General features: G+C 46.9%; 65 protein-coding genes (2 of these 65 cut by a window edge). 63 read left to right on the forward strand and 2 right to left on the reverse strand.

The window, feature by feature from the left end; genetic code table 11:
- The 17 genes from M1E06_RS09360 to fni form a co-directional block, all read left to right on the forward strand.
- A protein-coding gene (locus M1E06_RS09360) for a helix-turn-helix domain-containing protein (RefSeq protein WP_035338508.1) crosses the window boundary here: on the forward strand, positions 1 to 706 show its 3' portion. The gene continues 353 nt to the left of window position 1, outside the view; only the last 706 of its 1,059 coding nucleotides appear in the window; the start codon falls outside the window, past its left edge; its stop codon occupies positions 704 to 706.
- Positions 699 to 2,195 carry a RecQ family ATP-dependent DNA helicase gene (locus M1E06_RS09365; RefSeq protein ID WP_035338510.1) on the forward strand — a complete coding sequence of 499 codons (1,497 nt, stop codon included), beginning with the start codon at positions 699 to 701 and terminating at the stop codon, positions 2,193 to 2,195. Before M1E06_RS09360 ends, M1E06_RS09365 begins: the two co-directional genes overlap by 8 nt.
- Entirely contained in the window at positions 2,189 to 2,833 is a 645-nt protein-coding gene (locus tag M1E06_RS09370) for a CPBP family intramembrane glutamic endopeptidase (protein ID WP_020451986.1), read from the forward strand. The genes M1E06_RS09365 and M1E06_RS09370 overlap by 7 nt, the downstream gene beginning before the upstream one ends.
- 1 nt (position 2,834) lies before the next feature.
- Positions 2,835 to 3,563, forward strand: coding sequence for a LysM peptidoglycan-binding domain-containing protein (locus tag M1E06_RS09375; protein WP_025811217.1), 729 nt, complete (start codon positions 2,835 to 2,837; stop codon positions 3,561 to 3,563).
- A 121-nt stretch (positions 3,564 to 3,684) separates the two neighbouring features.
- Positions 3,685 to 4,074, forward strand: coding sequence for a YpbF family protein (locus M1E06_RS09380; RefSeq protein ID WP_229029999.1), 390 nt, complete (start codon positions 3,685 to 3,687; stop codon positions 4,072 to 4,074).
- A gap of 80 nt (positions 4,075 to 4,154) precedes the next feature.
- Positions 4,155 to 4,940, forward strand: coding sequence for a metallophosphoesterase (locus tag M1E06_RS09385; RefSeq protein ID WP_035338511.1), 786 nt, complete (start codon positions 4,155 to 4,157; stop codon positions 4,938 to 4,940).
- 153 nt (positions 4,941 to 5,093) lie between these two features.
- Positions 5,094 to 5,678, forward strand: coding sequence for a genetic competence negative regulator (locus tag M1E06_RS09390; protein ID WP_020451981.1), 585 nt, complete (start codon positions 5,094 to 5,096; stop codon positions 5,676 to 5,678).
- Positions 5,679 to 5,873: 195 nt separating this feature from the next.
- Positions 5,874 to 7,148, forward strand: a complete 1,275-nt coding sequence (locus tag M1E06_RS09395; RefSeq protein ID WP_020451980.1) for a Glu/Leu/Phe/Val family dehydrogenase — start codon at positions 5,874 to 5,876, stop codon at positions 7,146 to 7,148.
- Positions 7,149 to 7,237: 89 nt separating this feature from the next.
- Entirely contained in the window at positions 7,238 to 8,203 is a 966-nt protein-coding gene (locus M1E06_RS09400) for a YpdA family putative bacillithiol disulfide reductase (RefSeq protein WP_023857466.1), read from the forward strand.
- 108 nt (positions 8,204 to 8,311) lie between these two features.
- A complete protein-coding gene (locus M1E06_RS09405) occupies positions 8,312 to 9,280 on the forward strand; it encodes an asparaginase (protein ID WP_020451978.1) in 969 nt (322 codons plus the stop codon).
- Between the two features lie 79 nt (positions 9,281 to 9,359).
- Positions 9,360 to 10,028: a glutamic-type intramembrane protease PrsW gene (gene prsW, locus M1E06_RS09410; protein WP_023857465.1), complete on the forward strand. Its 669-nt coding sequence runs from the start codon at positions 9,360 to 9,362 to the stop codon at positions 10,026 to 10,028.
- 185 nt (positions 10,029 to 10,213) lie between these two features.
- Positions 10,214 to 11,131: a spore cortex-lytic enzyme gene (gene sleB, locus M1E06_RS09415; RefSeq protein ID WP_371268733.1), complete on the forward strand. Its 918-nt coding sequence runs from the start codon at positions 10,214 to 10,216 to the stop codon at positions 11,129 to 11,131.
- Positions 11,132 to 11,147: 16 nt separating this feature from the next.
- Complete coding sequence (gene ypeB, locus M1E06_RS09420) at positions 11,148 to 12,500, forward strand: germination protein YpeB (RefSeq protein WP_145930218.1); 1,353 nt, start codon at positions 11,148 to 11,150, stop codon at positions 12,498 to 12,500.
- Positions 12,501 to 12,662: 162 nt separating this feature from the next.
- Positions 12,663 to 12,839, forward strand: a complete 177-nt coding sequence (locus M1E06_RS09425; RefSeq protein WP_023857462.1) for a YpfB family protein — start codon at positions 12,663 to 12,665, stop codon at positions 12,837 to 12,839.
- A gap of 80 nt (positions 12,840 to 12,919) precedes the next feature.
- Positions 12,920 to 13,600: a (d)CMP kinase gene (gene cmk, locus M1E06_RS09430; protein ID WP_025811219.1), complete on the forward strand. Its 681-nt coding sequence runs from the start codon at positions 12,920 to 12,922 to the stop codon at positions 13,598 to 13,600.
- 217 nt (positions 13,601 to 13,817) lie between these two features.
- Entirely contained in the window at positions 13,818 to 14,966 is a 1,149-nt protein-coding gene (gene rpsA / locus M1E06_RS09435; RefSeq protein ID WP_023857460.1) for a 30S ribosomal protein S1, read from the forward strand.
- Between the two features lie 15 nt (positions 14,967 to 14,981).
- The gene (gene fni, locus M1E06_RS09440) at positions 14,982 to 16,031 is read left to right on the forward strand and encodes a type 2 isopentenyl-diphosphate Delta-isomerase (protein WP_023857459.1); all 1,050 of its coding nucleotides are present in this window, start codon (positions 14,982 to 14,984) and stop codon (positions 16,029 to 16,031) included.
- A gap of 29 nt (positions 16,032 to 16,060) precedes the next feature.
- Here the strand turns inward: fni and M1E06_RS09445 are convergent, their stop codons facing one another.
- Entirely contained in the window at positions 16,061 to 16,192 is a 132-nt protein-coding gene (locus M1E06_RS09445) for a YpzI family protein (protein WP_003183025.1), read from the reverse strand.
- 72 nt (positions 16,193 to 16,264) lie between these two features.
- Between M1E06_RS09445 and M1E06_RS09450 the strand changes: the two genes are divergently transcribed.
- From M1E06_RS09450 to ypjB, 37 genes are all read left to right on the forward strand, one after another.
- Positions 16,265 to 16,867: a YphA family membrane protein gene (locus tag M1E06_RS09450; RefSeq protein WP_216904409.1), complete on the forward strand. Its 603-nt coding sequence runs from the start codon at positions 16,265 to 16,267 to the stop codon at positions 16,865 to 16,867.
- Positions 16,864 to 17,763 carry a YIEGIA family protein gene (locus M1E06_RS09455; protein WP_020451970.1) on the forward strand — a complete coding sequence of 300 codons (900 nt, stop codon included), beginning with the start codon at positions 16,864 to 16,866 and terminating at the stop codon, positions 17,761 to 17,763. Before M1E06_RS09450 ends, M1E06_RS09455 begins: the two co-directional genes overlap by 4 nt.
- Positions 17,760 to 17,954, forward strand: coding sequence for a capping complex subunit for YIEGIA (locus tag M1E06_RS09460; protein WP_023857457.1), 195 nt, complete (start codon positions 17,760 to 17,762; stop codon positions 17,952 to 17,954). Before M1E06_RS09455 ends, M1E06_RS09460 begins: the two co-directional genes overlap by 4 nt.
- A gap of 161 nt (positions 17,955 to 18,115) precedes the next feature.
- Entirely contained in the window at positions 18,116 to 19,426 is a 1,311-nt protein-coding gene (gene der, locus M1E06_RS09465; protein ID WP_020451968.1) for a ribosome biogenesis GTPase Der, read from the forward strand.
- A 15-nt stretch (positions 19,427 to 19,441) separates the two neighbouring features.
- Positions 19,442 to 20,482, forward strand: a complete 1,041-nt coding sequence (locus M1E06_RS09470; protein WP_020451967.1) for an NAD(P)H-dependent glycerol-3-phosphate dehydrogenase — start codon at positions 19,442 to 19,444, stop codon at positions 20,480 to 20,482.
- A 326-nt stretch (positions 20,483 to 20,808) separates the two neighbouring features.
- A complete protein-coding gene (locus M1E06_RS09475) occupies positions 20,809 to 21,012 on the forward strand; it encodes a DUF2768 domain-containing protein (protein WP_020451966.1) in 204 nt (67 codons plus the stop codon).
- A 22-nt stretch (positions 21,013 to 21,034) separates the two neighbouring features.
- Entirely contained in the window at positions 21,035 to 21,751 is a 717-nt protein-coding gene (locus M1E06_RS09480; RefSeq protein WP_020451965.1) for a hypothetical protein, read from the forward strand.
- Positions 21,752 to 21,952: 201 nt separating this feature from the next.
- On the forward strand, positions 21,953 to 23,431 hold the full coding sequence (gene spoIVA, locus M1E06_RS09485) for a stage IV sporulation protein A (RefSeq protein WP_020451964.1): 1,479 nt from the start codon (positions 21,953 to 21,955) through the stop codon (positions 23,429 to 23,431).
- A gap of 417 nt (positions 23,432 to 23,848) precedes the next feature.
- Positions 23,849 to 24,127, forward strand: a complete 279-nt coding sequence (gene hbs, locus M1E06_RS09490; protein WP_003183006.1) for a non-specific DNA-binding protein Hbs — start codon at positions 23,849 to 23,851, stop codon at positions 24,125 to 24,127.
- 209 nt (positions 24,128 to 24,336) lie between these two features.
- Positions 24,337 to 24,906, forward strand: a complete 570-nt coding sequence (folE, locus tag M1E06_RS09495) for a GTP cyclohydrolase I FolE (protein WP_020451963.1) — start codon at positions 24,337 to 24,339, stop codon at positions 24,904 to 24,906.
- Positions 24,907 to 24,933: 27 nt separating this feature from the next.
- Positions 24,934 to 25,164 (forward strand): trp RNA-binding attenuation protein MtrB, encoded by a 231-nt coding sequence (mtrB, locus tag M1E06_RS09500; protein WP_023857455.1) that lies wholly within the window; start codon positions 24,934 to 24,936, stop codon positions 25,162 to 25,164.
- A gap of 143 nt (positions 25,165 to 25,307) precedes the next feature.
- Positions 25,308 to 26,084: a heptaprenyl diphosphate synthase component 1 gene (locus M1E06_RS09505; protein WP_023857454.1), complete on the forward strand. Its 777-nt coding sequence runs from the start codon at positions 25,308 to 25,310 to the stop codon at positions 26,082 to 26,084.
- Between the two features lie 2 nt (positions 26,085 to 26,086).
- Positions 26,087 to 26,785, forward strand: coding sequence for a demethylmenaquinone methyltransferase (locus M1E06_RS09510; RefSeq protein ID WP_020451960.1), 699 nt, complete (start codon positions 26,087 to 26,089; stop codon positions 26,783 to 26,785).
- 29 nt (positions 26,786 to 26,814) lie between these two features.
- Complete coding sequence (gene hepT, locus M1E06_RS09515) at positions 26,815 to 27,777, forward strand: heptaprenyl diphosphate synthase component II (protein WP_020451959.1); 963 nt, start codon at positions 26,815 to 26,817, stop codon at positions 27,775 to 27,777.
- Between the two features lie 124 nt (positions 27,778 to 27,901).
- Entirely contained in the window at positions 27,902 to 28,348 is a 447-nt protein-coding gene (gene ndk / locus M1E06_RS09520) for a nucleoside-diphosphate kinase (RefSeq protein ID WP_026579377.1), read from the forward strand.
- A 140-nt stretch (positions 28,349 to 28,488) separates the two neighbouring features.
- Positions 28,489 to 29,256: a CheR family methyltransferase gene (locus M1E06_RS09525; RefSeq protein WP_020451958.1), complete on the forward strand. Its 768-nt coding sequence runs from the start codon at positions 28,489 to 28,491 to the stop codon at positions 29,254 to 29,256.
- A 71-nt stretch (positions 29,257 to 29,327) separates the two neighbouring features.
- Positions 29,328 to 30,500, forward strand: coding sequence for a chorismate synthase (aroC, locus tag M1E06_RS09530; RefSeq protein WP_025811222.1), 1,173 nt, complete (start codon positions 29,328 to 29,330; stop codon positions 30,498 to 30,500).
- On the forward strand, positions 30,500 to 31,588 hold the full coding sequence (gene aroB / locus M1E06_RS09535; RefSeq protein WP_035338513.1) for a 3-dehydroquinate synthase: 1,089 nt from the start codon (positions 30,500 to 30,502) through the stop codon (positions 31,586 to 31,588). The genes aroC and aroB overlap by 1 nt, the downstream gene beginning before the upstream one ends.
- The gene (gene aroH, locus M1E06_RS09540) at positions 31,585 to 31,968 is read left to right on the forward strand and encodes a chorismate mutase (protein ID WP_023857449.1); all 384 of its coding nucleotides are present in this window, start codon (positions 31,585 to 31,587) and stop codon (positions 31,966 to 31,968) included. Before aroB ends, aroH begins: the two co-directional genes overlap by 4 nt.
- A 247-nt stretch (positions 31,969 to 32,215) precedes the next feature.
- A complete protein-coding gene (gene trpE / locus M1E06_RS09545) occupies positions 32,216 to 33,763 on the forward strand; it encodes an anthranilate synthase component I (protein ID WP_023857448.1) in 1,548 nt (515 codons plus the stop codon).
- Positions 33,735 to 34,751, forward strand: a complete 1,017-nt coding sequence (gene trpD / locus M1E06_RS09550) for an anthranilate phosphoribosyltransferase (RefSeq protein ID WP_035338514.1) — start codon at positions 33,735 to 33,737, stop codon at positions 34,749 to 34,751. The genes trpE and trpD overlap by 29 nt, the downstream gene beginning before the upstream one ends.
- Positions 34,744 to 35,502: an indole-3-glycerol phosphate synthase TrpC gene (trpC, locus tag M1E06_RS09555; protein ID WP_023857446.1), complete on the forward strand. Its 759-nt coding sequence runs from the start codon at positions 34,744 to 34,746 to the stop codon at positions 35,500 to 35,502. The genes trpD and trpC overlap by 8 nt, the downstream gene beginning before the upstream one ends.
- Entirely contained in the window at positions 35,502 to 36,158 is a 657-nt protein-coding gene (locus M1E06_RS09560; protein ID WP_023857445.1) for a phosphoribosylanthranilate isomerase, read from the forward strand. The genes trpC and M1E06_RS09560 overlap by 1 nt, the downstream gene beginning before the upstream one ends.
- Entirely contained in the window at positions 36,139 to 37,365 is a 1,227-nt protein-coding gene (gene trpB / locus M1E06_RS09565; RefSeq protein ID WP_023857444.1) for a tryptophan synthase subunit beta, read from the forward strand. The genes M1E06_RS09560 and trpB overlap by 20 nt, the downstream gene beginning before the upstream one ends.
- Positions 37,334 to 38,137 (forward strand): tryptophan synthase subunit alpha, encoded by an 804-nt coding sequence (gene trpA, locus M1E06_RS09570; protein WP_026579384.1) that lies wholly within the window; start codon positions 37,334 to 37,336, stop codon positions 38,135 to 38,137. The genes trpB and trpA overlap by 32 nt, the downstream gene beginning before the upstream one ends.
- A gap of 9 nt (positions 38,138 to 38,146) precedes the next feature.
- Complete coding sequence (gene hisC / locus M1E06_RS09575) at positions 38,147 to 39,232, forward strand: histidinol-phosphate transaminase (protein WP_020451948.1); 1,086 nt, start codon at positions 38,147 to 38,149, stop codon at positions 39,230 to 39,232.
- A 54-nt stretch (positions 39,233 to 39,286) separates the two neighbouring features.
- A complete protein-coding gene (locus M1E06_RS09580; RefSeq protein WP_020451947.1) occupies positions 39,287 to 40,402 on the forward strand; it encodes a prephenate dehydrogenase in 1,116 nt (371 codons plus the stop codon).
- 10 nt (positions 40,403 to 40,412) lie between these two features.
- A complete protein-coding gene (gene aroA, locus M1E06_RS09585; RefSeq protein ID WP_023857440.1) occupies positions 40,413 to 41,699 on the forward strand; it encodes a 3-phosphoshikimate 1-carboxyvinyltransferase in 1,287 nt (428 codons plus the stop codon).
- Between the two features lie 232 nt (positions 41,700 to 41,931).
- Entirely contained in the window at positions 41,932 to 43,206 is a 1,275-nt protein-coding gene (locus tag M1E06_RS09590) for a tetratricopeptide repeat protein (RefSeq protein WP_035338515.1), read from the forward strand.
- Positions 43,207 to 43,274: 68 nt separating this feature from the next.
- Positions 43,275 to 43,814 (forward strand): ReoY family proteolytic degradation factor, encoded by a 540-nt coding sequence (locus M1E06_RS09595; protein WP_020451944.1) that lies wholly within the window; start codon positions 43,275 to 43,277, stop codon positions 43,812 to 43,814.
- A gap of 82 nt (positions 43,815 to 43,896) precedes the next feature.
- Positions 43,897 to 44,343 (forward strand): YpiF family protein, encoded by a 447-nt coding sequence (locus tag M1E06_RS09600; protein ID WP_025811228.1) that lies wholly within the window; start codon positions 43,897 to 43,899, stop codon positions 44,341 to 44,343.
- Positions 44,344 to 44,489: 146 nt separating this feature from the next.
- Positions 44,490 to 44,996 (forward strand): QcrA and Rieske domain-containing protein, encoded by a 507-nt coding sequence (locus M1E06_RS09605; protein ID WP_003182954.1) that lies wholly within the window; start codon positions 44,490 to 44,492, stop codon positions 44,994 to 44,996.
- Positions 44,997 to 44,998: 2 nt separating this feature from the next.
- The gene (gene qcrB / locus M1E06_RS09610) at positions 44,999 to 45,673 is read left to right on the forward strand and encodes a menaquinol-cytochrome c reductase cytochrome b subunit (RefSeq protein WP_003182952.1); all 675 of its coding nucleotides are present in this window, start codon (positions 44,999 to 45,001) and stop codon (positions 45,671 to 45,673) included.
- A gap of 32 nt (positions 45,674 to 45,705) precedes the next feature.
- Positions 45,706 to 46,473: a menaquinol-cytochrome c reductase cytochrome b/c subunit gene (locus tag M1E06_RS09615; RefSeq protein WP_020451942.1), complete on the forward strand. Its 768-nt coding sequence runs from the start codon at positions 45,706 to 45,708 to the stop codon at positions 46,471 to 46,473.
- A gap of 35 nt (positions 46,474 to 46,508) precedes the next feature.
- Complete coding sequence (locus tag M1E06_RS09620) at positions 46,509 to 46,658, forward strand: hypothetical protein (protein ID WP_164468298.1); 150 nt, start codon at positions 46,509 to 46,511, stop codon at positions 46,656 to 46,658.
- Positions 46,659 to 46,710: 52 nt separating this feature from the next.
- On the forward strand, positions 46,711 to 47,295 hold the full coding sequence (gene lhaT / locus M1E06_RS09625; RefSeq protein ID WP_026579388.1) for a lipoprotein heptaprenylglyceryl N-acetyltransferase LhaT: 585 nt from the start codon (positions 46,711 to 46,713) through the stop codon (positions 47,293 to 47,295).
- Positions 47,296 to 47,369: 74 nt separating this feature from the next.
- Positions 47,370 to 48,170, forward strand: coding sequence for a sporulation protein YpjB (gene ypjB, locus M1E06_RS09630; RefSeq protein WP_035338516.1), 801 nt, complete (start codon positions 47,370 to 47,372; stop codon positions 48,168 to 48,170).
- Between the two features lie 44 nt (positions 48,171 to 48,214).
- Here ypjB and M1E06_RS09635 read toward each other — a convergent pair whose 3' ends face one another.
- The gene (locus M1E06_RS09635; RefSeq protein ID WP_023857433.1) at positions 48,215 to 49,087 is read right to left on the reverse strand and encodes a YitT family protein; all 873 of its coding nucleotides are present in this window, start codon (positions 49,085 to 49,087) and stop codon (positions 48,215 to 48,217) included.
- Positions 49,088 to 49,224: 137 nt separating this feature from the next.
- Between M1E06_RS09635 and M1E06_RS09640 the strand changes: the two genes are divergently transcribed.
- The 9 genes from M1E06_RS09640 to panC form a co-directional block, all read left to right on the forward strand.
- Positions 49,225 to 49,563, forward strand: coding sequence for a nucleotide pyrophosphohydrolase (locus M1E06_RS09640; RefSeq protein WP_023857432.1), 339 nt, complete (start codon positions 49,225 to 49,227; stop codon positions 49,561 to 49,563).
- Positions 49,564 to 49,575: 12 nt separating this feature from the next.
- Entirely contained in the window at positions 49,576 to 50,379 is an 804-nt protein-coding gene (gene dapB / locus M1E06_RS09645; RefSeq protein WP_035338517.1) for a 4-hydroxy-tetrahydrodipicolinate reductase, read from the forward strand.
- A gap of 19 nt (positions 50,380 to 50,398) precedes the next feature.
- Complete coding sequence (gene mgsA / locus M1E06_RS09650; protein WP_020451936.1) at positions 50,399 to 50,812, forward strand: methylglyoxal synthase; 414 nt, start codon at positions 50,399 to 50,401, stop codon at positions 50,810 to 50,812.
- Positions 50,805 to 51,506: a bacillithiol biosynthesis deacetylase BshB1 gene (bshB1, locus tag M1E06_RS09655; protein ID WP_020451935.1), complete on the forward strand. Its 702-nt coding sequence runs from the start codon at positions 50,805 to 50,807 to the stop codon at positions 51,504 to 51,506. The genes mgsA and bshB1 overlap by 8 nt, the downstream gene beginning before the upstream one ends.
- The gene (bshA, locus tag M1E06_RS09660) at positions 51,506 to 52,687 is read left to right on the forward strand and encodes an N-acetyl-alpha-D-glucosaminyl L-malate synthase BshA (protein ID WP_025811230.1); all 1,182 of its coding nucleotides are present in this window, start codon (positions 51,506 to 51,508) and stop codon (positions 52,685 to 52,687) included. Before bshB1 ends, bshA begins: the two co-directional genes overlap by 1 nt.
- Positions 52,647 to 53,840 carry a CCA tRNA nucleotidyltransferase gene (locus M1E06_RS09665; RefSeq protein WP_216904411.1) on the forward strand — a complete coding sequence of 398 codons (1,194 nt, stop codon included), beginning with the start codon at positions 52,647 to 52,649 and terminating at the stop codon, positions 53,838 to 53,840. The genes bshA and M1E06_RS09665 overlap by 41 nt, the downstream gene beginning before the upstream one ends.
- Positions 53,825 to 54,808: a bifunctional biotin--[acetyl-CoA-carboxylase] synthetase/biotin operon repressor gene (locus M1E06_RS09670; protein WP_035338526.1), complete on the forward strand. Its 984-nt coding sequence runs from the start codon at positions 53,825 to 53,827 to the stop codon at positions 54,806 to 54,808. The genes M1E06_RS09665 and M1E06_RS09670 overlap by 16 nt, the downstream gene beginning before the upstream one ends.
- Positions 54,809 to 55,056: 248 nt before the next feature.
- Positions 55,057 to 55,890, forward strand: coding sequence for a 3-methyl-2-oxobutanoate hydroxymethyltransferase (gene panB / locus M1E06_RS09675; protein ID WP_020451930.1), 834 nt, complete (start codon positions 55,057 to 55,059; stop codon positions 55,888 to 55,890).
- A gap of 2 nt (positions 55,891 to 55,892) precedes the next feature.
- Positions 55,893 to 56,412, forward strand: the 5' portion of a protein-coding gene (gene panC, locus M1E06_RS09680) for a pantoate--beta-alanine ligase (RefSeq protein ID WP_026579393.1). Its footprint extends 347 nt past the window's final position; the window shows 520 of its 867 coding nt (coding positions 1–520); the start codon lies at positions 55,893 to 55,895; its stop codon lies beyond the right edge, outside the window.

Raw genomic sequence — 56,412 nt, forward strand, 5'->3', positions numbered from 1 at the left:
CATGTGGGCAAGGATGTCGCTTTTGATTCAGGTGCTCTCCAACAAACTTTACCGCGAACGCGTGTATTTACCGATCGTAAAAGATTATCAGATTCAGAACTGGGTTAAACAATATTTAAGAAGTCGGAATGCCGCTGAAACAGCAGCCCAGTTTCACCATGAGCTGAAAGAGAAGCTGTCTGTTTTGAACGATGATGAACAGGCCGCTATTTTTGTCCACTCCCTGACTTCCGGGGCAAAAGCGGGCTATACATTTAGACAGCTTTCCGAAAAAATGGACCTTGATGAGTGGTACATATATGCACTGTTTTGGGATGTTCTGCATTATTTTATTCAATCCGCCCAAAATGGTGAAAGTCCGCTTTTTCAAACGCTTATTCAGGACATTCCTTTGAATGATGGCTTGACACAATCGACGAGAAAAACGCTTTTTCTTATAAAAGAAGGGCATACAATAGACCGGATCGCAGACATTCGAAAGCTGAAAGCGGCGACGATCGAGGATCACATTGTGGAAATTGCCATTCATGATCCGTCTTTTTCCATCGATCAGTACGTGTCGAAAGAGGAGCAGAAAATCATTGCCGATTATGCGAAAGCGAACCAAACCAATAAAATCAGACAAATTAAAGAGGGGCTCGGCGGCCGATACAGCTATTTTAAAATCCGCCTGGCCTTGTCGAAAACGGTGATCAGGAATGGATAAACTTCATCAGGCGCTCCGCCGGTACTTTGGTTATCATACTTTTAAAAACGGCCAGGAAAAGATCATCAAAAGCGTGCTGGAGGGGCGGGACACGGTGGCGATGCTTCCGACAGGAGGCGGGAAATCGCTGTGCTACCAGCTTCCCGGATTGTTGAAAGACGGAACCGTCCTGATCGTCTCACCGCTTTTGTCTTTAATGGAAGACCAGGTGCAGCAATTAAAAATGCGCGGAGAGAAGCGGGCCGCGGCCTTGAACAGCGCTTTGACACACCAGGAAAAAAATGACGTATTAAGTCGGCTTCACAGCCTCAAATATCTGTATATTTCACCAGAAGCCCTCCAATCCGGCCAAGTGCTAAAAAAGCTTCAATTGCTCAATGTCAGCCTTTTTGTCGTTGATGAAGCTCACTGCATTTCACAATGGGGGCATGATTTCAGGCCTGATTATTCGAAGCTTGGAGACATCAAGGCGCTCCTCGGTCATCCCGTCACCCTGGCGCTTACAGCGACGGCAACCGAAGCGACATTGAAGGACATTTCTAATATGCTGGGGCTTAAAGGCGCCAATTATTTGATCCATTCCGTTGATCGCCCGAACATTGCGCTTCATATTGAAAAGTTGCGGGATACCGCTGAGAAGACGGAGCGACTGACAGGGCTGGTTCAAAAGCTACAAGGTCCCGGTCTTGTTTATTGCCCGACAAGAAAATGGGCTGAAGAACTGGCTGACAAGCTTCGTGATGAGACAAAATTGAGAACGGGATTTTATCATGGCGGGATGGAGGCAAGCGACAGGATGCTGATTCAGCAGCAGTTCATTCGCAACCAGCTTGATGTAGTCTGCTGCACGAACGCCTTCGGTATGGGAGTTGACAAGCCTGATGTCAGATATGTGATCCATTTCAGCCTCCCGCAGACGACAGAGGCGTATCTACAGGAAATCGGACGTGCGGGCAGGGATGGAAAGCAGAGCGTCAGCATTTTGCTGAAAGCTCCGGGAGACGAGGAAATCCAGGAGCAGCTCATTCAAATGGAAGCACTCTCTCAAAGTGATATCGGCTTTTTATACGAAAAGCTTGCCGGAGTGAAAGATGAGCGAAACCGGCGGGAAGTTCTACAGCAGGCCGGTTTATCGGAAACGCAAGCCCGCCATTTTCTACATCTTTATCAGAAGGTGCATCACCTTGGCGATGACGGCCGGGAGGTCATTCAGAGGGAGATGGACAGCCGCAGGGAGCTCAAGTTGAAAAAAGCGGCTGGGTTCGCCGCCGTCACCGAAAGCGAAGGGTGTTTCAGGGAAAGCTTGCTCGCTTATTTTAATGAACAAAAAGAACCGCTGGAAACGGATGACACAGCGTGCTGTACATCCTGCGGTTTAAGTCTTGAAGCATACGAAGCCAAAGGAGACCGTCCGTCTATGAACAAATTGACAGCGTGGGAAGAAGAATTAGATGCCATATTTGCCGCCAGCTGTGATCGTGTATGCTGAAAAAGCAGTCGGAAATCATACGTCGCCTGTCAGACAGGGAAATGCTGAAACAGCTCTATTTTTCCCAGATGCTGATGCTTTTTACCGCATTATTGATGGGCATCTTTTTATTTGATGATGCAGACGATTTTTTGTCGCTTTGGAATCCATCGGACTTGAGCATCTTGAAATACGGGGCGCCGCTCGCGGCTCTCGTGATTATCGCCGACCTGATGGTGATGAAATGGGCTCCGAAGCATATGTATGACGATGAAGGGATAAATGAAAAGCTTTTTCGTGAACGCTCGTACCCGCATATCGTGATTCTTACCCTTTTCATTGCATTTGCAGAGGAAATATTGTTCAGAGGCGTTATTCAGACGCATTTCGGTCTCTGGGCAGCGAGCATTATTTTCGCGATTTTGCATTTTCGTTATTTGAAAAAATGGCTGCTGTTTGTAATGGTTGTGTCCATCAGCTTTTTGCTCGGATTGAGCTTTGAATGGACAGGGAATTTATTCGTTCCTGTGACGGCACACTTTTTGATCGATGTTGTATTTGCGTGCCAGATTCGTTTTCAACACGTAAGGAGGAGTTCGCATGACGGAGATGTCAAGGATAGAGAGGAAGAAGAAGGAGCAGGAGAAGACCCGTGCTGAAATGAGCCGGGAGGCGGCCGCGGCTGTTGAACTGAAGACACCTGATGATGACATTCCTTCCAGGCAGACGTATCACAAAAAAAAGAAGCACAGCAAAAAAAAGAATAAAGACAGAAATCCGCTATTCACGTCACTTGCAGTCATGTTTGTTTTCATTCCGATCATCGTCTTCGTGGTGTTTATGTACATGCTGAACCAAGACAAAGGCGGCGATTCCAACTCTGATCAGTATGATAATGTGTTTTATGAAAACAAATCCGGTGAGACGGGAATGACGAATGAAAATCAAAACGGTGAACAAGAAGCGGATCAAAAGGCGGCTTCGCAGCATACAGCCGCCGCCCTTCAAGAAGAAAAGCTGAAAGAGAGCAAACAATCGGAAAATAAAGAGAATGAACCGTCAAAAAAAGACGAGCAAAAGGAAAAAGAGCAGCCTAAAGAGGCAAAAAAAGCTGAGGAGAAGCCTGTCGCTGCAAAGAAGCCTACCGCGCCGAAGCAGCCTGCGAAACAAGAGAAGAAAACGGCAAGCGCAGCTCAAACGCCGCCCGTTCAGCAAGCGCCGCAGCCCAAAAAGGTGCTGAAGCACACGGTTGGCGAAAAAGAGACGCTCTATCGGATTTCGATGAAATATTATAAGAACCGGTCAGGAGAGGAAAAAATCCGCAATTATAATCAATTATCAGGCAACAATGTCTACACCGGCCAGATTCTGAATATCCCGATTTATTAACAATGGCATCATTTTGCCCGCGAATACATATACATTGTACTATCAAATAGGACAAGGTGTGAGGACTGTGGGAAGCGAGCTTGAAGAGCTGAACCGTTTTACGGACGAACCGACGAAACAAATGCTCCGCGCCTTAATTAAAAGGAAGAAAAAGTACGAAAACTATGCCAGACAGACATTCAGGTGGCAGGCGCTGGCGGCGATATGCGCGGTTTCGTTTTGTTTGTTTGCAGCGTCAAAAGGGCTCGGGCAAAACGGCTTCCTTTCCGGCTTGCTGAATGACTCCGTCTACCTGCTTTGGATTTTGTCGGCCGCTTTTGCATACAGCACCGCTTACTATTTTAAAAAGAAGGAAGAAAAAGCAGAAGGGGAATTTCATAAGCTGAGATGCGAGATTATTCAGAAAAGCACGGATTTATGGCCCCAGCCTGAAGAGTGGAAATCAAGGGAAACGGTTTTTAAGATCATGAAACAGCAGTATGACATTAATCTTTATTTCGAAAGCAAATAAAAAAGACGTTTTCTTATTAAAAGAAACGTCTTTTTGCATAAAGCCGTCTTATGATAAACAAAACAGATTGGAGAATGCACATGATCTATTGGCTCAGTCTGGCTTCGGCCGTTTTCATCGGTTTTGCTGCTTTAGTGTGGAAAATGTCAGGTATCGCACGAGAAAACCGGGTATTGAAAGCCGAGTTTTTGCTCAGGCGCCTAAATAACGAATTGACCGTCTTTTTTATTTCGGATATTCATAGGCGGACAGTCAGTGAAGACATTATTCGTGAAGTGAAAGAACACGGGGTTCAGCTCGTCTTGATCGGCGGCGACTTAGCGGAGGGCGGCGTTCCTTATTCGAGAATTGAAGAAAATATCAAAAGGCTTTCAAGTTTGGGAAAAACGTATTTTGTATGGGGAAATAACGATTATGAAGTTGATCAGGAAAGGCTGCAGGAAATATTCAGGGCACACGGCGTAACGCCTTTGCGCAATGCTTCGGTTTTGCATGACCATCAAGGACAAGCCGTCAATATTTGCGGAGTGGATGACATCAGGCTCGAATTGGATGATTACCCGGCAGCGCTCAGAGGCGTGCAACAGGATTTTCCGACCATCCTTGTGTCACATAATCCGGAGATTCATCATCAAATACAGGAGACGGACGGTATTGATCTCATATTGAGCGGTCATACCCACGGAGGACAGATTCGCCTCGGCAGATTCGGGCTCTGTGAAATCGGAGGAAACGGAACCGTTCATCAGGCGCCGTACTTGATCAGCAACGGCTATGGCACATCGAAGCTTCCGCTGCGGCTGGGAGCGAGGCCGGAAACCCATCTGATTAAGCTGGTCCCGGGACCCTGCATGGACGGAAACTGATGCTTTTTCACTGAAAAGGAACGAAAAGGCGGCATTGTGCTTGTCTTCCGCCCAAACACAGTGTAAACTGGTATCAAAATTAAGAACCTATGACTCATCATCTCCATATAATAAGATATATGATGTGTGCAAGAAGAGGCAGGAGGGAACGTTATGCGGCTTGAGCGTCTAAATTATAATAAGATCAAAATCTTTCTGACACTTGACGATCTGACAGACCGGGGGCTGACGAAAGAAGACCTTTGGAAAGACTCATTTAAAGTTCAGCAGCTGTTTAAAGACATGATGAACGAAGCGAATACAGAGCTCGGGTTCGAAGCGAATGGCCCAATCGCTGTTGAAGTGTATTCTCTTCAAGCACAAGGAATGGTCATCATTGTCACAAAAAATCAAGAAACAGATGAAGACGATAATGAGTATGATGAGGACTATATTGAAATGCAAGTCAAACTTGGCGAAAGTGTTGACATTATATATGAATTTCAAACGTTTGAGCATCTGATTGAACTTTCCAAAAACCTGGACCGCATCGGTATTCAAGGCGGGACAGTCTACCACTATGAAGACAGGTATTTCTTAAGTCTCGACGATTTTGACTCCCATGAGGCTGACGGCGTGATTTCGATTTTAGCCGAATATGGGAATCCGACGACTTTAACGATTTACAGGCTTCAGGAATACGGAAAGAAAATCATGGAAAACAATGCCGTTCAGACCATTCAGACATATTTCAAATAGCCCGCATTCAAAAAAGATATTCTGCTGTGTTAAACAGCAGTTTTTTTCTGCCGAAATTAAGAATATAACAAAAAAGATTTTTCTCGAATATTTTCACGAAAAATGGTTGATTGTTCTTTGCATGATTAGTGCAAGGGTGTATACTATTCTCTGAAAGGACAACATGCCAGAAAGACTTTAGGAGGTTAACTTATAATGGTAGCCGATCAAAACACCGGTCATACTGAAGAAAACACACATGACGTTTTGAAATCAACGCAAACGGTGATACATAAGGCGCTTGAAAAATTGGGGTATCCTGAAGAGGTGTATGAATTACTAAAAGAACCGATCCGTTTTTTAACGGTGAAAATTCCGGTTCGCATGGACGATGGATCTGTTAAGATTTTCACGGGCTACCGAGCCCAGCACAATGATGCAGTAGGGCCGACAAAAGGCGGCATCCGTTTTCATCCGGGAGTTACAGAAAAAGAAGTTAAAGCGCTTTCTATTTGGATGAGTCTGAAATGCGGCATCATCGACCTTCCATATGGAGGCGGAAAGGGCGGGATCATCTGTGATCCGCGGGATATGTCCTTTCCTGAACTGGAACGTTTAAGCAGAGGGTACGTCCGGGCGATCAGCCAAATTGTCGGACCGACAAAAGACGTGCCGGCTCCCGATGTATTTACCAATTCTCAAATCATGGCATGGATGATGGACGAATATTCAAGAATCGACGAATTCAACTCGCCGGGCTTCATTACCGGCAAACCGCTCGTTTTAGGTGGTTCTCACGGCAGAGAATCTGCGACAGCAAAAGGGGTTACAATCTGCATTAAAGAGGCGGCGAAAAAGAAAGACATCGACATTGAGGGAGCTTCTGTCGTCGTGCAGGGGTTCGGAAATGCGGGAAGCTACCTTGCGAAATTCATGTATGACGCGGGTGCAAAAGTTGTCGGCATTTCTGATGCATACGGCGGCCTGTATGATCCTGAAGGGCTTGACATCGATTACCTGCTTGACCGCCGGGACAGCTTTGGAACGGTCACAAAGCTGTTTAATGACACCATTACAAACAAAGAACTGCTGGAACTGGAATGCGACATTCTGGTGCCGGCTGCAATAGAAAATCAAATTACCGCGGAAAACGCCCATAACATCAAGGCGAAAATCGTTGTCGAAGCAGCCAACGGCCCGACGACGCTCGAAGCGACGAAAATTCTTTCCGACCGCGGCATTCTTCTTGTACCGGACGTGCTGGCAAGCGCCGGCGGTGTAACCGTATCGTATTTTGAGTGGGTGCAAAACAACCAGGGATTCTACTGGACTGAAGAAGAAGTTGAAGAACGTTTGGAAAAAATGATGGTCAAGTCGTTCAACAATATTTACGAAATGGCGCACAACCGCAGAATCGACATGCGGCTTGCAGCCTATATGGTGGGCGTCCGCAAGATGGCGGAAGCATCCCGCTTCAGAGGCTGGATATAGGTTCAAACATTTGCAACAACCCAAAAAATCTCCTATCATAAAATAGGAGATTTTTTGATTTGCCCGATATGACAGGAGATGAACGGAACATGAAAGAAGAAAAAGTGATCATTATCGGCGGTGGCCCCTGCGGGCTTTCAGCAGCTATTCACATGCAAGAGATCGGAATAGATGCACTCGTCATTGAAAAAGGAAACATCGTCAACAGCATTTATCAATATCCTACACACCAAACCTTTTTCAGCTCAAGCGAAAAACTTGAAATTGGCGATGTCGCTTTTATTACCGAAAATCACAAGCCGGTCAGAAATCAGGCGCTTTCTTATTACAGGGAAGTCGCCAAGCGGAAAAATTTGCGGATCAACGCGTTTGAGAAAGTTCAATCCGTCACAAAAACAGAAAATAACCAATTTGTCGTGGAAACATCAAAGGATACGTATTTGTCGTCATTTTGCGTGATCGCAACGGGATATTATGACAACCCGAACTATATGAACGTCCCGGGAGAAGACCTTCCGAAAGTATTCCATTATTTTAAAGAGGCTCATCCGTATTTTGATAAAGATGTTGCGGTTATCGGCGGGAAAAACTCAAGCGTCGACGCGGCGATGGAGCTCGTTAAAGCGGGCGCAAGAGTGACCGTTCTGTACAGAGGGAACGAATATTCCTCCAGCATCAAACCATGGATCCTTCCCGAATTCCTTTCGCTTGTCAAGCACGGAAAAATCAGAATGGAATTCCGGGCGGTCGTCAAAGAAATTACGGAAGAAGAGCTGATTTTTTCTGTCGACGGAAAAGAGACCAAGATCAAAAATGATTTTGTATTCGCGATGACAGGCTATCACCCTGATCACGGCTTCCTTCAAAAAATGGGAGTCGAAATTGACGCGGAGTCGGGCCGTCCTTCCTTTAATGAAGAAACGATGGAGACGAACGAAGAAGGCATCTTCATCGCCGGCGTTATTGCGGCCGGGAACAACGCAAATGAAATCTTCATTGAAAACGGACGTTTTCACGGCGGCTTAATTGCAGCTGAAATTGCTAAACGAATATAAAACCAATATTTTATGATTTGTATCAGGCAAAAGAGAGCATATTCTATATATAGATGTGCTCTCTTTTTTTATCGGCACACAGATCAACATGAAAAGGGGCAGCCTGACATGAAAAAGAAAGTAGCTCTTATTACAACAGGAGGAACGATCGCCAGCCGGAAAACCGAAAGCGGCAGGCTTGCGGCAGGGGCGATCAGCGGTCCTGAATTAGCCGAAATGTGCAGCCTGCCGGAAGATGTCCAGATCGATGTCTATCCGGCGTTTCAGCTTCCGAGTATGCATATTACATTTCAGCATTTACTAGAACTCAAACAAACCGTCGAACGCGTTTTTCAGGACGGCAGCTATGACGGCGTGGTTGTGACGCATGGTACGGACACGCTTGAAGAAACCGCTTATTTTTTAGATTTAACCTTGCAGGATGAGAGGCCGGTCGTTGTCACAGGCTCACAACGAGCCCCCGAGCAGCAAGGAACAGATGCATATACAAATATCAGACACGCCGTTTATACAGCGTGCAGCCCAGATATAAAAGGAGCCGGCACGGTCGTTGTTTTTAACGAGAGGATCTTCAACGCGCGCTACGTTAAAAAAGTGCACGCTTCGAACCTGCAGGGTTTTGACGTATTCGGCTTCGGTTACTTAGGGATTATTGACAATGATAAAGTATACGTTTATCAAAAGCCCTTAAAGCGGGATGTTCATCAGCTGCAAAGACCGCTTCCTGAAGTGGATATCGTCAAATGCTATCTGGATGGAGACGGCAAGTTTATCAGAGCCGCTGTCCGCGAGGGTGCAGCAGGGATCGTCCTTGAAGGAGTCGGAAGGGGACAGGTACCGCCGAATATGGTGGGCGATATTGAGCAAGCTTTACATCAGGGCGTTTATATCGTCATCACGACGAGCGCAGAGGAAGGCGAAGTGTATACGACCTATGACTATGCGGGCAGCAGCTATGACCTCGCAAAAAAAGGGGTCATCTTAGGCAAGGATTATGACAGCAAAAAAGCGAGAATGAAACTGGCCGTCCTTCTTGCAAGCTATGAAGAAGGTATAAAAGACAAATTCTGCTACTAGGCGGCCCGTTCTTTTTCAATTTCAAAACAATCAGAATCATGGTAGGATAGAATGAGATGAAAAGGAAAGAGGTTTCCTCATGTTCGGAATTATCTCAGCAGGCTTAGCTCCCGGAATCGCACTGTTAATGTATTTTTACTTAAAGGAAAAATATGAATCCGAGCCCATTCATATGGTCATCCGCCTTTTTATACTGGGGGTCTTGCTCGTTTTTCCGACGATGTTTATCCAGTATGTATTGGAAAAAGAACACATTTCTGAGGGCAGTTTTGTCGTTTCATTTTTAACTTCCGGCTTTTTGGAAGAATTTTTAAAATGGTTTTTGCTGATGGTCAGCGCTTTTCAGCATATCGATTTTGATGAACACTATGACGGGATCGTATACGGGACAAGCCTTTCATTGGGGTTTGCGACGCTTGAAAATATATTGTATCTCATCGGGAACGGGGTGGAGTACGCTTTTATGCGCGCTTTGCTTCCGGTTTCCAGCCATGCCTTATTCGGAGTGATCATGGGCTTTTACATCGGCAAAGCCCGTTTTTCCTCAAGTAAAACAAAGATGAAATGGCTGTTCTGCTCGCTTTTTATTCCGGCTTTGCTTCACGGTCTCTACGATTATATTCTGCTTGCCTTAAAAAACTGGATTTATTTTATGCTGCCCTTTATGGCGTTTCTTTGGTGGTTCGGCTTGCGCAAAGCAAAAAAAGCCCGTTCCGTCAAAGCCGGCGGGCAGTCTCTTCAGCAATAGCCGCCTCGAGCATAGGCGGTTTTTTTCATTTTCTGTCCGGCATATTTACCTAAAGTTGAAACAGAAAGGAAAGCGTGTATAAAATCTGCCTCTCTACAAAAGATATGGGTACAAAAATGCTGGAGGAGGCTTAAAACATGAAGTCGAAAGGTTCTTTTTGTTTGAATGTCATTTTATGTACCATTATGGCAACCAGTCTTTCACTTCCATTCAGTCAAAAAAGCGCTGCCTTTTCTGAACAGGTAATACAGCGGGGGGCGACAGGGGATGATGTGATTGAACTGCAGGCAAGGCTTCAATACAACGGCTATTACAATGGCAGAATTGACGGAGTATACGGATGGGCGACATACTGGGCCGTCCGCAATTTCCAAAATCAGTTCGGCTTAAAGGATACAGACGGCCTGGTCGGGCCGAAAACAAAACGATTTTTAATCAATCATACTAAATATTACAGCGACTACGTGCACAGACAACTTCGAAAAGGAAACCAATTTACACATTACGGCGGACTGCCGCTAAAGTATCAGACGAAGCCTTCAAAAGAAGTGCAGCAGCAGGCGAGAAAAAAGGCGGAAGCAAGACAGCAGCAGGGCGCACAGCAGCAGGGCACTGCCCAAAAGCAGCCGCAGCAAAAGCAGCAGGCCGCTCCTGCACAGCCGAAAAAACAAGCGCAGCCAAAGGCTGCACCTAAACAGCAGGCGCCTAAAAAACAGGATGCCGTTGCAGCCAACATGCCGGGCGGTTTCTCGAACAACGACATTAATCTGTTGGCCCAAGCGGTTTACGGTGAAGCGCGCGGAGAACCGTATGACGGCCAGGTTGCTGTTGCAGCCGTTATTTTAAACAGGCTCGACAGCCCTACCTTCCCGAACACGGTGGCTGGTGTTATCTTTGAACCGCTTGCATTTACAGCTGTCGCGGATGGACAGATTTACATGACCCCGGATGAAACGGCGAAAAAAGCCGTTCTTGACGCCATCAATGGCTGGGATCCGTCAGAAAATGCGACTTACTACTTTAACCCTGACACGGCCACTAGCTCATGGATTTGGGGCAGACCACAAATTAAAAGGATCGGTAAACACATTTTCTGTGAATAAAAGCGAGGTGCTATAAATGATCAGAGGAATTTTAATCGCCCTTTTAGGTGTCGCCATCGTCGGAACAAGCTATTGGGGCTATAAGGAACATCAGGAGAAAGACGCCGTTTTGCTTCATGCCGAAAACAACTATCAAAGGGCATTTCACGATTTAACTTATCAGGTGGATCAGCTGCATGACAAAATCGGGAGCACACTTGCGATGAACAGCAAAAAAACCCTGTCTCCCGCCTTGGCGGAAGTATGGAAGACGACTTCTGAAGCGCATAACAATGTCAGCCAGCTGCCGCTGACCTTAATGCCGTTTAACAAGACAGAAGAATTTTTGGCAAAGGTCGGAGATTTCAGCTACAAAGCAGCCGTGCGCGACCTTGACAAAGAGCCGCTTAATAAAAAAGAGTACGCTTCTTTAAATCAGCTATATGAAAATTCAAAGGATATACAAAATGAATTGCGTAATGTCCAGCATTTGATTATAGACAAAAATCTGAGATGGATGGATGTAGAGCTTGCGCTCGCGTCCGGCCAAAAACAAAGCGACAATACGATCATTAATGGATTTAAAACCGTTGAAAAAAGCGCAAGTGCGTTTTCTGATACGGATTTAAGCGCGACAGAGATGACGAACACGAAAAAAGAGCAGCAAGGGTACGACCATTTAAAAGGCAAGAGAATAACCGAAAAAGAAGCGCGCAAGATTGCCCAAAAATTCGCTCAGGACAAAAATTACAATATCAAAGTGTCGAAAAGCGGCAAGAAAACGAACAGGGATGTATACAGCATCAGCATGCAGGACCCTGATCAAAAAGCGGATATTTATATGGACATTACCGAAAAAGGCGGATATCCGGTTTATCTGATCCAAAACAAAAAAATTAAAGATGAAAAAATCAGCCTGAACGACGCGTCAAACAAAGCCCTTCAATTTTTGAAAAAAAACGGCTATAAAACCGAAGACCTGAAGATGGATGAAAGCTCGCAATACGACGGCGTCGGCGTATTTTCGTTTGTTCCGGTCCAGGACGGCGTCTGGCTCTATCCGGACAGCATCCGCATCAAGGTCGCGCTTGACGACGGCGAAATTACCGGATTTAATGCAAAGGATTTCTTAATCTCCCATAAAAAAAGAGACTTGCCGAAGCCGAAATTAACGCTTGAAAAAGCGAAAGCAAGCCTGAATCCCAACGTAAAGGTTCAGGAGACGCGCCTTGCTTTAGTCACAAACGAGCTTTCACAAGAAGTGCTCTGCTACGAAATTCTCGGCACGATTGAAAACGATACATTCCGCATGTTTATCAATACCAAAGACGGCACGGAAGAGAAGGTCCAAAAAATGAAAAGTGCAGAACCGATATATAACGATTTGTAAAACGATAGATCAGAGGGAAAAGGCGGATACATGCCTTTTCCTTTTTAGCATTCGGAATAATTCGTCCTAAACATTTCCATACTGAACGTATGGGCGGAACGTCCGCCGGTGAAAATTGAACATGCCCGGTGCCATAAACTTTCCGGGCAGCGGAGGAATGTTATGAAAACAATTGAACGGTTATTATTTAAGATTCTTGTCGTACAGGCGGTCATATTAATCAGCGTGCAGCTTCTTTTTCATTTCTCCAAGGCTGAGCCTTATCTGTCAAAAGTTGTGCAGTATGAAGGCGTGAACAACATGAAAATCGGCGAATGGATCGAGACATTTAAGCCGTAAATTCACGCTAAAATCTCCCCTTTTTCGCCTGATACATGATACAATCCTATAAGGAGTACCAGATAGCAAGGAGAGGAATTATGGAAAAGAAATTATGCATTGCAATAGACGGCCCTGCGGCAGCCGGAAAAAGCACCGTGGCTAAAATCGTGGCCGGAAAAAAGTCGTATATTTATATCGATACGGGTGCCATGTACAGGGCGATTACGTATTTAGCGCTGAAAAAGGGCGTCGATTTAAACGACGAAGCGGCGTTGACGGCCTTGTTAAAAGAATCTGCCATCGATCTCACGGTTTCGCCTGAAGGGGAGCAAAAGGTTTATATCGCAGGCGAAGATGTAACAGAGGCGATCCGCACGGATGACGTGAGCAACCAGGTTTCAATCGTCGCCAAATACGCCGGGATCCGCGAAGAAATGACGAAAAGGCAGCAGCAGCTGGCTGAAAAAGGCGGCGTCGTCATGGACGGCCGCGACATCGGTACCCACGTTCTCCCGAATGCGGAAGTGAAAATATTTCTTTTGGCGTCCGTTGAAGAGCGGGCAAAACGCCGCTTTGAAGAAAACGTCAAAAAAGGGTACAATGTAAACTATGAAACGCTTGCAGAAGAAATCAGGCGCCGTGACAAACTCGATTCAGAGCGCGAGATTTCGCCGTTGAAAAAAGCGGACGATGCGCTTGAAATCGATACGACTTCACTGACGATCGATGAGGTGGCCGAAAAAATCCTGCAGGTTGTAGACAAAAAGGCTCAAAAATAAAAAATCCGGGCAAATTACTTATTGTCTGCATGTTTTGACTTGACAAACACAGGCTTTTATTAGAAGTTAGTAATAATAAATCATGTTTTAGAACATTCAAATATCCATTTTTGAATGGTTCTTTAATACATATCGGCTGTCCGGATCGGATATCAATTCGTCTGGAATAACCGTTTTTACAAAAGCTGTGTAGGTTTGGACCAAGGAGGTTATTGAAATGACAGAGGAAATGAATCAAATTGATGTTCAAGTACCAGAGGTTGGAGATGTGGTGAAAGGTATTGTAACGAAAGTTGAGGACAAGCATGTCGATGTTGACATCCCCAACTGCAAGCAAACCGGAATTATCCCAATCAGTGAATTATCAAGTCTTCATGTTGAAAAAGCATCAGATGTCGTCAATGTAGACGATGAGCTTGAATTAAAAGTGACAAAAGTGGAAGACGATGCATTGATTTTATCAAAACGTGCTGTTGATGCAGACCGCGCTTGGGAAGACCTAGAGAAAAAGTTTGAGTCAAAAGAAGTGTTTGAAGCCGAAGTAAAAGACGTCGTCAAAGGCGGTCTGGTCGTCGATATCGGCGTGCGCGGATTCATTCCCGCATCGCTTGTAGAGGCGCATTTTGTTGAAGATTTTACAGATTATAAAGGAAAGACGCTTACTTTAATCGTCGTTGAGCTTGACAGAGATAAAAACCGCGTGATTTTATCACACCGTGCGGTTGTTGAAAAAGAGCAGTCGGAAAGAAAGCAGGATTTTCTTCAAACGCTGGAAGCCGGACAGGTACTTGAAGGAAAAGTGCAGCGCCTGACAGATTTCGGTGCTTTCGTTGACATCGGCGGCATTGACGGTCTTGTTCACATCTCCCAGCTGTCGCATTCACACGTTGAAAAACCGTCAGACGTAGTCGAAGAAGGCCAGGATGTCAAAGTCAAAGTGCTGTCCGTCGACCGCGACAATGAGCGAATTTCGCTATCAATCAAAGAAACGCTTCCTGGGCCTTGGTCCAACATCGGCGAAAAAGTGAAGCCTGGAGACGTATTGGACGGAAAAGTCCAGCGCTTGGTGAGCTTCGGTGCGTTTGTCGAAGTGCTGCCTGGAGTTGAAGGCCTCGTCCACATTTCGCAAATCTCGAACAAACACATTGGAACACCTCATGAAGTCCTTGAGGAAGGCCAGGACGTTAAAGTGAAAGTTCTTGACGTCAACGAAGAGGAAGAGCGCATTTCTTTAAGCATGAAAGAGCTTGAAGAAAACACCGATAAAGCAGAGCAGGAAGATTACCGTCAATACCAGGCGAAGGAAGAGTCTTCAGGATTCCAGCTTGGTGAAATGATCGGAGACAAACTGAATAAATTAAAGTAAAATTTGGTGATGATGGTGACGCGAGCAAAAAGAAAAAAAGAACACATTGATCATGCCTTGTCCACCGGACAGAAACGTCAGACCGGGCTTGATGATATTACGTTTGTTCACGTCAGCCTTCCGGAAACGGAATTGTCACAAGTTGATACTTCAACCAAAATAGGCGAACTGTTTTTAAGTTCGCCTATTTTTATCAATGCGATGACAGGCGGGGGCGGGAAGGCGACGTTTGAGATCAACAGGGCTTTGGCGAGGGCGGCTGCACAAACGGGCATACCGGTCGCTGTCGGCTCGCAAATGTCCGCTTTGAAAGACCCTGATGAACGTCCTTCATACGAGATCGTCAGAAAAGAAAATCAGAAGGGTCTTGTATTCGCCAATTTGGGGAGCGAAGCGACGGTGGATCAGGCCAAACGGGCGGTCGACATGATTGAAGCCGACATGCTTCAAATTCACCTCAATGTGATTCAGGAAATTGTCATGCCTGAAGGCGACCGCAGCTTTACAGGTCGCCTGCACCGGATTGAAGACATCTGCCGAAATGTCAGCGTACCGGTCGCCGTAAAAGAAGTGGGCTTTGGCATGAGTAGGGACACCGCGGCCCGGCTTTTTAACGCCGGGGTCCAGGCGGTCGATGTCGGCGGTTTCGGAGGAACGAATTTTTCGAAAATCGAAAATTTGCGCAGAGATAAAGCGGTTCAGTTTTTCGATCAATGGGGCATATCGACAGCAGCCAGCCTGGCCGAAGTCAGCTCTCTGTTCGGCGATCAGCCGATTATCGCATCCGGAGGCATTCAAGATGCCCTTGATCTGGCCAAATCGATAGCGCTGGGTGCGTCTGCGGCGGGGATGGCGGGCTATTTTCTCCAAGTGCTGACAGCTTCGGGAGAAGAGGCGTTAGCCGCCGAAATCGAGAGCCTGATCGAAGATTTAAAAAGGATCATGACCGTCTTGGGGTGCCGGACGATTGAACAGTTGAAAAAAGCACCGCTCGTCATCAAGGGCGATACATATCATTGGCTGAAAGCGAGGGGTGTTGACCCCTTTGTTTACAGCAAGCGCTAAAAAAACCGGCTTCTCATGAGCCGGTTTTTTTACGGGTTTCGCTTCCGTGCGTCCTCCGCACTTTCGAGAGAGGCGGCCCCATTGTAGCTGATGGACTGGTCACGGTCGGATTCGGTTCGCTTCTGCTGTTTCAGCTTCTTTTCCTGCCTGTCTTTTCCCAACGCTGTTCCCTCCTTATCGCACGTTTAAAAAATCTCAAGTCACTCCATACTGAAAATGGAGGACGAAAACATATGGAAGAATTCTATTATTATTGGTCAATGTGGTTTTTATGGGTGTTAACGACTTTTATTCTTGAGAAAAACAGCTTTCGCTTTTATGCGTCAGCATTTATTCTGCTCAACATCATGTTAAGTATGTATCAGATTCAGCTCTTTCTGCATTTTAATGCCGCCTATTTGTCGTTTTATATAGGAGCTTTCATGCTGTGCGGTTATTTAAGGCTTCATGAAAGCGTCAAGCGGCTCCTGCTTCATTTGTCGATGGTGTCCGCCTACGGTTTTTTGTTTCTGTTTGCATTATATGACCCTGTTTGGTTTATCCTAAAGCCTGAATGGCTGACCATCATTCTGTTTGTCATCATGACGACGGCTTTTGAAAGAAGCTTCGCCGCCCGTCTCGGGATGTTTGTGCTCGGTGCGTGCCAGGGGGAGCTCTTGTATACATTCGTCATCAGAAAGCTTTATGGAGACATTGCAGCCGGCGGTTATTCATGGCTGTCAATGTGCGCTGCGGGGATCGTTCTCGTTTACGGAATCTCCCAGTATGAACGTCTGATGCATCAGTTCTATCACAAATGGAAGCGATTGAATAAAGGAGCAGCAAAAATGTCATGAGCCAATATACTTATCCGATCATCTTGGGAATTATCGCCGGTATTGTTGTCAGAGTGTACATGCTCCGAACCGACTACCGCCAGTACCCTACATATCTTCATGGGAAAACGATACATATTGCGCTGGCTTTGATCGCTGCCAGCATTGGAGCGATCATTATTCCGTCGATCTTAAAATCGGATTATACAGCGATTACGTTTTTAACGCTGGCTGCAACCCAATTCAGGGATGTCCGGAATATGGAACGCGAAACATTGACGCAGCTTGACGGCTATGAACTTGTTTCAAGAGGCAGCACGTATATCGAAGGAATTGCGATCGCCTTTGAAAGCAGAAATTACATTGTCATTTTCACATCGCTCCTGACGACCCTCGCATATATTCTGTTTTCATCGGTATGGGCAGGCCTTGCTGCAGCTTTCATCTGTTTTATCTCGGGCAGGATCTTAATGTCCGGAAGCTTTATTAAGGACATCGTCGATATAGAGTATAAAAAGCCTCATTTTGAAGGAGCCGGCCTTTATGTCGACAATATTTACATTATGAATATCGGGCTTCCTGAAAAACAGAAGCTGATTTTGGAACACGGCATGGGTTTTATTTTAAAACCGAAAAATTTTAATTCCGCAGTAACCATTGCCAATCTCGGGCAAAGGCAAGCGATTTTATTCGACGTTTCCAATGTGCTCGGCGTGTATCGAGACTCCGGAGAACCCTCTCTTTCGCCGCTGGCGAAAAGGGATTTGAATGACGGGCGGGTCGCGGTTTTTGTCCTTCCGGTCATCAAGGACAAGGAGACGGCGATCAGGGTCATCGGCGATGTTCCGACGCTGGAAAACGCCATTCGCGTACCGATGGAATTTATTAAAGAAAAGCACAGCAAGGTGATAAAATGAGCGAATCAATCGAAAAATTCATCCTCGCCGTCGTCACAACAAGGCGAGAGCGAGTGATCGGAGGGACGGCTGCATTTTTCTGCGACACCCCCGAGGAAATGAACACGTACGCGAAAAACCTTGAAGCCATTCTCGACGGAATCGCCCACGGAATAGGAGATGACCTTTATTTGATTGTGAAACATTTTTAATTACAGTTGTGATCTTTTTAGAAATTGATATAATATATGAGTTAAGCCCTTCTCATGGAATAAGAAGGGTTTCTTTCTTCAAACTGATTTTTTGAAAAGAGAAATAAATGATGATTCATTTAAAGATGGAAAAGCTTTACTGAATTGAAAGGAAGGGTACTATGGGAAAACCTGTCGTAGCCATAGTTGGAAGGCCCAATGTGGGGAAGTCCACGATCTTTAACAGGATCGCTGGCGAAAGAATTTCGATTGTGGAAGATACACCTGGCGTGACGCGGGATCGGATATACAGCTCTGCCGAGTGGCTGAATCACGACTTCAACCTGATTGATACAGGCGGAATCGAAGTCGGCGATGAGCCGTTTTTGGCGCAGATTCGCCATCAGGCCGAGATCGCCATGGAAGAAGCAGATGTGATTATTTTCATGACGAACGGCCGCGAAGGCGTCACGGCTGCTGATGAAGAAGTGGCAAAAATTTTATACCGTACAAAAAAACCCGTCGTTCTGGCGGTTAATAAAGTGGATAATCCTGAAATGAGAGCAAACATTTACGATTTTTATGCCCTCGGCTTTGGCGAGCCGTACCCGATTTCAGGGACGCACGGCCTCGGTCTCGGCGATCTGCTTGATGCGGTCAGCGAACATTTTAAAAACATACCCGAAACGAAGTATGAGGATGAGGTCGTTCAATTTTGCCTCATCGGCCGGCCGAACGTCGGAAAATCCTCTCTTGTAAACGCCATGCTTGGAGAAGAGCGCGTGATCGTCAGCAATATTGCGGGAACAACGCGCGACGCCATTGACACGAGGTTTACATACAATCAAAGAGACTTTGTCATCGTTGATACAGCCGGGATGAGAAAAAAGGGAAAAGTGTATGAGGCAACTGAAAAATACAGCGTCCTCCGGGCTTTAAAGGCGATCGACCGCTCAGAAGTCGTCTGCGTCGTCTTGGACGGCGAAGAAGGCATCATCGAGCAGGACAAGCGGATTGCCGGCTATGCGCATGAAGCGGGAAAAGCCGTCGTCATCGTCGTGAATAAATGGGATGCAGTCGAAAAAGACGAGCGGACGATGAAAGAATTCGAAGAAAAGGTTAGAGATCACTTTCAATTTTTGGACTACGCGCCTGTTTTGTTTATGTCCGCTTTGACGAAAAAGCGCATCCATACGCTGATGCCTGCAGTCATGACGGCAAGCGAAAACCATTCGATGAGGGTGCAGACCAATATTCTTAATGATATCATTATGGATGCAGTGGCTATGAACCCGACGCCGACGCATAATGGCAACCGCTTAAAAATTTATTATGCGACACAAGTGGCTGTGAAGCCGCCGACATTTGTCGTATTTGTCAATGATCCTGAGCTGATGCATTTTTCTTACGAACGCTTTTTGGAAAACCGGATACGCGACGCCTTCGGATTTGAAGGAACACCAATCAAGATTTTCGCAAGAGCAAGAAAATAAAGAGGTGTAGTAAAAATGACAAAAGTATCGATTTTGGGAGCCGGAAGCTGGGGAACAGCCTTGGCGCTCGTTTTGGCGGACAACCAGTACGATGTGTGCATTTGGGGCCATCGTGAAGAACTGATTCAGCAAATCAATGAACACCATGAAAACAAAGATTATCTGCCGGGTGTCAAACTTTCTGAAAACGTGCATGCCACAACAGATCTTGAAGCTGCAGTGGCCGATGTCAAGACGATCATCGTCGCCGTTCCGACAAAAGCGATCCGCGAAGTTCTCGCACAGGCTGTTTCCTTCATCGACCAAAAGGCGATTTTTGTACATGTTTCAAAAGGAATTGAGCCTGACACACTGCTCCGCATTTCTGAAATGATGAAAGAGGAAATTCCGGCTGAATTAAGGGAGGACATCGTCGTTCTCTCCGGGCCGAGCCATGCGGAAGAAGTCGGTTTAAGACACCCGACGACCGTAACCGTATCTGCCGACAGCAGCATTGAATCGGCACAGGCGATCCAGGATATGTTTATGAATCAGAATTTCCGCGTGTATACCAATCCGGATATGATCGGCGTAGAGATCGGCGGCGCGCTGAAAAACGTCATTGCGCTTGCCGCGGGCATTACAGACGGTTTGGGGTACGGAGATAATGCGAAAGCCGCGCTGATTACAAGGGGCTTGGCAGAGATCGCCCGACTCGGCACGAAAATGGGCGGAAACCCGCTGACATTCTCGGGGCTTACAGGAATCGGGGATTTGATCGTCACCTGCACGAGCGTCCATTCACGAAATTGGCGAGCCGGTAATATGCTGGGTAAAGGCTTCAAACTGGATGAAGTTCTGGAAGAAATGGGGATGGTCGTTGAGGGGGTCCGCACGACAAAAGCCGCTTATCAGCTGTCAAAGAAATTTGATGTGAAAATGCCGATTACCGAGGCATTGCACAAAGTATTGTTTGACGGCGAAAAAGTTGAGACGGCAGTCGAATCATTGATGGCGAGAGTCAAAACACACGAGATGGAAGATCTTGTGAACACATTTGAAAATCAAATGAAATGACCACTTCATCACCAACTGCTTTATACTCTCCTCTAAGTTCGTTTTAAAAAAACCGAAACATTTTGGAGACTTAGGCAAGAGAGGATACATTTGTCCGAAGACTTGCATAAAATAGAATCGAAGTCTGGAAGAGCTGTATCTTACCAATTGGGTTATATAGTCACAATCGTTATGCCTGAAGCAAAGCCCCCCTCTTTGCTTCAGGTTTTTTTTTGCGGTTTTTTCCGTTTCGAAATATTGGAAAAGCTGTTGAACTTCTGGTTTTTCTTATATAAAATGAAATATAACGCTTACATCACAAGAAAAGGTAGAAGGAGGGCTTCAATGTGAATGTCGGTCTGTTAAAAATGTGGTTTGCTTTGGGATCAATGGGCCTGATGTTCTTAGCGGTGATTGCCATATACATAAGCAGATATAAATTTAAAAACCGTTTTTTAAAAGTGCTCACGTCGTTCGTCGCCTATACATGTATGCTCATCTCCGGCGTGATCGTCTTTTTTGTCGTCTTCAGCGGTCCCGTCAACGAATAAAGCATAAAAAAGGAAGATTCATATGAAAATCGTAAACGCACTGCTTGTTACTGTATTGACCGCAATCATGCTAAGCGGCTGTTTGTACCCTGAAGAAAGAAAGGCGAAAAACAGCGTGCCGTATCAGCACCAGCTCAAAGAAGTGCAGGCGGCCGTTGATGAATTCAGGGAGGCGACGGGAGGGCTTCTGCCGATTAAGACAAGGGATATGAGCGTTCCAATCTATCAAAAATACCCTATCGATTTTAACAGGCTGTCCCCCCGGTATATGGCTGAGCCGCCGGGTACTTCCTATGAAAGCGGCGGAGAGTACTTGTACGTTCTTGTCGATGTAGAAAAAAAGCCGACGGTCAAGCTCATTGATATAAAAATGTCGGAAATGATCAGAGAGCTAAAGCTTCGGGTCGAAATGTATAAAGATCAGCACAAGTATCCACCGTATAAAAAAGTCGTATCCAATCACTTATTCATGCTTGACCATGAAAAGCTCGGACTGAAAGAGGCGCCTTCTGTCACGAGTCCGCTTTCCGGCACCTCTCTGCCGCTTCTCGTCGATGAAAAAGGCGACATTCAAGTGGATTACCGAGTGGATTTGGCCAACCTGATAAAGCGGTCGAAAAAAACGGTAAAGCCGGGTGAGGAAATTCAGGATTTGATGTGGAAAGAGACGCCTTTTGTTCCGGCGTTTTCGGTAAAGTATACAGTGAATGACAAACAGGAACCTGTTTTTCTCGAATAGAATATCGGTCAAAATGCAAGTATCAGTCATGAACCTTTCTCCTCAGCATACAATGAGGAGAAAGGTTTTTTCATGCATGCCGAAAAAATTTCCCTAAGCTGTCATATTGAAATAGGACAACGTCATACACTATAGTGTCCTGTTTTTGATTGATGAAGAAGTAAAAAATTGAAAAGGATTGGAAGTCCGGGAGGGGATCACTTGGAAAAGGTCGATATTTTCAAGGATATCGCTGAACGAACAGGAGGCGATATATACTTAGGTGTCGTAGGAGCTGTACGTACAGGAAAATCTACGTTTATTAAAAAATTTATGGAGCTAGTGGTGCTCCCGAATATCAACAATGAAGCAGACCGGGCGCGCGCACAAGATGAGCTCCCCCAAAGTGCCGCTGGCAAAACCATTATGACAACTGAACCGAAGTTTGTTCCGAATCAGGCAATGTCAGTTCATGTCAGTGACGGACTCGATGTGAATATAAGGCTTGTCGACTGTGTCGGCTATACTGTACCCGGAGCAAAGGGATACGAGGATGAAAACGGGCCGAGAATGATCAACACTCCTTGGTATGAAGAGCCGATTCCGTTTCACGAAGCTGCCGAAATCGGCACGAGAAAAGTCATCCAGGAACACTCCACCATCGGTGTTGTGATTACGACTGACGGCACGATTGGAGAAATCGCCAGACAGGATTATATCGAGGCTGAAGAACGGGTGATCGATGAATTAAAAGAGGTTGGAAAACCATTTATCATGGTCATCAATTCCGTAAGGCCGTACCATCCGGAAACGGAAGCGCTCAGGCAAGAGCTGATGGAGAAATACGACATTCCGGTGCTGGCGATGAGCGTTGAAAGCATGAGGGAAGCGGACGTTCTGAGCGTTCTCAGAGAAGCGCTTTACGAATTCCCTGTACTCGAAGTCAACGTCAATCTTCCGAGCTGGGTCATGGTATTAAAAGAGAATCATTGGCTCAGGGAAAACTATCAAGATTCCGTTAAAGAAACCGTCAAAGATATTAAAAGACTGAGAGATGTCGACCGCGTCGTCGGACACTTCAGCGAATTTGATTTTATCGAGCGCGCCAGCCTCGCCGGAATAGAAATGGGCCAGGGGATCGCCGAAATCGATTTGTACGCGCCGGATTACCTGTACGATGAAATTTTGAGGGAAGTCGTCGGCGTTGAAATCAGAGGAAAGGATCACCTCCTTCAGCTCATGCAGGATTTTGCCCATGCCAAGACCGAATATGATCAAGTATCAGATGCGTTGAAAATGGTGAAACAAACCGGTTATGGAATCGCTGCTCCCGCATTAACCGATATGAGCCTTGATGAACCGGAAATCATCAGGCAGGGGTCAAGATTCGGAGTCCGCCTGAAAGCGGTGGCGCCGTCGATTCATATGATCAAAGTCGATGTGGAGAGCGAGTTTGCGCCAATCATCGGAACAGAGAAGCAGAGCGAAGAGCTTGTCCGCTATTTAATGCAGGACTTTGAGGATGATCCGCTGTCAATCTGGAATTCCGACATTTTCGGAAGGAGCCTGAGCTCCATCGTCAGAGAAGGGATTCAGGCGAAGCTGTCCCTCATGCCTGAAAATGCAAGATATAAGCTGAAGGAGACGCTCGAGCGCATCATCAATGAAGGATCAGGCGGCTTGATTGCGATCATCTTATAAAAGGGAAGGCCTCTTATCATACGGGAGGTCTTTTTTTCATGCCTGAAACAGGATGAACAGGCGCCGTGAAAGGGATTGAGACGGCAGGGGCAAGCGGCTGGAAATATAGGAAAGATTATGATTAAAAAAGGAAAAACAGGAATATTTGTTCGTTTCATTCTGCTTAAACCTTGACGAATAAGGGATCATCGCTTTAAAATGCTTGATATGGTTATTCAGATGTGTTAATCTACATACAGAAAATCTTCACTTTACTGGACAAACGTTCCTCTCAAAGTGAAATTTTCACTGAAAGCCGTGAAATGCCTTTTCTATATTTATTTGAAATTTCTGTTCAAACAGGTATAGAAACAGGTTGAACTGTGAAGAAATGATGATAATCTATTGTTTGATACCTTTTGGGAGGAGGTGAAAGGCATGAACAAGACAGAACTAATCAATGCGGTTGCAGAAGCAAGCGAACTATCTAAAAAAGACGCTACTAAAGCAGTTGATTCTGTTTTTGATACAATTTTAGATGCACTTAAAAACGGTGAAAAAATTCAATTGATCGGTTTTGGTAACTTTGAGGTTCGTGAGCGCTCAGCTCGTAAAGGACGCAATCCTCAAACAGGTGAAGAAATCGAAATCCCTGCAAGCAAAGTACCTGCTTTCAAACCAGGTAAAGCGCTTAAAGACGCTGTAGCAGGAAAATAATTGTATGTATATATGCCGTTTTCGCGCGTAATACATACCATGTTGTTTCTTCACAGGAAAGCCCCTTTTCAAAGGGGCTTTTCATAATTTTAAGGCTTTTTTTCAGACGGAAAACATTTTGCCAGCAAAAAACCTTTCATTTTGCTTTTATAAGCTGAAGTGTGCTAGAATCTGAATTAAATGTATGCGTTTCTGGAGGATATAAAACAATGAGAGAAATCAACAAAGAACAAATTGAACAAGCTGTCCGGCAAATATTGGAGGCGATCGGAGAAGATCCGAACCGTGAAGGCCTTCTTGATACACCGAAAAGAGTCGCGAAAATGTACGCCGAAGTATTTGCAGGGTTAAACGAAGATCCGAAAGAGCATTTCAAAACGATTTTCGGCGAGGATCACGAAGAGCTTGTTCTTGTTAAAGATATTCCCTTTTATTCAATGTGTGAGCACCATTTAGTCCCTTTCTACGGGAAAGCCCATGTAGCTTATATCCCTAAAGGGGGAAAAGTGACAGGGCTCAGCAAATTGGCGAGAGCCGTTGAAGCGGTGGCAAAGCGCCCGCAGCTGCAGGAGCGGATTACGTCAACAATCGCCGACAGCATTGTTGAAACGCTGACTCCGCACGGTGTCATGGTTGTTGTTGAAGCCGAGCACATGTGCATGACGATGCGCGGCGTGAAAAAGCCGGGTTCAAAAACTGTCACTTCAGCCGTAAGAGGAACGTTTAGACAAGATGTAGCCGCTCGCTCTGAGGTGTTGGAGCTTATCAAAACATCATGATTAAAAATGAGAAGGTGTGCGATGAACATGACCAATAATCAATCGAATGATTTTGTCGTTATCAAAGCCGTCGAAGACGGCGTCAACGTGATCGGCCTGACGAGAGGCACGGACACAAGATTTCATCATTCAGAAAAGCTTGATAAAGGAGAGGTGATGATCTGCCAGTTTACCGAGCACACCTCTGCGATCAAGATCCGGGGCGAGGCCCTGATTCAGACGGCAAACGGCGAGATGAAAAGCGAGTCGAAAAAATAGATAGCCGGCCTTTTATGGCCGTTTGCGTGGCATAAGACAATATCTTTCAACATATTATGGTATAATTAAACTTTCTCCGCTCAAAAAAGATACATAATCAATCAAAAAGAAAAACTGCGAATTTTGGGACAAGGGTGATATCTTTGCAAGACATCTACGGACAATTATCTTATTTGAAAATCAAGCTGAATCAAAAGCTTTCACATCCATATTTGGCGAAGCATTTGACTGCGCCGAAAGTTGATGAGGATAAGCTGTTTCTTTTCTACGCTCTGTTTGAGGAAACGGATTTAAAAGAAGCTGACAAGGAAAGTTACATCTTAACGGCGATGCTTGTTCAAACAGCCCTTGATACCCATGATGAAGTCACGACCGCAGCTTCAATTAAGCAGGACGACTATAAAAACCGCCAGCTGACCGTATTGGCCGGTGATTATTTCAGCGGCATGTACTACTCGCTGTTATCGGGTATGAAGGATATTTATATGATTCGGACGCTCGCTGCGGCCATCAAAGAAATAAACGAACATAAAATCAGGATTTACGACCATTCCGCAAAAGATGCGGACAGCCTGAAAAAAAGCGTCAGCATAGTGGAAGCTGCACTTTTTCACCATCTCGCCGACCACTTTTACCTGCCTCACTGGAAAACAGCCGCCAATGACTTTCTTGTGTTTAAAAGGTTTGCGGCCGAAGAAAAAGCTTCAGATTCCCGGCTGCTGGAGACGATCATACAGAAAGAGTTTCCGGAAGACCAGGCTTCATGCGGACAGCTGGCTGCAGCGGCTTATGAAGAAGCCAAGCTTGCGATCAACCAGTCGCTTGCTGCAAAGCCCGCCGTCCAAAAATGGCTTCTGAAACGCCTGCAGGAAATTCGGCCTGAAAAACGAACTTATCATCAGAAAGTGGAAGAAGGGTAATCATGGTGCAGTCAAAAGAACAGCGCGTACACGGCGTGTTTGAAAAGATTTATAAAAATTACGACCAGATGAACTCCGTCATCAGCTTTAAACAGCATAAAAAATGGCGCGACAAAACGATGCAGCTCATGAACGTACCAAAAGGAGCCAAAGCGCTTGACGTCTGCTGCGGGACGGGCGACTGGACAATCGCGCTCGCTGATGCGGCCGGAGAGACAGGGGAAATCAAGGGCCTTGATTTCAGCAAAAACATGCTGAGCATCGCCGAACAAAAGACCGACAGCTACAGCCAGATCGAACTGATCCACGGCAACGCGATGGAACTGCCCTTCCCGGACAATACGTTCGACTATGTCACCATCGGCTTCGGGCTTCGCAATGTTCCCGACTATTTAACCGTATTAAAAGAGATGGCGCGCGTGGTAAAACCCGGCGGCCAGGTTGTATGCCTTGAGACGTCCCAGCCTGAAATGTTCGGGTTCAAACAGCTGTACTTCCTGTACTTCCGTTTTATTATGCCCATGTTTGGAAAGCTCTTTGCCAAAAGCTTTAAGGAGTATTCATGGCTTCAGGAATCGGCCAGGGAATTTCCTGGTATGAAAGAGCTTGCTGCATTGTTTGAAGAGGCTGGATTAGAAAATGTTCAATATCATCCGTTCACAGGCGGCGTAGCGGCTACACATGTCGGCTTGAAGCGATGATGACTACTGAAATACTCGGGTGAATCGATATGAAATTGACAACGTTTTATTCTTTTTTAAATGACGATATTGAATTAATAGAAAAAGAGCTTGAAAAGACCGTGCACTCCGACTATCCATTGCTAAGTGAAGCGAGCCTGCATTTGCTGCAGGCCGGAGGCAAGCGGATTCGTCCTGTGTTTGTCCTGCTTTCCGGCATGTTCGGTGAATACGATATCAACAAAATTAAAAATGTCGCTGTTTCATTGGAATTGATACATATGGCTTCGCTCGTACACGACGATGTCATCGATGATGCGGAGCTTAGAAGGGGACAGCCGACTATCAAAGCGAAGTGGGATAACCGGATTGCAATGTACACAGGTGATTATTTGTTCGCTCGCTCACTTGAAGCGATGACGAAAATAAACGAACCGAAAGCCCACGAAATCTTGTCCAAGGCGATTGTCGAAGTCTGTCTTGGAGAAATTGAACAAATCAAAGATAAATATAATATGGAGCAAAACCTCAGAACCTATTTGCGGAGAATCAGGCGCAAGACAGCCCTTCTGATCGCATCGAGCTGCCAGCTAGGCGCCATTGCTGCCGGCGCGGGTGAAAACATTCATAAAACGTTGTACTGGTTTGGCTATTATGTCGGCATGTCCTATCAAATTATTGATGACATCCTCGATTTCACCTCAAGCGAAAAAGAGCTTGGCAAGCCTGTGGGTAGTGATCTGCTTCAGGGGAATGTCACGCTTCCCGTATTATATGCACGGAAATCGCCTGAATTAAAAGCGCGGCTTATGCTGGTCAACAGTGAAACGACTCCGGAACAGATCAAACCAGTGATCGAAGAACTGAAGAAAACCGATGCTATCGAACAATCGTTCAGAGTCAGCGAAATGTATTTAAATAAGGCTTTCGCACTGCTTGAAACGCTCCCGAAAAACCGGGCGCGGACGGCACTGGGTCAAATTGCGAAATACATCGGTAAACGAAAGTTCTAAAAAAAGACAAATGAGTCGAAAGTATGAATATTCTCCACCCTTTATTGATTAATTGTTTGAAAAATGCTATATTTCTGTTGTAGTGTTGAAAGCCTATACATATTAGCGGGGTGGAGAATCGACTATGGAAAAAACCTTTGTGATGGTAAAACCTGACGGCGTTCAGCGTCAGCTGATCGGCGAAATTTTGTTAAGATTCGAACGTAAGGGCTTACAATTAATCGGAGCCAAGCTGATGAAGGTCTCAGAAGAGACGGCAGGCGAGCATTATAAAGAACATAACGGCAAACCGTTTTTCGGCGAGCTTGTCGACTTTATTACTTCAGGCCCGGTATTCGCCATGGTGTGGGAAGGCGAAGAAGCAATCGCGGTCGCCAGACAGCTGATCGGGAAGACGAACCCTAAGGAAGCGCTCCCAGGAACAATTCGCGGAGACTTCGGCATGTTTGTCGGAAAAAATATCATTCACGGTTCAGATTCTCCTGAAAGTGCAGCACGCGAAATCAACTTGTTTTTTAAAGAAGACGAACTTGTTGAAGACGAGAAGTTAATGAATCAATGGATTTACTAAAAATCAGCTGAAAAGCTGATTTTTTTATATAGATCAGAATGGCTGCCGCCGGGCAGGCTTTTTTCTTTTTAAAGATACAAATTTAAAAGAAAACAAGCTATAATTGTACTCATATCAGCACGACGATTAGGAGAGAAAACATGGACAATTACAGTTTCTTTGTTGATAAATGGAAAAAAATAACTGGTGTGGATTTGGCATTGTACAAAGAGGCGCAAATGAAAAGAAGGCTAACATCTCTTTATGAAAAAAAGGGGTACGGCGATTTCCGCGAATTTGCGCTTGCTTTAGAAAAGAATGAAGCTCTTCTGCAGGAAACGCTGGACAGGATGACGATTAATGTTTCAGAATTTTACAGAAACTATAAGAGGTGGGAGGTTCTCGAAAAAACCATCCTCCCACTCTTAAAGCCTGCGAAAACATTGAAAGTATGGAGTGCGGCATGTTCAACCGGTGAAGAGCCGTATACATTATCGATGATTTTAAGCAGACAGAAAGGCCTCTCAGACTATCAGATCATCGCAACAGATATCGATGACAAAGTTCTTGCGAAAGCGAAAGAAGGCGTGTATCAGGAAAGATCTCTGCAGGAAGTGCCGAAAGAGATAAAGGAACTTTATTTTACGCAAGACGGAAACCGATTTGCCGTCAAAGACGAGATCAAGAAAAACATTCGCTTTCAAAAACACAATTTACTGGCTGATGCATATGAGAAAGATTTTGATATCATCGTATGCCGCAATGTTCTCATATATTTTACAGAGGAAGCAAAAGAGAAGATCTATCATAAGTTCAGCGGCAGTTTGAAGAATAATGGAGTTTTGTTTGTCGGAAGCACGGAACAGATCTTCAATCCGGAAAAATACGGTTTTCAATCGACAGATACGTTTTTCTATCAAAAAAGTTAGCTGACTTTTTATAAAAGGTTATGTTATAGTTTTACTTAAAAGCGTTAATGTGATGAAGGGAGAACGAAAGCATGAGGTATTTAACAGCCGGTGAATCTCACGGTCCGCAGCTTACGACAATTATCGAAGGAGTCCCAGCAGGGCTTTATATCACAAAAGAAGACATTGATTACGAGCTTCAAAGACGTCAAAAAGGCCACGGCCGCGGACGCCGGATGCAAATCGAAAAAGATCAGGCACGGATCACAAGCGGTGTAAGGCACGGGCGTTCTCTTGGATCGCCGATCGCTCTCGTCGTCGAAAACAACGACTGGAAACACTGGACGAAAATCATGGGATCAGAGCCGATCACGGCTGAAGAAGAAAGCGAAATGAAACGACAGATTTCAAGGCCAAGACCGGGTCACGCTGATTTGAACGGCGCGATCAAATACGGGCACAGAGATATGCGCAACGTGCTTGAACGTTCATCTGCCAGAGAAACGACCGTCCGTGTGGCGGCAGGAGCCGTCGCCAAAAAGATCCTTTCCCAGCTCGGCATCCAAGTGGCCGGCCACGTGCTGGAGATCGGCGGAGTAAAAGCCGAAAAAACAAATTATGAATCTATCGAAGACTTGAAAAAAGTAACCGAAGAGTCTCCTGTCAGATGCTATGACGAAGAAGCGGGCAGAAAAATGATGGACGCGATCGATGAAGCAAAAGCAAATGGCGATTCGATCGGCGGAATCGTCGAGGTGATTGTTGAAGGGGTGCCGGTAGGAGTCGGCAGCTATGTCCATTACGACCGCAAACTCGACAGCAAGCTGGCTGCCGCCGTGCTGAGCATCAATGCTTTTAAAGGTGTTGAATTCGGCATCGGCTTTGAAGCTGCACGCAAAAACGGCAGTGAAGTCCATGACGAAATCATTTGGGACGAAGAAAAAGGCTATACGCGCGCTACAAACCGTCTCGGCGGCCTTGAAGGCGGGATGACAACGGGAATGCCGATTGTCGTCAGAGGCGTGATGAAGCCGATTCCAACGTTGTACAAACCGCTCAAAAGCGTTGATATCGAGACGAAAGAACCGTTTACAGCAAGCATCGAGCGTTCTGATTCCTGCGCTGTCCCTGCCGCAAGCGTAGTGGCTGAAGCGGTTGTTGCATGGGAAATCGCCAAGGCGATCGTCGAGCAGTTTGGCGTTGACCAAATGGACCGGATCGCTGAAAATGTTGAGAAAATGAGAAAGCTTGCGAGGGAGTTTTAATGAAATCACTTCAAATCGAAACCGCTTCTTTGTCCTACCCGGTGTTCATCGGGGGAGGCATTAGAAAAAACGCGGCAGAGCTCTTGTCATCCTTGAACCTTCCGATGACGAAAGTGCTATTGATCACCGACGAAGAAGTTGATAAACACTATGGAGAAGAACTGTTCGGCCTTCTCCGCAGCAAATGGCCCGTCAAAAAGGTTGCGGTGCCAAGCGGTGAACAGGCCAAATCAATCGATCTGTTTATGAAGCTCCAGACGGAAGCCATTCAATTTCACCTTGACCGTTCGTCATGCATTGTGGCGCTGGGAGGCGGCGTTGTCGGCGATCTTGCAGGGTTCGTCGCTTCAACTTTTATGAGGGGCATCGATTATGTGCAATTCCCAACGACTCTGCTGTCTCATGATAGCGCGGTCGGAGGGAAAGTTGCCATTAATCATCCGCTCGGAAAAAACTTAATCGGCGCTTTTCATCAGCCGAAGGCGGTGGTTTATGATACCGAATGCTTGAGCACGCTTTCTGAAAAAGAAATGCGTTCAGGTCTTGCGGAAGTCATTAAGCACGCATTTATCCGTGATGAATCTTTCTTGAACGAATTGCTTAAAATTGATTCAATTAAAGCGATTACGACCGGCCAGCTCAGTGAAATGGTGTACAAAGGCATTTCGATTAAAGCGGAAGTTGTCTCACAAGACGAGCGCGAACAGGGAATCAGGGCCTATCTGAATTTTGGGCACACGCTTGGCCACGCCGTTGAAGCCGAATACGGCTACGGAGAGATGACCCATGGCGACGCTGTCGCTTTAGGCATGCAATTTGCTTTGTTTGTCAGCGAGAAGGTGTTGAATTGTCCTGTTGACCGCACAAAAATCGCCGCCTGGCTGAAAAATCTCGGCTATCCGGAAAGCGTAAAACGCGAAGTTTCAACAGAAGCTCTCATCAATCGAATGATGAACGATAAAAAAACACGCAGAGGTATCATTCAGTTTGTTCTGCTGGATAAGATCGGCAGTGTGCGGCTGCACTCCTTTAAAGCCGATGAAATTGAACGATGGCTGAATATGTGGAGATTGGAGGGAGGCAAATGATGATGCGCGGAATTCGGGGAGCGACGACAGTTGACCAGGATACAGAAAAAGACATTACGGAGCGGACGAAGCAGCTGATCGGAAAAATGATCGATGAAAATCAACTCAAACCTGAGCAAGTTGTGCAGATCTTCATTTCTGCCACTTCCGATATTCACGCTGCTTTTCCCGCAAAGGTCGTCAGAACGTTTGACGGCTGGCAGCATGTGCCCGTCATGTGCATGCAGGAAATGGATGTTGAACACGCCCTTAAAAAATGCATCAGAGTGATGATGACGGTTCAGACGGATATGCGGCAGGATGAAGTCCGCCACGTTTATTTAGAAAATGCCGTAACGCTCAGACCTGATTTATCATTGACAAAAAATACTGAATTGTAATACGATTGTAGAAACCTTGAAATACACAGGAGTGTGTATGGGGTTTTAGTTTAGAAAAGCTGAGTATGAGACTAGGGTAGATTGAGAATGAGCTGAGATGAGCTGAGTTGAGACAAAACGTTTATTCATTCTACCCAAAAGACGCTGTTCTTTTGGGTTTGTTTCGTTTTCCCCTCTTCAATTCAATCATTTGTCCTCTAAAGGCCTTCTTCTCATTCTCTCCGCCTGAATAAGGAGTGAGAGATTGTTGAGTCTGCAAACCGATTTTGCCTCTTTTTCAGAGGATACTTCACACTTTAAAACAATACCGATAATTGAGAGTTTTTCCGTCGATACGCTGACGCCCGTTCAATTGGTCGAGAAGCTGCAGGAAAACATCGTGTATTTGCTGGAAAGCCAGGATGAAACCTCTGCATGGTCAAGATATTCTTTCATCGGTCTGGATCCCTTTTTGACGATCAAAGAAGAATGCGGCCGGTTTCACGCCTGCGATCAAAAGCAGAAAAAGCTTTATTCAGCTTCACAGTTAAAAGAAATTCTCGAATGGATGTCGGAGACATATTCGATCAAAGCGCCTGAGCTCGACATCCCGTTTACAGGGGGAGCGGTCGGCTATTTAAGCTATGATTTAATGCCGCTCATTGAACCGTCCGTCAAAGGGCACAGCAAAGAAACGGAGATGGAAAAATGTCTCCTGTTTGTCTGCCGGACGATGATCGCCTATGATCACGAGCTGAAAAAGCTGCATTTCATCCACTATGCAAGGCTTGAAGGCAGTGAAACAAGGGAGGAGAAACAGCGCATTTTTAAAAAGGGGAAAGAAGAGCTCAAACAGCTTACACACAGGCTGTCAGGCCGGAAAACGACGAAAGAGCTGTTTCTCCCGCAAGGACGGCACACGGCCCCCAGCTTTAAAGGGGTTCAATCAACATATGAGAAATCCCGGTTTTTGGCCGATGTCAATCGCTTGAAAGAGTACATTAAAGCGGGAGACATTTTTCAAGGCGTCCTTTCGCAAAGGTTCGATATTCCGGTGAAGGTCAGTTCTTTTGAGTTATACAGAGTGCTGAGAATGGTCAACCCATCCCCGTACATGTACTACATGAAGCTTCCTGACCGCGATCTCGTCGGAAGCTCGCCTGAACGCCTGATCCATGTTCAAAACGGTCATCTTGAAATTCATCCGATTGCCGGCACGAGGAAAAGAGGCGGTGATCAGGCTGAAGATAAGCGGCTCGAAAAAGATCTTTTGGCTGATGAGAAAGAAAAAGCGGAGCACTACATGCTCGTCGATTTGGCGAGAAATGATATCGGCAGAGTAGCTGAGTACGGATCTGTCCAAGTGCCCGAGTTTACGAAAATCGTTTCCTTTTCACACGTCATGCACATCATTTCGATCGTAACCGGCTCGTTAAAAGCGGGCGTTCATCCGGTAGACGCTTTAATGAGCGCATTTCCGGCCGGAACTTTGACCGGCGCTCCGAAAATCCGCGCGATTCAGCTTTTAAATGAACTTGAGCCCGAACCGAGGGAAACATATGGGGGATGCATTGCTTATATCGGATTTGACGGAAATATCGATTCATGCATCACGATCCGGACGATGAGCGTGAAAAACGGAGTGGCGTCCATCCAGGCCGGAGCAGGCATCGTAGCCGACTCCGTGCCTGAAAAAGAGTGGGAAGAGACCTGCAATAAAGCGGGGGCTCTGTTAAAAACGATTCAAATCGCTGAAGAAATGTTTCTCGAAAAGGGGGAGGACGGCAATGAACGAACTGCTGAAATCATGCGTTAATGGAGGAACAATGAATGAAACCGAGGCACACAGCATCATGCGTGACATGATGACCGGCTCGCTGAGCGCCGCGGAAATTGGAGGCCTCCTGTCCGTTCTCGCCTACAGGGGAGAAACGGCTGAAGAGATTGCGGGATTTGTCAAAGCCATGCGGGAGCAGGCGCAAACAATAAACGGGCCGGAAGATGTTGTTGATACGTGCGGAACCGGAGGAGACGGAAGCTCAACCTTCAACATTTCCACAGCGGCGGCGATCATCGCTTCATCAGCCGGGGCAAAAATTGCCAAACACGGTAATCGTTCCGTTTCTTCAAAAAGCGGGAGCGCTGATGTTCTCGAATATCTTGGCGTTTCAATTCAGACGTCGCCTGAAGAAACGATTCAGAGCATTGAACGCCGCAATATGGGATTCCTCTATGCGCCAAGCTATCACTCTTCCATGAAGCACGTGGCCGGCGCAAGGAAGGATTTGGCTTTTAGAACCGTATTCAATCTGCTCGGCCCGCTCAGCAATCCAATGAAAGCCAAGCGCCAGGTGATCGGCGTCTACTCGATTGAAAAAGCAAAGCTCATGGCCCGCGCACTTGAAGCGTTTGAACCGGAACACGTATTGTTTGTATCGAGCCGGGACGGTCTTGATGAACTGTCGATCACATCGCCGACAGATGTGATTGAACTGAAAGGCGGCAAAACATACGAATACACCGTTGAGCCTGGCGATGTCGGTCTGCCGTTCGGCAGGATAAGCGACATTCAGGTGGCGACGCCTGAAGAAAGCGGCCGTCTCATCGTCGATATTTTGAAAAACCGCGCTCCGGATTCGGCTGTTCATATCGCAGCGTTTAATGCCGGAGCCGCTTTATACGTCGCAGAACAGGCACCGGGTTTAAAAGAAGGCGTTGCACTCGCTTTAGAAGCTGTTGCAAGCGGTGAGGCGCTTGATCAGCTGGAACGATTAAAACAGAAAGAGGAAGAGTTGTATGCTTAATCAAATTATTGATAGAAAACGAGAAGACATTCTGAAAATCGAACTGCCGGAAGATTTGAAGCTGCCAAAGCGGTCATTTAAAAAGGCGCTTCTTTCTCCTAACCGGTTTGTCGCTTTAATTGCGGAGGTGAAAAAAGCTTCACCGTCAAAAGGTGTGATTCAGGAAAACTTTGAGCCCGTAAAAATCGCTAAACAGTACGAACAGGCTAAAGCCGACTGTTTGTCTGTTCTGACAGATACACCTTTTTTTCAAGGGAAGAACAGTTATTTGTCAGATGTGAAACGCTCGGTTTCGCTGCCAGTACTGCGCAAGGATTTTATCATTGATTCCATTCAGGTTGAAGAAGCGGACCGCATCGGAGCGGATGCGATCCTGCTGATCGGAGAAGCGCTTGAACCGCAAAAGCTGTTTGACCTCTATCAGCAAGCTGCTGAAAAAGGTATGGATGTGCTTGTCGAAGTTCATGGCGAAGAGACGCTTGAAGGTATTTTAAATGTCTTTACACCCGAAATCATCGGCGTAAACAATCGAAATCTAAAAACCTTTGAAACATCCGTCGGGCAAACGGAGCGTATGGCAAAACTCGTTCCGTCAGGGAGCGTTCTTATCAGCGAAAGCGGCATCGGACAATCGGAAGACCTCGCTTTTGTAAAAGCGTGCGGAGCCCGGGCTGTGCTAGTCGGCGAATCGTTAATGAGAGAGCCGTCACAGCTGAAGGCTGTCCATGCGTTATTCGGAGAGAACGGATGATGGAGAAACCGGGCTTAAAATATTGCGGGATTCATTCATTGGAAGATTTAAAGGTGACAGCCCGCTCGAAAGCCGATTACCTCGGATTTATTTTCGCCGAAAGCAGACGGTCGGCAGACCCGGAGGATGTGAAACGCTGGTGTGGCAAAACGGATACAGCGGGTAAAAAGCTTGTCGGCGTCTTTGTTAATGAAAATATTTGCAGAATAGCAGAAATCGTAAAAGATGCCGGTTTGGACGTGATCCAGCTTCACGGAGATGAAACAGAGGCAGACATCAAGCGGCTGAAAAGCATGACAGACTGCGAGATTTGGAAGGCGCTCCACCATGGGGATGATACCGTTCAGCGCATGGCATCTTTCGCACCTTACATCGACGGGTATGTCATCGACTCGTCTGTTAAAGGGCTCAGAGGAGGAACGGGCGTTTCGTTTTCGTGGGACAGCGTTCCGATGTATAAAGATGCAGCGCAAAGAGAAAGAAAGCGACTGTTTATCGCCGGGGGCGTGAACCCGGACACAATCGTGGATCTTTTAAAGCGGCGCCCGCCGGGAATCGACCTGGCAAGCGGAATTGAAGAAAGAGGCAGGAAAAGCGAAAAGCTGATCGGCCTTTTAGAAGAAAGGATGTTCGAACATGTATTCATATCCGAATGAACAAGGCAGGTTTGGTGATTTTGGCGGGAAATTCGTGCCGGAAACACTCATGCAGCCTTTGGAAGAAATCGAAAAAGCGTTTCTTGAACTGAAAGACGACCCCTCGTTTCAAAAGGATTATCAAAAGCTTTTAAAAGACTACTCAGGCAGGCCGACGGCTTTGACGTTCGCTGACCGGCTCACAAAGCAGCTGGGCGGAGCGAAGATTTATTTAAAAAGAGAAGATTTAAACCATACAGGCGCCCACAAAATCAACAATGCCCTCGGCCAGGCTCTGTTGGCCAAGAAAATGGGGAAAACAAAGCTCATCGCTGAAACCGGCGCAGGGCAGCACGGCGTGGCTGCGGCGACTGTCGCTGCAAAGTTCGGCTTGTCATGCATTGTCTTTATGGGTGAAGAAGATGTTGCCAGACAATCGCTGAACGTGTTCCGGATGAAGCTCTTGGGAGCGGAGGTCGTTCCGGTGTCAAGCGGAAACGGGACATTAAAAGATGCTACAAACGAGGCGATCCGTTACTGGGTTCAGCATTGCCAGGATCATTTTTACATGATCGGTTCCGTCGTCGGGCCGCACCCGTATCCTTATATCGTCCGTGAATTTCAACGGATGATCGGCGAAGAGGCGAAAGCGCAGTTTTATCAATTGGAGCAAAGCCTCCCCGATAAAGTTGTCGCCTGTGTCGGAGGCGGAAGCAATGCGATCGGGATGTTCAGCGCATTCATTGAAGAAACTGTTGAACTGATCGGAGTCGAAGCTGCGGGAAAAGGTGTCGACACCCCCCTTCACGCGGCAACGATCACAAAGGGTACAAAAGGCGTTATCCACGGTTCTTTGACCTACTTGATTCAAGACGAGTACGGACAGATCATTGAGCCTTATTCCATCTCAGCAGGACTTGATTATCCGGGGGTCGGCCCCGAGCACGCTCATCTTCATCAAACAGGGCGCGTCACATATGAATCTGTCACTGATGATGAAGCGGTCTCGGCATTAAGGCTGCTGACAGAGACAGAAGGCATTTTGCCGGCTATTGAATCCGCCCATGCATTGGCAAAAGCATTTGACATCGCTAAAGAACTGCCGAGAGAGAAAAGTGTTCTCGTCTGCCTTTCAGGCAGGGGAGACAAAGACGTCCATACCTTGATGAAGGTGTTGGAAGAAGAGGTGAATCAAGATGTTCAATCTGAAAAAACAGCCGTCCGATAAGTTATTTGTTCCGTTTATTACAGCGGGAGACCCGCTGCCTGAAATCTCGATCGAGCTGGCGAAATCCCTTCAAGAGGCGGGGGCGTCCGCCCTTGAACTCGGGGTTCCGTATTCTGATCCGCTCGCTGACGGCCCGGTGATTCAGCGCGCGTCCAAAAGGGCGCTTGACAACGACATGAACATCGTAAAAGCGATCAGGCTTGGCGGTGAAATGAAAAAAAACGGCGTCCATATTCCGATTATTCTCTTTACGTATTATAATCCTGTGTTACAATTAGATACAGATCACTTTTTCGCTTTACTGCGACAAAATCGGCTAGACGGACTCCTTGTACCGGACCTTCCTTTTGAGGAAAGTGTATATTTGCAGCAGCAGTGTAAAAAACACGGGATTACCTATATTTCGCTGGTCGCGCCGACAAGCGAATCGCGCATTCAAAAAATAACGCAGCAAGCGGAAGGTTTTGTGTATTGCGTTTCTTCGCTCGGTGTGACAGGTGTGCGCAATGAATTCGAAGATTCTGTTTCTTCATTTATCAGGTCAGTTAAAGGAATGAGCTCCGTCCCGGTTGCCGTTGGGTTTGGGATTTCCAGCTCCAAACAAGTGGAGATGATGAATGAACTGGCGGACGGCGTTGTCGTGGGAAGCGCCCTTGTCAGAAAGATCGAAGAGCTGAAAGACGAACTCATCGCCCCTGAGACAAGGGAACAAGCCTTAAAGGCGTTTGAGGCATACGCTAAGACATTTAGCGGATCGTACATGGTAAAATGAGGTGACAGAATGTTGCAAATTAAAGAACAGTTAAAACAATTAACGCCTTACAAGCCGGGCAAACCGATTGAAGAGGTCAAAAAAGAATTCAACCTCGACCGGGTCGTCAAGCTCGCTTCAAATGAAAATCCTTACGGCTGTTCGGAAGCGGCAAAAGCAGCGCTCCAGACCGAAGTGCAGCAAATGGCTCTCTATCCTGACGGCTATAGTGCGGCATTAAGAACAAAGCTTGCCTCCCATCTCGGCGTAAACGAAACGAACATCATCCTTGGAAACGGAACGGACGAAGTCATTCAAATTATTTCCCGCTCTTTGTTGGATCCTGCATCAAACACTGTAATGGCGAATCCGACATTTTCACAATACAAGCACAATGCTGTCATCGAAGGAGCGGAAGTCAGGGAAATCGGCCTGCTTGAAAACGGCTGCCACGACTTGGATGCAATGCTGGAGGCGATCGATGAACAGACGAAGGTTGTCTGGGTTTGCAGTCCGAACAATCCGACCGGAACGTATGAATCCAGCCGCAACCTGATCCGTTTTCTTGAAAAAGTCCCGGAACATGTCCTTGCTGTCGTCGATGAAGCTTATTACGAATACGTAACGGCTCAAGACTACCCTGAGACCATTCCGCTTTTGGAACGCTTTTCGAACTTGATGATTCTCAGGACGTTTTCAAAAGCTTACGGTTTAGCGTCTTTGAGGGTCGGCTACGGGATTGCCTCTGAACAGCTGATTCAGGCGGTTGAGCCGGCGAGACAGCCGTTTAATACAAACCGGCTCGGCCAGGCTGCCGCGCTTGCCGCGCTGGGCGATCAGGCATTTATCGACGATTGCGTGAGAAAAAACAATGAAGGGCTCAAACAGTACTACGATTTCTGTGATGAGCACGGGCTAAATTACTATCCTTCACAAACGAACTTTGTGCTGATCGATTTTAAACGGAATGCAGACGAACTTTTCATGGAGCTGCTGAAAAAAGGCTATATCGTCAGATCGGGGAATGCGCTCGGCTTTCCGACATTCCTTAGAATATCGGTCGGTACGAAGGAACAGAACGAAGGCTTGTTGAAAACGTTAGCCGGCATGTTGTAAGAGGTGATGATTCAGTCACCTCTTTAGTCTATTGATGAACTTAGGTGATAAAAAATGACTCAACCAAATGAAACGATTTTATTGGCCGGTTTGGGCTTAATCGGCGGTTCGATCGCCCTTGCCATCAAAAAGGAACACCCCGGCAAACGGATCATCGGGTTTGACGTGTCAGAAGAGCAGGCAAGAGCTGCACAAAAGCTTGGCGTTATTGATGCTCCGGCTGTTTCTTTTTTAGAAGGGGTGAAAGAAGCATCAACCGTTTTTTTAGCGGCGCCGGTCGAACAGACGCTTCACATGCTTGATGAACTTGCCGCTTCAGGCATCAGAAAAAAGCTGCTCATTACAGATGTCGGCAGCACGAAACAAAAGGTCGTCACCTATGCCGAGAAAGTGCTGCCGGATGAATACAGGTTTATCGGGGGCCATCCGATGGCCGGATCGCATAAATCGGGCGTCGCAGCCGCCAAAGACTTCCTTTTCGAGAACGCGTTTTACATTTTGACGCCTTCCGGCTCCGCCGGCAAAGAAGCGGTTGCTTCCTTAAAAGATCTGCTCAAAGGAACAAATGCAAAGTTTGTGGAAATGTCTCCGGCTGAACACGACGCCGTTACAAGCGTGATCAGCCACTTTCCGCACGTCGTAGCGGCCAGTCTCGTCCACCAGACCGTCAAATTCGAAGATCATTATCCGCTCGTCAAGCGTTTTGCCGCAGGGGGCTTCCGCGATATTACGAGAATTGCCTCAAGCAGCCCGGCGATGTGGCGCGATATTCTTTTGCACAATAAAGATAAAATATTGGAACGGTTTGACGAATGGAAATTTGAGCTGGACAGAATCCAGTCTTTTATCGAAAATGAAGATGCAGACGGGCTGTTTGAATTTTTTCGGCAAGCCAAGGAATACCGCGACGGTCTGCCTTTGCGGCAAAAAGGCGCGATTCCTTCCTTTTACGATCTTTATGTCGATGTCCCCGACCATCCCGGGGTCATCTCGGAAATTACGGCGATTCTCGCTGACGAGAAAATCAGCATTACGAACATCCGGATTATTGAAACAAGGGAAGACATAAACGGTGTTCTCAGAATCAGCTTTCAATCCGATGAAGATCGAAAACGCGCCGAAAAATGCATTCAAACCCGTGCAAAATATGAAACATTTTATGCTGATTGAGGTGGAACACATGAAAAGAGGAAAAATCAGTTCACTAAAAGGAGAGCTTCATATTCCGGGAGATAAATCCATCTCTCATCGCTCTGTTATGTTCGGAGCCATAGCAGAAGGGAAAACGGTCATCAAAAACTTTTTGCCAGGAGCTGACTGCTTGAGCACGATCGCCTGCTTTCGGAAAATGGGTGTGGAAATCGAACAGAATGGCAGTGATGTCACCGTCCTCGGCAAAGGGCTCGATCAGCTGGCTGAACCTGCGGAACTCCTTGACGTGGGGAATTCCGGAACGACGATCAGGCTGATGCTCGGCATTTTGGCGGGACGCCCGTTTCACAGTACAGTCGCCGGCGATGAGAGCATCGCCAAAAGGCCGATGAAGCGTGTCACAGAACCGCTTCGAAAAATGGGAGCGAAAATCGACGGCCGCGCCGGAGGGGAATATACACCGCTCTCTGTCCGCGGCGGACATCTGGCAGCGATCGATTTTCAGTCGCCTGTTGCAAGTGCGCAAATCAAATCTGCCGTTTTGCTTGCAGGTCTGCAGGCCGAAGGCGCCACAACGGTGACGGAGCCTCATAAATCAAGAGACCATACGGAACGGATGCTGTCAATGTTCGGTGTCAGCCTTCAGGAAGATGAAACAAGCGTAACAATTGAGGGCGGGCAGCAGTTGAAAGCGGCCGAAGTCTTCGTGCCGGGTGATATTTCATCAGCTGCGTTTTTCCTGGCAGCGGCTTCCCTAGTTCCTGACAGTGAAGTCGTGCTTCGCAATGTCGGACTCAATCCGACCAGGACGGGAATCATCGATGTCTTGAAAGAAATGGGGGCCGATCTTGAAATCGAAGAAAAAAATGCCGGAAACGCCGAGCCGTACGGCGATCTCAGAATCAAAACGTCCTCTTTGAAAGCCGCTGAAATTTCGGGCGATTTGATCCCGCGCCTCATCGATGAAATACCGATCATCGCTCTTCTCGCTACACAGGCTGAAGGAACGACGGTCATCAAAGACGCGGCTGAGCTCAAAGTAAAAGAAACGAACCGAATCGATACCGTCGCCTCAGAGCTGAAAAAAATCGGTGCGAACATCGAGCCGACAGAAGACGGGATGAAGATTCACGGCAGGACGCCTCTTACTGGCGGCGCGAAAGTCTCAAGCCACGGGGACCACCGGATCGGAATGATGCTGGGAATCGCCGCCTGCATCTGCGAGCAGCCGATCGACATTTTACAGCCTGAAGCTGTGAGCGTCTCATATCCTTCGTTTTTTGAACATATTGAAAAGCTTGCAAAGAAAGCCTGAAGCCTTGTGCTCAGGCTTTTTCAGCCCGGAAAATCATGAAAGCCGGGCGTTTGATCATAAAACGAATGTCTCCCGCATAGCTTGTCTTAACAGAATCAATCTGCTTCATACAGGTGTGCGGGCAACATATTTGCCGGAAGCCGCCGCGTGAATTATGATAGTAAGTAACTCACCGTGATATGCCGGCTGATACGGCAGGCGATGAATTGACGAAAGAAAGGGACGTTTAGATTTGAATACTTCGATTCAAGAAGCCATAAAATTAGTTGAAGCAGGCCACCCAGAAAGCGGATTGAAAAAGCTTGCTGATATCGAGTCTGACCTTCATGATGAAGACAAAGCCATAGTAGCTCAGCTGTATTACGAATGGGGCATTGTCGATAAGGCTATCGCCATCGCGAATGATCTCCATGAACTGTATCCGGATGAAACGGAACTGACATGCTTTTATGCCGAACTCCTCATCGAAACCGATCAGGAAGAAAAAGCGCTCAGCGTGCTCGAAACGATTCCGGAAACAGATGAAGCGTACCCGCAGTGCCTGCTTTTAATGGCTGACCTCTATCAGATGCAGGGTCTGTTTGAAGTCAGCGAGCAAAAGCTGTTGAAGGCCCAAGCCATTTTGCCGGATGAGCCGGTTATCGATTTTGCTTTGGGAGAGCTGTATTTCACTCAGGGAGCTTACGGCAAAGCGGTCCGTCAATTCAAAAAAGCGGCCGAAGAAGAAGCCGTCATCGGCGGCGTCAATGTGTACCAAAGGCTGGCGGAATCATTAAGTTCATCCGGCGCGTTTGAAGAAGCGCTTGAATGGTATGAAAAAGCCGTCAAGGAGAACCCGGAGCCCAACACACTGTTCGGGTTTGGTTTTACGGCGCTGAAAGCGGGGTATCCTAAAACTGCGATTAAACAACTGACAGAGCTGAAGGAAATGGATCCTGCTTATTCTTCACTTTACAAGCCTCTGGCAAACAGCTTTGAAGCAGAAGGGCTTTATGAAGAAGCATTTGAAACGGCAAAAGAAGGAATCCGCTTCGATGAATTCAACAAAGAGCTTTATCTTTCCGCTGCAAAAGCAGCCTTAAAAACGAAAAGGCATTCGGAAGCGAAAGAGCTGCTTCGTGAAGCGCTCGCGCTGGACCCCGGATATCTGGAAGCCGTCCATGCCCTGCTTGCGCTGTTTCTTGAAGAAGAAGACGATGAGAGCATTATTGAACTTGTACAGGAAGTCCGCAAATACGGAGAGGATGATCCGAAGTTCAGCTGGCATCTGGCATCGGCATTCGCCCGGACAGAGGCGTACGACAAGGCGCGTGAGGAATATGAGAACGCATTTTTGCACTATCGGGATGACGCCGATTTCCTTTACGAATATTCAATGTTTCTGCTAGAAGAAGGACGGCGGAAAGAAGCGCTGCCTCTGCTGAAAAAACTGGCAGAGCTCGACCCGGCAAACGAGGAAGTCCAGGAGACGATTTTCAGAATCGAAGATGAAAATTCCTTTGAATAAGCAGGATATGATCGGTTTGTGTGGAATTTATAAAGTAATACACAAGATGCGATAGAGGAGGGAATAACATGCAGACCCCTGTTTCTGTCAATGAAAAAAAAGATTTTATCCGCTGGTTTCTCAACCATTATCAGCTGAAACGAAGAGAGTGTGTATGGATTCTGAATTATTTAATGAGCCATGACTCGCTGATGGAAAAAGTGCATTTTGTCGAGCAGGCCGAATTTTGTCCGAGGGGCATTATCATGTCTACCCACTGCGTTGAGGAAGTGCCTTTTCGTTTTTATAAAGAAAATGTCATGACGACCGATGCAGAAAAATCATTTCATGATATCAGGCTGAATAAGCAGCAGGATCTCTTTATCCAGCTGAACTTCCGCTCAGCCTATAATTCTCCGGAATATGCGGCGGTACTCGAAGCCAACCCCCATATTCCGAAAGACCTATATGAAAATGAAAAAGATAAAATTGTCGCTGAACAGATTTTGGAGCATTCCATTTCCACTTTTCAGAGACAAAAGCTGCTGCGGGAAATCGATGAAGCGCTTGACCGCCAAGATAAAGAGAGCTTCGAAAAACTAGCTAAACAACTGAGCCAGCTGCGATAATCCGCTGCCAATCAAGCCTTGCCGAGAGCAAGGCTTGTTCAGCTCCGGAGAAAGCGCTGTCAAAACGAGGAGGCCGGGAGCCGTGAAATGGAATACGCACGATGCGGATATTTACTTGAACGCGAAAGAATACATCGATACAGCTGTCATCCCTTTAATATCGGTTAATTTGGGAGATCAGTTTAAATCGGCCGTATCAAAAGGGGAATTTACGTCTATACTTGCAGAAGAACTTGAAAGGCAGCTGAAGGGCAGAATCTATTTGTTTCCGCCCTGTACATATTTAGATGCGAATGAAAAATCGGCGCAGCATATCGCCGATTTAAAAGAAATGGCCGGAAAACATTTTCGCCACATCGTTTTTTTAACGACGGATGAACGCTGGAAGCAGGTGCTCGAAAGCGAGCAAAAGCTGCTGTGGGTTCCGGCGATTCCTCTCGAACATATGAAGGATTCGTTAAAGCAGAAGCTGCTGGAAGACCAAATTGAGCAAATATTGAACATTTTGTTACAATATTGGAACTCTTAATAAAAACACTTACATTTCCTTTGTATAATGATTTTGGGAATGTTGACCTTCCTAAAATATTGATATATTATGAGGGTGTCCTAGTTTCATGAATTTTTTTCTATTTCAGTTATATTGTAGCTGGGGACTTGAGGGGGGATATGAAGATGAGCGAAAAAAGACATCGGGTATCCAGACGTCAGTTTTTAAACTATACGCTGACCGGAGTCGGCGGCTTTATGGCGGCGGGGATGCTCATGCCTATGGTTCGCTTCGCGCTCGATCCGGTTTTAAGGCCGACTGAAGATCAGGACATGGTTCAGGTTGTCAGCGTTGATGAATTGACAAATGAACCGCAGCGCTTCGATTTTAAAATCAAACAAGTGGATGCCTGGTACGAATCGGAAGAATCGAGATCAGCGTGGGTTTTCAAAAGTGGGGACGAAATTGTAGCTTTATCACCGGTTTGTAAACATTTGGGGTGTACGGTCAACTGGAACAGCGATCCTAAAAATCCGAATAAGTTCTTTTGTCCGTGCCATTACGGACTTTATGAAAAGGATGGTACCAACGTGCCCGGAACTCCGCCGCTTGCTCCTTTGGACCGCTATGAGCAAGAGGTTAAAGACGGCTACCTTTACTTAGGGAAAGCCAAGCCGAGGAAGGATGGGTGATCATGCTAAACAAAATTTATGACTGGGTGGACGAAAGACTTGACATTACGCCGCTCTGGCGGGACATCGCCGATCATGAAGTTCCTGAACACGTGAACCCGGCTCACCATTTTTCAGCTTTCGTGTACTGCTTCGGGGGATTGACGTTTTTCGTTACGGTGATTCAGGTGCTGTCCGGCATGTTTTTGACGATGTATTACGTTCCGGATATTAAAAACGCCTGGGAATCTGTTTATTATTTGCAGAATGAAGTGGCGTTCGGACAGATTGTAAGGGGAATGCACCACTGGGGTGCAAGCTTGGTCATTGTGATGATGTTTCTTCATACGCTCAGGGTTTTCTTCCAGGGGGCCTATAAGAAGCCGAGAGAGCTGAACTGGATTGTCGGCGTTTTGATTTTCTTTGTCATGCTCGGTTTAGGTTTTACAGGCTACCTTTTGCCTTGGGATATGAAAGCTCTGTTTGCGACAAAAGTAGGTTTGCAGATTGCTGAGGCGACGCCGCTGATCGGCTCGGAAATTAAAACGCTGCTTGCCGGTCATCCGGATATTGTCGGCGCTCAGACGTTGACGCGCTTTTTTGCCATACACGTCTTTTTCCTGCCAGCCGCTCTGTTCGGACTGATGGCTGCACACTTTATCATGATTCGCAAGCAAGGAATTTCTGGGCCGCTGTAAGCGAGCGACTCAATTGAGAAGGAGGGGATGGCATGAAAAGGGGAAAAGGGATGAAGTTTGTCGGTGATTCACGGATCCCGGCGGAAAGAAAACCGAATATTCCAAAAGATTATTCCGAATTTCCAGGGAAAACGGAAGCGTTCTGGCCGAATTTCCTGTTGAAAGAATGGATGGTCGGGGCGGTTTTCCTTGTCGGTTTTCTCGTGCTGACCATCGTGCATGAGCCTCCGCTCGAGCGGATGGCAGATCCGACCGATACCGGCTACATACCTTTGCCAGACTGGTATTTTCTATTTCTTTACCAATTGCTGAAATACGAATATGCTGCCGGGCCGTATACGGTGGTCGGCGCAATTATTATCCCGACAATTGCATTCGGAGCGCTATTATTGGCACCGTTTCTTGACAGAGGCCCTGAAAGAAGGCCGTTTAAACGCCCGGTTGCCGTAGGGTTGATGCTTTTGGCAATTTCAGCGACGATTTTCTTAACATGGCAGTCCGTTGTCACCCACGACTGGGCCGCTGCTGAAGAGCAGGGTAAGATCAAGGAAGAGGCCAATATAGATACGAGTGCAGCAGGGTATAAGATTTATCAGGAGCAAGGCTGTATTTCGTGCCATGGAGACAACATGCAGGGAGGAGCGGCAGGCCCGTCTCTCGTTGACAACGGCTTGTCTCCGGAAGAGATTGCGAAAATCGCCAAGGAAGGAAAAGGCGAAATGCCTGCTGGCGTTTTTAAAGGATCTGATAAAGAGCTTAAAGAACTGTCTAAATTCATCTCCGAAACAACGGCGAAATAAAACGGTTGTCAAGTTGATGAAGGCAGGCTATACTCTTGATAGAGCTGAAGCTGACGCCAAGTCAGCCTCTCGGGCTGTCGACGATGTCGATGGCCTTTTCAATTTTGACCGCTGCTGATCGTGAACCGTACGGAAGCCGGAAAGGCCGCTGCTTCTTGGCGCACGTTTCTGCGGTCAGTCTGTGAAGCTGACTCGGCGGTGGCTTTTTTTATTTAAAGAGACTGTGAGTTGATTGCTTTGAAACTGATTTCCTACATGCTCGCTCAAAAGCCGCTGCTTCTGCTGCTTTTGATCATTAATTTCTTCGGTACGGTTTACGGGTATTACTGGTACCTTCCGCAACTGACGAATACGCCTGCGAAATTTCTGATTTTCGTTCCCGACAGCCCGACGGCGACATTGTTTTTTTTATTTGTTCTCATCGGACTTTTATTGGGAAGGAATGCTCCTCTCTTTGAGGCGCTTGCGCTTGTTACGCTCGTCAAATACGGGCTGTGGGCGGTTGTGATGAATATTCTTGTGCTTGCGGTGTCCGGAAGCCTCCATTGGACGGGCTATATGCTGATCGCGTCGCATTTCGCAATGGCTGTGCAAGGCGTGCTGTACGCCCCTCATTACCGGTTTAAAGGGTGGCATTTGGCGCTTGCGGCTGTTTGGACGCTGCATAATGATGTCATTGATTACTTGTTTGGCATGATGCCGAATTATTCAATGCTCGATCAATATATGCCGCAGATCGGCTATTTTACATTTTGGCTCAGTATCGCTTCGATCGCTTTGGCCTATTACTTGGTTTTGTCCCGGAAAGCTTTTAAGCTGTAACACGGATTCACAATCTAGGTCTAACCTTGTCCCTCTCTTCATACGCTTTAATAGAAGGAGTGGGAGGGACCGTAATGATACGAAAGGTGATCCTTTGCATGATGCTTGCGCTTGTTTTTCCTGCGGCCGGTTTAAAAGCGAAAGAATCATTGGCTTTGCAGGAATTGACGGAACTGTCAGATACGGTATTCCAGCTAACAAGGCAGTCTCAATATGAGGAAGCGGTACAAATTCTTCAATACTTTGAAAAACGGCTGAAAGCAGCGGAGAATGGGGAAACAGAGGGTATTATGACAGGCTCGGAAATCCGCCAGGTCAGTCTGGCCTACCATGATACGCTGAAAAGGCTGGAAAGCGAAGATGTCGCACAGCAGGAAAAATTTAAAGCCGCTGCCCAGTTTAGAATGCTGATGGACGCCATAGAATCTGACCATGATCCGCTGTGGAGCAGTTTGAAAAAGCCGATCATGGATTCTTTCAGCGCTTTGAAGGCCGGGATTCAGAAAGAAGACAACCTGACATTCAGGGAAAAGTGGAATCATTTTTTATCCTTGTATGATACGATTTATCCAAGCTTAACGATTGATGTTTCGCCAAAGCAGTTAAAAAGCGTCTCCAACCATATTGCGGTCGTGGAAAACGGGGGCTTTCAGCAAATGACGGAAAGCAGCAAGCTGGAAAGGCTGACGCTTTTGGAAAAAGATTTGGAAGATGTGTTTGATCAAGTAGAAGAAGATGATGCAGACCCTTCACTATTATGGGTCATCCTGACGACAGGAAGCATTATCCTCTCGACGCTGACATATGTCGGTTTCAGAAAGTATAAAGCTGAAGAGGACAGGCGCAGAAAAAGAGAAAAAGATTGGCCGAAATAAGAAGCTCCGCTGATCGCGAGCTTCTTTTTTTTGCTGACCTTCAATCAGCGTGTGATGGGATTTTTGTTCTCATCAAGCGTAAACCCTTCTCCCAGAACGTCGTGTACGTCGCTTACGGCTACAAAAGCGTGCGGGTCGACAGAGGTAATCACGTTTTTCAGCTGGAAAACCTCATTTTTCGGAACGACGCAGTAGAGAACGTCCCGCTCTGTTTTCGTATATGACCCCTGACCTTTTAAAACCGTGACGCCTCTTTCCATTTCTTCAATGATTTTGCGCTGGATCTGGTCGTTTTTTTCAGAGATGATGGTGGCGCCTTTTGCAGCATAACCGCCTTCCTGCATAAAATCGATGACCTTTGAGGCGACAAATACGGCAACAAGCGTGTACATCGCTTCCTTATAGGAGAGGTAAAAAATAAGGGATAATGTAATGACGCAGGCGTCAAACACAAACATGGCTTTGCCCATCGGCACTTGAAAATATTTGTTGATCAGCCGCACAATAATATCGACGCCGCCCGTCGTTCCGCCATATCTGAAAATAATGCCCAATCCGGTACCGATAAAAACGCCTGCAAAAAGAGCCGCGAGCGCAAGATCGTTTTGTAGCGGCATATGAATCTGGAAGCGCTGAAAAATCCATAAAAACACCGACAGACTGACTGTGCCGAGAATGGTATATGAGAAGACCGTTCTGCCGAGGAGTTTCCAGCCGATGAAGAAGACCGGGATGTTCAGCACCAGATTGGATATGGAAGGATCGATGTTAAACAGGAAATAAAGCAGCAGGGTAATGCCGGTAAAACCGCCTTCCGACAAGTTGTTCTGCATATTAAAATGAACGAGTCCAAAGGAAAAAACAGCGGCGCCTGCTAAAATAAACAGGACGTTCTTCATTCTGATGTCTCCGAACATAAAAAAACTCCTTTCCTTCCATAAGCTGGCGTTAATATTATAGTGTATCCGTTTTAAAACAGCAAACCCGTCTTAAACATTTGTCAAACTTGTTTGAATTCGCTAACATGTAAGAGATGACAGGAGGTTTTGTCAGCATGACGAAAGAAAAAACGATGAAAGATATACAGCGTGAGGTTGACGAATATATCGGCCAGTTTAAAGAAGGCTATTTCAGTCCGCTTGCCATGATGGCCAGGCTGACGGAAGAGCTTGGCGAACTGGCGAGGGAAATCAACCATCATTACGGTGAAAAACCGAAGAAAAAAACCGAATCAGAAAAAAAGATCGATGAAGAAATCGGCGACGTATTGTTCGTTTTAGTTTGTCTTGCGAATTCGCTTCATATATCATTGGATGAAGCGCATGATATGGTCATGGAGAAGTTCAACACCCGTGACAAAGACCGCTGGACAAGAAAAGAAGAAGGAAAGTAGAGGAGAATCAAGATGCAAAAGGAGACCATTAAAATCGCAATAGCAGGACCGCGCGGAAGAATGGGAAGCGAAGCGGTCAAACTTGTTGAAGATACCGCACATTTTGAGCTTGTCGGTGCAATCGACCGTACATATAACCGTGAAAAGCTGTCAGACGTGATGATATCAAGTTCAGATGCCGTCATTTACACCGATATTACCGATTGCTTTTCAGAAACGGCTCCGGACGTTCTGATTGATTTGACAACGCCGGAAATCGGCAAGCTACATACAAAAATCGCGCTGGAGCACGGCGTCCGTCCTGTTGTGGGAACGACAGGATTTTCTGAGAGTGACTTGAACGAGCTTATGGAACTGACCGACGAGAAGGGGATCGGAGCCATCATCGCGCCAAACTTCGCGCTCGGAGCCGTGTTGATGATGAAGTTTTCGCAAATGGCTGCCAACTATTTTACCGATGTCGAAATCATTGAACAGCACCATGATCAAAAGCTTGACGCACCAAGCGGAACGGCCTTGAAAACGGCGGAAATGATTTCGGCTGTTCGCGAAGCGAAAATGCAGGGGCATCCGGATGAAAAAGAAATTCTGCCGGGAGCAAGAGGAGCCGATCAAAACGGAATCCGTCTCCACAGCGTTCGTCTGCCGGGATTGATCGCCCATCAGGAAGTGATGTTCGGCGGAGACGGCCAAACCTTGAAAATCCGTCATGATTCATACAACCGCGCATCTTTTATGTCTGGTGTGAAACTGGCTGTTGAACAAGTGATGAAAATCGATCAGCTTGTCTACGGCCTTGAAAATATCATAGAGTAACAAGAAGGGGGAAATCGCTTTGAAAATCGCCTTAATTGCCCATGACCGAAAAAAACAGGACATGATTCAGCTGACGACCGCTTATAAAGATATTTTAAAAAAGCACGAGCTGTTTGCGACAGGGACGACCGGTTTAAAAATCACCGAAGCGACAGGGCTGCCCGTCGTGCGTTTTCAATCGGGACCGCTAGGCGGAGACCAGCAGATCGGTGCTTTAATCGCGAAAAATGACATCGACCTTGTGATTTTTCTGAGAGACCCGCTGACGGCCCAGCCGCACGAACCTGATGTGTCAGCTCTTATCCGCTTGTCTGATGTTTATGCCATTCCGCTCGCCACCAATATGGGAACGGCGGAAATCTTGATCCGATCTGTCGAGGAAGGCGCGTTTGAATTCAGAAACATTGTCCACGGCGGGGATCGAGATGCTTGATATACTGGCTTTCGGCGCGCACAGCGATGATGTAGAAATCGGCATGGGAGGAACCATTGCCAAATATACTAAAAAAGGCTTTCAAATTGGCATCTGCGATTTAACCCAGGCTGAACTGTCTTCAAACGGAACAGTCGAAACGAGAAAAAGCGAAGCGGCGCAGGCGGCCGACATTCTCGGCGCCAGCGCGCGGATTTCCCTCACGCTGCCGGACAGGGGGCTGTTTCCCAGCCAGGAGGCGATCAGGGAAGCGGTTGCCGTCATTCGAAAACATAAGCCGAAGCTTGTCTTTGTCCCTTATCCGAAGGACCGGCATCCCGATCACGGGCACGCAGCGGAAATCGTCGAAGAAGCGGTCTTTTCCGCTGGAATACATAAATACGAAGATGCAGAAAAACAGCCGGCCCATAAAGTCCAAAACGTGTACTACTATATGATCAACGGTTTTCACAAACCCGAATTTGTCATCGACATTTCCGAAACGATCAATCAAAAAAAGGAAAGCCTTGCTGCTTATCAGAGCCAGTTCACCCGTTCCCGGCAGTCGGTTGAAACACCGTTGACGAACGGATATATTGAAACGGTCGAAGCAAGGGAAAAGCTTTTGGGAAAAGAGGTCGGCGTCGCATACGCGGAAGGGTTTTTTTCAAAGCGGACTCTTCTGTTAAACAACGATTTATTTGGGGGCGGATGATGAAACAGTTAAAAATCGGAATCACATGTTATCCGAGTGTCGGAGGATCAGGAATTATCGCTACCGAGCTCGGCAAGCTCCTTGCGGAAAAAGGACATGAAATTCATTTTATTACATCAAGTGTTCCGTACAGGCTCAATAAAGTGTATTCCAACATCTATTTTCACGAAGTCGAAGTCAATCAATATGCCGTGTTTAAGCACCCGCCGTATGATTTGGCTTTGGCCAGCAAAATGGCGGAGGTGGCGAAGCGGGAACAGCTTGATGTTCTGCATGCCCACTACGCGGTGCCTCACGCGATTTCCGCTTTTTTAGCGAAGCAAATGCTGAACGGAAACATTAAAACGGTCACAACGCTGCACGGCACAGATATAACCGTTCTCGGCTATGATCCGTCTTTAAAAGATCTGATCAAGTTTGCGATCGAGTCGTCTGACCGCGTAACAGCGGTTTCTTCAGCTCTTGCCGCGCAAACGTACGATTTGATCAAACCGAACAAAAAAATCGAAACGATCTATAATTTTGTGGATGAGCGCGTGTATTTAAAAAAGCAGGAGCATCATTCGCTGAAAGAGCAGTACGGCATCGCCCCTGATGAAAAAGTGATCATCCACGTATCCAATTTCAGACAGGTGAAGCGCGTGCAGGACGTCATCCATGTCTTCAGCCGCATTGTCAAACGAATGAAGTCGAAGCTGATTCTCGTCGGCGACGGGCCGGAGATGACCGTGATCTGCCAGCTTGTCAGACAGCTCGGACTAAAAGATGATGTTCTTTTCCTGGGCAAACAGGACAGCGTAGAAGAGCTTTACGCCATCAGCGATTTAAAGCTGCTTTTGTCCGAGAAGGAAAGCTTCGGTTTAGTGCTGCTGGAGGCGATGGCCTGCGGCGTTCCGTGCATCGGCACCAATATCGGAGGGATTCCCGAGGTGATCAAAAACGGTAAATCCGGTTACTTGGTCGATGTAGGAGATATTGAAGGCGCAGCTCGTAAAGCGCTCCATTTGCTGACTGATGAAAGCCTGCAGCGCCAGTTTGCGGAAGCGGCGCTAGAAAGCATCAAGGAGCGCTTTTCTTCCAGTAAAATCATCGCGCAATATGAAGAAATTTATCAACAATTAACAGACGGGGAGTGTGACAATGGAGGATCTCTTTTTGAAGGCTCTTCCTCTCCTTCGTGAGCTGAAAAAACACGGCCGGCAGGCCTACTTTGTAGGCGGATCTGTCAGGGATGCCCAAATGAACCGGGATATCGGTGATATTGACATCGCTACAGATGCATCCCCGGAAGAAATTGAAGCCATTTTTCCGAAAACCGTTGATGTCGGAAAGGAACACGGAACCATCATCGTCCTCTTTGAGGGAGAATCCTATGAGGTGACGACCTTTCGTGCAGAGCTTGAGTACGAGGATTACAGAAGGCCGAGCGGCGTTCAGTTTATCAAATCGCTGAAAGAAGACCTGAAGAGGCGGGACTTGACGATTAATGCTATGGCGATGGATGAACAGGGGAGACTGATCGACTATTTCGGCGGACTCCGCGACATCCGGGAAAAATTGATTCAAACGGTCGGCGACCCGGCGGAGCGTTTTCACGAAGATGCGCTACGCATGCTGCGGGCGCTCCGTTTTATGAGTCAGCTCGAGTTTGAGCTTTCTCCAAATACAAAAAAAGCGATTTGCGAAAACCGTCTGCTCTTGGCTCATATTTCTACAGAGCGGAAAACGGTTGAATTCGAAAAGCTTTTAAAAGGAAAAGCGGCGGACAGGGCTTTGGAAGCGGCGGCTGAAACAGGGCTTTACAAGGAGCTTCCGGGGCTGGACGGCAAAAAGGAGCGCGTTCTGGCTGCCCGTGCTTTTCCTTTTTACCAACTTCAAAAAAGAGCGGATATATGGGCGGCTTTCATTCACATGATATCACTCGATTCCGCTGAGGCTCACCGGTTTTTAAAAGGGTGGAAGCTTCCGGGGAAAGTCATAAAACAGGCGCTCCTGACGGCTGAACGAATCGATCAAAAATGGGATGCCGTCTCGATGTATGAGGCGGGGGAAGAGACGCTGCTGTCCGCTTCCGCCATCCGCAGCTTAAGGGACAAGCAGGCAATCGATGAAAAGCAGCTGGCTGAAATCAGACAGTCGTACCGCGCGCTTCCGATTAAAAGCCTGAAAGACCTGGCGGTGTCTGGAAGCGATTTGTTGAATTTCAGAAAGAAGCCGGCCGGGAAATGGGTGTCCGATGATTTGAAACGGATTGAGCGGGCCGTGTTAAGCGGGGAGCTTGCCAATCAAAAAAAAGCCATAGAGGAGTGGCTGGATTCATGCAGTCAAATTTAAGAAAGAAACTCATTCAATTGTTTACAGAGGCCGACGGCGAATTCATTTCAGGCCAGAAAATCAGCGAAGAGCTCGGATGCTCAAGGACCGCCGTTTGGAAGCATATCGAAGATCTGAGAAAATCGGGATATGAACTTGAAGCGGTCCGAAAGCTCGGCTATAAAATGATAAAAAAACCTGACAAAATCACCGAAGATGAAATCAGGCTCGGGTTAAAAACGAAAAAAATGGGACAGACCATCCATTTTCACGATGTCGTCTCATCAACTCAAAAAATCGCCCATGAGCTAGCAAACAACGGTGCGCCGGAAGGAATGATCATCGTTGCCGACAAGCAGACTGAAGGAAGGGGAAGAATGGCGAGAACATGGCATTCCCCAGAAGGAAACGGCATTTGGATGAGCATCATTTTAAGACCTGAAATGCCCGTGCAAAAAACGCCGCAGCTGACGCTTTTAGCCGCAGTCGCGATCGTTCAGGCAGTCGAAGAGCAAACCGGCATCGCAGCTGAAATCAAATGGCCGAACGATATTTTGATCAACCGCAAAAAAGTCGTCGGGATCTTAACCGAACTGCAGGCGGAAGCCGATCAGGTCCATTCTGTCATCGTCGGAATGGGGATCAACGTCAATCAGCTTGCTGGCGACTTTCCGGAAGAATTAAAAGAAACAGCGACAAGCCTTCGTCTCGCAAGCGGTGAAAAAATCGACAGAGCCGCTTTGATTCAAACGATAATGGCGACATTTGAAAAAAGGTATGAAGACTATCTCGCCTACGGTTTCGAGCCGATCAAGCTTTTATGGGAGAGCTACGCTTTGAGCCTGAACCGTGAATTGACGGCCAGGACGCTGAACGGAACGTTTCACGGCAAAGCGCTGGGAATAGACGAAGAAGGCGTCTTGATCCTGGAAACGAGTGACGGCATCAAAAAAATATACTCCGCCGATATCGATATAAATCCGTCATAGTTGGAAGGATCCATGCGTTTTTGGTATACTTCGGATGGGCAGTATCCTGTAGGAACTGCACCTGGAAAACATGCAACTGATAAAAAACAGTCTGCCTTGATCCAAAAAGGACTGGGACAGAGGGATGATTCTTGCCGAACACGGACGATTCGAAATCCTTCTTCTTGCCGGAAGGTTTTTTTGCTGTCCGAAAAGATGCTCATGCAAGCACGGCAGCTCATCTCCTCTGAAAAAGAGGAGGAGAAAACATGAAGACAAAGATTGATTTTCTAAAAATGAAACAAGAGGGAGAGCCGATCGTCATGCTGACGGCCTACGATTACCCGGCGGCAAAGCTTGCCGAACAGGCCGGCGTCGATATGATTCTTGTCGGCGATTCGCTCGGCATGGTTGTGCTCGGCCTTGATTCGACCGTATCTGTGACGGTCGCTGATATGATCCACCATACAAAAGCCGTAAAACGCGGGGCAAAAGATACGTTTGTGGTGACGGATATGCCGTTTATGTCTTATCACTGCTCTTTGGAAAGCGCTCTGAATAATGCCGCGGCGATCGTTCAGGAAAGCGGAGCCGATGCTTTGAAGCTTGAAGGCGGCGACGGTGTATTTGAGACGATCACGGCTTTAACACGCGGCGGAATACCTGTTGTCAGCCACTTAGGCTTGACTCCTCAATCCGTCGGTGTCTTGGGAGGCTATAAAGTTCAGGGGAAAGATGAAGAAAGCGCCCGCAAGCTGATTGAAGACAGCAGGCGCTGTGAAGAAGCAGGCGCAATTGCGCTCGTTCTCGAATGCGTCCCGGCAGCGCTCGCTGAACAGATTTCAAAGGAGCTCACGATTCCTGTCATCGGCATTGGAGCAGGCCCTGGTACAGACGGACAAGTTCTCGTTTACCACGATGTTGTCGGACACGGAGTGAGCCGGACGCCTAAATTTGTAAAACAGTATGTGCAAATCGATCAGCCGCTTGAACAAGCGCTTCGAGGATATGTTGAGGATGTCAGAAGCCGCGTGTTTCCTGAAGATGCTCATTCATTCCGTATCGATCAGCAAGTTCTTGAAGGATTATACGGAGGGAAATAAGCATGATTCAGATCCATACAGCAAAAGATATACAAAATGCAACGAAAAATTATCGCAAAGAAGGCAAAACGATCGGTTTTGTGCCGACAATGGGCTTCCTTCATGAAGGCCATATGTCGCTTGTGGAAAAAGCGCGAAAAGACAATGATATTGTCGTGATGAGCATTTTTGTCAATCCTATGCAGTTCGGTCCGGGTGAAGACTATGAAGCGTACCCGAGAGATATCGAAAGGGACCGGCAGCTTGCGGCTGACGGAGGAGTGGACATCTTGTTCACTCCTGAGCCTGAAGAAATGTACGGTCAGGAGCCGACGGTTACCGCAAGCGTGAAAAAGCGGACGGACGTCCTTTGCGGCCGTTCAAGGGAAGGTCATTTCGACGGTGTCGCAACAGTGCTCACAAAGCTGTTCAATCTCACCTTTCCGACAAGGGTTTATTTTGGCATGAAAGATGCGCAGCAGGTTGCCGTTGTCGACGGGCTGATCAACGACTTTTTCATGGATATTGAGCTGATCCCGGTTG

The sequence above is a fragment of the Bacillus sp. AK124 genome (assembly GCF_053903085.1).

What these genes read in the sequence shown, in the direction of transcription:
- M1E06_RS09635 (WP_023857433.1), bottom strand. Translation starts at nt 49,087, where the DNA reads ATGTTCGGAGACATCAGAATGAAGAACGTCCTGTTTATTTTAGCAGGC.
- M1E06_RS09470 (WP_020451967.1), top strand. Translation starts at nt 19,442, where the DNA reads ATGACAAAAGTATCGATTTTGGGAGCCGGAAGCTGGGGAACAGCCTTG.
- M1E06_RS09595 (WP_020451944.1), top strand. Translation starts at nt 43,275, where the DNA reads ATGCAGACCCCTGTTTCTGTCAATGAAAAAAAAGATTTTATCCGCTGG.
- qcrB (WP_003182952.1), top strand. Translation starts at nt 44,999, where the DNA reads ATGCTAAACAAAATTTATGACTGGGTGGACGAAAGACTTGACATTACG.
- folE (WP_020451963.1), top strand. Translation starts at nt 24,337, where the DNA reads ATGAGAGAAATCAACAAAGAACAAATTGAACAAGCTGTCCGGCAAATA.
- hepT (WP_020451959.1), top strand. Translation starts at nt 26,815, where the DNA reads ATGAAATTGACAACGTTTTATTCTTTTTTAAATGACGATATTGAATTA.
- M1E06_RS09375 (WP_025811217.1), top strand. Translation starts at nt 2,835, where the DNA reads ATGAGCCGGGAGGCGGCCGCGGCTGTTGAACTGAAGACACCTGATGAT.
- M1E06_RS09450 (WP_216904409.1), top strand. Translation starts at nt 16,265, where the DNA reads ATGGAAGAATTCTATTATTATTGGTCAATGTGGTTTTTATGGGTGTTA.
- M1E06_RS09380 (WP_229029999.1), top strand. Translation starts at nt 3,685, where the DNA reads ATGCTCCGCGCCTTAATTAAAAGGAAGAAAAAGTACGAAAACTATGCC.
- M1E06_RS09580 (WP_020451947.1), top strand. Translation starts at nt 39,287, where the DNA reads ATGACTCAACCAAATGAAACGATTTTATTGGCCGGTTTGGGCTTAATC.
- ndk (WP_026579377.1), top strand. Translation starts at nt 27,902, where the DNA reads ATGGAAAAAACCTTTGTGATGGTAAAACCTGACGGCGTTCAGCGTCAG.
- M1E06_RS09665 (WP_216904411.1), top strand. Translation starts at nt 52,647, where the DNA reads ATGGAGGATCTCTTTTTGAAGGCTCTTCCTCTCCTTCGTGAGCTGAAA.
- M1E06_RS09640 (WP_023857432.1), top strand. Translation starts at nt 49,225, where the DNA reads ATGACGAAAGAAAAAACGATGAAAGATATACAGCGTGAGGTTGACGAA.
- der (WP_020451968.1), top strand. Translation starts at nt 18,116, where the DNA reads ATGGGAAAACCTGTCGTAGCCATAGTTGGAAGGCCCAATGTGGGGAAG.
- prsW (WP_023857465.1), top strand. Translation starts at nt 9,360, where the DNA reads ATGTTCGGAATTATCTCAGCAGGCTTAGCTCCCGGAATCGCACTGTTA.
- M1E06_RS09405 (WP_020451978.1), top strand. Translation starts at nt 8,312, where the DNA reads ATGAAAAAGAAAGTAGCTCTTATTACAACAGGAGGAACGATCGCCAGC.
- M1E06_RS09605 (WP_003182954.1), top strand. Translation starts at nt 44,490, where the DNA reads ATGAGCGAAAAAAGACATCGGGTATCCAGACGTCAGTTTTTAAACTAT.
- M1E06_RS09425 (WP_023857462.1), top strand. Translation starts at nt 12,663, where the DNA reads ATGAAAACAATTGAACGGTTATTATTTAAGATTCTTGTCGTACAGGCG.
- trpB (WP_023857444.1), top strand. Translation starts at nt 36,139, where the DNA reads ATGTATTCATATCCGAATGAACAAGGCAGGTTTGGTGATTTTGGCGGG.
- bshB1 (WP_020451935.1), top strand. Translation starts at nt 50,805, where the DNA reads ATGCTTGATATACTGGCTTTCGGCGCGCACAGCGATGATGTAGAAATC.
- M1E06_RS09390 (WP_020451981.1), top strand. Translation starts at nt 5,094, where the DNA reads ATGCGGCTTGAGCGTCTAAATTATAATAAGATCAAAATCTTTCTGACA.
- M1E06_RS09385 (WP_035338511.1), top strand. Translation starts at nt 4,155, where the DNA reads ATGATCTATTGGCTCAGTCTGGCTTCGGCCGTTTTCATCGGTTTTGCT.
- aroC (WP_025811222.1), top strand. Translation starts at nt 29,328, where the DNA reads ATGAGGTATTTAACAGCCGGTGAATCTCACGGTCCGCAGCTTACGACA.
- M1E06_RS09670 (WP_035338526.1), top strand. Translation starts at nt 53,825, where the DNA reads ATGCAGTCAAATTTAAGAAAGAAACTCATTCAATTGTTTACAGAGGCC.
- cmk (WP_025811219.1), top strand. Translation starts at nt 12,920, where the DNA reads ATGGAAAAGAAATTATGCATTGCAATAGACGGCCCTGCGGCAGCCGGA.
- ypeB (WP_145930218.1), top strand. Translation starts at nt 11,148, where the DNA reads ATGATCAGAGGAATTTTAATCGCCCTTTTAGGTGTCGCCATCGTCGGA.
- hbs (WP_003183006.1), top strand. Translation starts at nt 23,849, where the DNA reads ATGAACAAGACAGAACTAATCAATGCGGTTGCAGAAGCAAGCGAACTA.
- trpD (WP_035338514.1), top strand. Translation starts at nt 33,735, where the DNA reads ATGAACGAACTGCTGAAATCATGCGTTAATGGAGGAACAATGAATGAA.
- M1E06_RS09525 (WP_020451958.1), top strand. Translation starts at nt 28,489, where the DNA reads ATGGACAATTACAGTTTCTTTGTTGATAAATGGAAAAAAATAACTGGT.
- M1E06_RS09365 (WP_035338510.1), top strand. Translation starts at nt 699, where the DNA reads ATGGATAAACTTCATCAGGCGCTCCGCCGGTACTTTGGTTATCATACT.
- M1E06_RS09370 (WP_020451986.1), top strand. Translation starts at nt 2,189, where the DNA reads ATGCTGAAAAAGCAGTCGGAAATCATACGTCGCCTGTCAGACAGGGAA.
- M1E06_RS09395 (WP_020451980.1), top strand. Translation starts at nt 5,874, where the DNA reads ATGGTAGCCGATCAAAACACCGGTCATACTGAAGAAAACACACATGAC.
- rpsA (WP_023857460.1), top strand. Translation starts at nt 13,818, where the DNA reads ATGACAGAGGAAATGAATCAAATTGATGTTCAAGTACCAGAGGTTGGA.
- M1E06_RS09455 (WP_020451970.1), top strand. Translation starts at nt 16,864, where the DNA reads ATGAGCCAATATACTTATCCGATCATCTTGGGAATTATCGCCGGTATT.
- hisC (WP_020451948.1), top strand. Translation starts at nt 38,147, where the DNA reads ATGTTGCAAATTAAAGAACAGTTAAAACAATTAACGCCTTACAAGCCG.
- trpC (WP_023857446.1), top strand. Translation starts at nt 34,744, where the DNA reads ATGCTTAATCAAATTATTGATAGAAAACGAGAAGACATTCTGAAAATC.
- sleB (WP_371268733.1), top strand. Translation starts at nt 10,214, where the DNA reads ATGGCAACCAGTCTTTCACTTCCATTCAGTCAAAAAAGCGCTGCCTTT.
- M1E06_RS09460 (WP_023857457.1), top strand. Translation starts at nt 17,760, where the DNA reads ATGAGCGAATCAATCGAAAAATTCATCCTCGCCGTCGTCACAACAAGG.
- trpA (WP_026579384.1), top strand. Translation starts at nt 37,334, where the DNA reads ATGTTCAATCTGAAAAAACAGCCGTCCGATAAGTTATTTGTTCCGTTT.
- M1E06_RS09615 (WP_020451942.1), top strand. Translation starts at nt 45,706, where the DNA reads ATGAAAAGGGGAAAAGGGATGAAGTTTGTCGGTGATTCACGGATCCCG.
- M1E06_RS09510 (WP_020451960.1), top strand. Translation starts at nt 26,087, where the DNA reads ATGGTGCAGTCAAAAGAACAGCGCGTACACGGCGTGTTTGAAAAGATT.
- M1E06_RS09400 (WP_023857466.1), top strand. Translation starts at nt 7,238, where the DNA reads ATGAAAGAAGAAAAAGTGATCATTATCGGCGGTGGCCCCTGCGGGCTT.
- bshA (WP_025811230.1), top strand. Translation starts at nt 51,506, where the DNA reads ATGAAACAGTTAAAAATCGGAATCACATGTTATCCGAGTGTCGGAGGA.
- aroA (WP_023857440.1), top strand. Translation starts at nt 40,413, where the DNA reads ATGAAAAGAGGAAAAATCAGTTCACTAAAAGGAGAGCTTCATATTCCG.
- dapB (WP_035338517.1), top strand. Translation starts at nt 49,576, where the DNA reads ATGCAAAAGGAGACCATTAAAATCGCAATAGCAGGACCGCGCGGAAGA.
- M1E06_RS09480 (WP_020451965.1), top strand. Translation starts at nt 21,035, where the DNA reads ATGAAAATCGTAAACGCACTGCTTGTTACTGTATTGACCGCAATCATG.
- mtrB (WP_023857455.1), top strand. Translation starts at nt 24,934, where the DNA reads ATGACCAATAATCAATCGAATGATTTTGTCGTTATCAAAGCCGTCGAA.
- M1E06_RS09560 (WP_023857445.1), top strand. Translation starts at nt 35,502, where the DNA reads ATGGAGAAACCGGGCTTAAAATATTGCGGGATTCATTCATTGGAAGAT.
- panB (WP_020451930.1), top strand. Translation starts at nt 55,057, where the DNA reads ATGAAGACAAAGATTGATTTTCTAAAAATGAAACAAGAGGGAGAGCCG.
- ypjB (WP_035338516.1), top strand. Translation starts at nt 47,370, where the DNA reads ATGATACGAAAGGTGATCCTTTGCATGATGCTTGCGCTTGTTTTTCCT.
- aroH (WP_023857449.1), top strand. Translation starts at nt 31,585, where the DNA reads ATGATGATGCGCGGAATTCGGGGAGCGACGACAGTTGACCAGGATACA.
- aroB (WP_035338513.1), top strand. Translation starts at nt 30,500, where the DNA reads ATGAAATCACTTCAAATCGAAACCGCTTCTTTGTCCTACCCGGTGTTC.